Source organism: Pontibacillus salipaludis (assembly GCF_014642405.1).
Classification (GTDB): domain Bacteria; phylum Bacillota; class Bacilli; order Bacillales; family BH030062; genus Pontibacillus; species Pontibacillus salipaludis.
In genome coordinates this window covers 1-57,671 of the sequence record NZ_BMIN01000022.1, presented here as the reverse complement: position 1 = coordinate 57,671, position 57,671 = coordinate 1, and the positions used below count along the sequence as shown (strand labels likewise).

Annotated in this window: 56 protein-coding genes and 1 riboswitch (1 of these 57 running past the window's edge); of the genes, 17 read left to right on the top strand and 39 right to left on the bottom strand. The window is 42.3% G+C overall.

Features of this window, described 5'->3' with window-relative positions; translation table 11 throughout:
• Window positions 1-1,170, top strand: partial view of an alanine/glycine:cation symporter family protein gene (locus IEW76_RS18400; protein WP_188655891.1) — the 3' portion only. It extends 201 nt beyond the left edge of the window; only the last 1,170 of its 1,371 coding nucleotides appear in the window; its start codon lies off the left edge, out of view; its stop codon occupies window positions 1,168-1,170.
• A 535-nt stretch (window positions 1,171-1,705) separates the two neighbouring features.
• Here the strand turns inward: IEW76_RS18400 and IEW76_RS18395 are convergent.
• From IEW76_RS18395 to IEW76_RS18375, 5 genes are all read right to left on the bottom strand, one after another.
• Entirely contained in the window at window positions 1,706-2,629 is a 924-nt protein-coding gene (locus IEW76_RS18395) for a LiaF transmembrane domain-containing protein (protein WP_188655890.1), read from the bottom strand.
• Entirely contained in the window at window positions 2,626-3,711 is a 1,086-nt protein-coding gene (locus tag IEW76_RS18390) for a hypothetical protein (RefSeq protein WP_188655889.1), read from the bottom strand. The genes IEW76_RS18395 and IEW76_RS18390 overlap by 4 nt, the downstream gene beginning before the upstream one ends.
• The gene (locus IEW76_RS18385; RefSeq protein ID WP_188655888.1) at window positions 3,704-4,153 is read right to left on the bottom strand and encodes a zf-HC2 domain-containing protein; all 450 of its coding nucleotides are present in this window, start codon (window positions 4,151-4,153) and stop codon (window positions 3,704-3,706) included. The genes IEW76_RS18390 and IEW76_RS18385 overlap by 8 nt, the downstream gene beginning before the upstream one ends.
• The gene (locus IEW76_RS18380) at window positions 4,153-4,626 is read right to left on the bottom strand and encodes a sigma-70 family RNA polymerase sigma factor (protein WP_229721301.1); all 474 of its coding nucleotides are present in this window, start codon (window positions 4,624-4,626) and stop codon (window positions 4,153-4,155) included. Before IEW76_RS18380 ends, IEW76_RS18385 begins: the two co-directional genes overlap by 1 nt.
• Window positions 4,627-4,846: 220 nt before the next feature.
• Window positions 4,847-5,512, bottom strand: a complete 666-nt coding sequence (locus IEW76_RS18375) for an SOS response-associated peptidase (protein ID WP_188655887.1) — start codon at window positions 5,510-5,512, stop codon at window positions 4,847-4,849.
• Between the two features lie 153 nt (window positions 5,513-5,665).
• Between IEW76_RS18375 and IEW76_RS18370 the strand changes: the two genes are divergently transcribed.
• Window positions 5,666-6,853 carry an NRAMP family divalent metal transporter gene (locus IEW76_RS18370; RefSeq protein WP_188655886.1) on the top strand — a complete coding sequence of 396 codons (1,188 nt, stop codon included), beginning with the start codon at window positions 5,666-5,668 and terminating at the stop codon, window positions 6,851-6,853.
• A gap of 97 nt (window positions 6,854-6,950) precedes the next feature.
• Here the strand turns inward: IEW76_RS18370 and IEW76_RS18365 are convergent, their stop codons facing one another.
• Complete coding sequence (locus IEW76_RS18365) at window positions 6,951-7,397, bottom strand: DUF4385 domain-containing protein (RefSeq protein ID WP_188655885.1); 447 nt, start codon at window positions 7,395-7,397, stop codon at window positions 6,951-6,953.
• 68 nt (window positions 7,398-7,465) lie between these two features.
• A complete protein-coding gene (locus tag IEW76_RS18360) occupies window positions 7,466-9,220 on the bottom strand; it encodes a CAP domain-containing protein (protein ID WP_188655884.1) in 1,755 nt (584 codons plus the stop codon).
• Window positions 9,221-9,386: 166 nt separating this feature from the next.
• On the opposite strand from IEW76_RS18360, the gene IEW76_RS18355 reads away from it, so the two are divergent.
• Window positions 9,387-10,217, top strand: coding sequence for an HAD family hydrolase (locus IEW76_RS18355; RefSeq protein ID WP_188655883.1), 831 nt, complete (start codon window positions 9,387-9,389; stop codon window positions 10,215-10,217).
• A 734-nt stretch (window positions 10,218-10,951) separates the two neighbouring features.
• Complete coding sequence (locus IEW76_RS18350) at window positions 10,952-11,728, top strand: 3D domain-containing protein (RefSeq protein ID WP_188655882.1); 777 nt, start codon at window positions 10,952-10,954, stop codon at window positions 11,726-11,728.
• Between the two features lie 370 nt (window positions 11,729-12,098).
• Here IEW76_RS18350 and IEW76_RS18345 read toward each other — a convergent pair whose 3' ends face one another.
• The 4 genes from IEW76_RS18345 to IEW76_RS18330 form a co-directional block, all read right to left on the bottom strand.
• Window positions 12,099-12,761, bottom strand: coding sequence for a TetR/AcrR family transcriptional regulator (locus IEW76_RS18345; RefSeq protein ID WP_188655881.1), 663 nt, complete (start codon window positions 12,759-12,761; stop codon window positions 12,099-12,101).
• A 31-nt stretch (window positions 12,762-12,792) separates the two neighbouring features.
• Window positions 12,793-13,821: an ABC transporter permease gene (locus IEW76_RS18340; RefSeq protein ID WP_188655880.1), complete on the bottom strand. Its 1,029-nt coding sequence runs from the start codon at window positions 13,819-13,821 to the stop codon at window positions 12,793-12,795.
• Complete coding sequence (locus IEW76_RS18335; protein ID WP_188655879.1) at window positions 13,818-14,540, bottom strand: ABC transporter ATP-binding protein; 723 nt, start codon at window positions 14,538-14,540, stop codon at window positions 13,818-13,820. Before IEW76_RS18335 ends, IEW76_RS18340 begins: the two co-directional genes overlap by 4 nt.
• A gap of 283 nt (window positions 14,541-14,823) precedes the next feature.
• Window positions 14,824-15,198: a DnaJ family domain-containing protein gene (locus IEW76_RS18330; protein ID WP_373286019.1), complete on the bottom strand. Its 375-nt coding sequence runs from the start codon at window positions 15,196-15,198 to the stop codon at window positions 14,824-14,826.
• Window positions 15,199-15,324: 126 nt separating this feature from the next.
• Here IEW76_RS18330 and glsA point away from each other — a divergent pair, with 126 nt between their 5' ends.
• On the top strand, window positions 15,325-16,272 hold the full coding sequence (glsA, locus tag IEW76_RS18325; protein ID WP_188655878.1) for a glutaminase A: 948 nt from the start codon (window positions 15,325-15,327) through the stop codon (window positions 16,270-16,272).
• Between the two features lie 66 nt (window positions 16,273-16,338).
• Here the strand turns inward: glsA and IEW76_RS18320 are convergent, their stop codons facing one another.
• The 8 genes from IEW76_RS18320 to IEW76_RS18285 all read right to left on the bottom strand — a co-directional run bounded on the left by IEW76_RS18320 (window position 16,339) and on the right by IEW76_RS18285 (window position 24,433).
• A complete protein-coding gene (locus tag IEW76_RS18320; protein ID WP_188655877.1) occupies window positions 16,339-17,781 on the bottom strand; it encodes a glycoside hydrolase family 32 protein in 1,443 nt (480 codons plus the stop codon).
• 12 nt (window positions 17,782-17,793) lie between these two features.
• On the bottom strand, window positions 17,794-18,744 hold the full coding sequence (locus IEW76_RS18315) for a carbohydrate kinase family protein (protein WP_188655876.1): 951 nt from the start codon (window positions 18,742-18,744) through the stop codon (window positions 17,794-17,796).
• Window positions 18,745-18,857: 113 nt separating this feature from the next.
• The gene (locus IEW76_RS18310; protein WP_188655875.1) at window positions 18,858-20,231 is read right to left on the bottom strand and encodes a sucrose-specific PTS transporter subunit IIBC; all 1,374 of its coding nucleotides are present in this window, start codon (window positions 20,229-20,231) and stop codon (window positions 18,858-18,860) included.
• Between the two features lie 218 nt (window positions 20,232-20,449).
• A complete protein-coding gene (locus IEW76_RS18305; RefSeq protein ID WP_188655874.1) occupies window positions 20,450-21,277 on the bottom strand; it encodes a PRD domain-containing protein in 828 nt (275 codons plus the stop codon).
• Window positions 21,278-21,382: 105 nt separating this feature from the next.
• Window positions 21,383-21,880 carry a PTS sugar transporter subunit IIA gene (locus IEW76_RS18300; protein ID WP_036784033.1) on the bottom strand — a complete coding sequence of 166 codons (498 nt, stop codon included), beginning with the start codon at window positions 21,878-21,880 and terminating at the stop codon, window positions 21,383-21,385.
• A 206-nt stretch (window positions 21,881-22,086) separates the two neighbouring features.
• Window positions 22,087-22,539, bottom strand: a complete 453-nt coding sequence (locus IEW76_RS18295) for a nucleoside deaminase (protein WP_188655873.1) — start codon at window positions 22,537-22,539, stop codon at window positions 22,087-22,089.
• A 112-nt stretch (window positions 22,540-22,651) separates the two neighbouring features.
• Window positions 22,652-23,389, bottom strand: a complete 738-nt coding sequence (locus tag IEW76_RS18290; protein WP_188655872.1) for a CAP domain-containing protein — start codon at window positions 23,387-23,389, stop codon at window positions 22,652-22,654.
• A gap of 291 nt (window positions 23,390-23,680) precedes the next feature.
• Window positions 23,681-24,433, bottom strand: a complete 753-nt coding sequence (locus IEW76_RS18285) for a YkgJ family cysteine cluster protein (protein ID WP_229721300.1) — start codon at window positions 24,431-24,433, stop codon at window positions 23,681-23,683.
• A gap of 180 nt (window positions 24,434-24,613) precedes the next feature.
• Between IEW76_RS18285 and IEW76_RS18280 the strand changes: the two genes are divergently transcribed.
• Window positions 24,614-24,748: a YflJ family protein gene (locus IEW76_RS18280; protein WP_084599544.1), complete on the top strand. Its 135-nt coding sequence runs from the start codon at window positions 24,614-24,616 to the stop codon at window positions 24,746-24,748.
• A 180-nt stretch (window positions 24,749-24,928) separates the two neighbouring features.
• A complete protein-coding gene (gene mreBH / locus IEW76_RS18275) occupies window positions 24,929-25,936 on the top strand; it encodes a rod-share determining protein MreBH (protein WP_188655871.1) in 1,008 nt (335 codons plus the stop codon).
• 90 nt (window positions 25,937-26,026) lie between these two features.
• Here mreBH and IEW76_RS18270 read toward each other — a convergent pair whose 3' ends face one another.
• Window positions 26,027-26,353: a hypothetical protein gene (locus IEW76_RS18270; protein ID WP_188655870.1), complete on the bottom strand. Its 327-nt coding sequence runs from the start codon at window positions 26,351-26,353 to the stop codon at window positions 26,027-26,029.
• 37 nt (window positions 26,354-26,390) lie between these two features.
• Between IEW76_RS18270 and nhaC the strand changes: the two genes are divergently transcribed.
• Window positions 26,391-27,815 carry a Na+/H+ antiporter NhaC gene (gene nhaC / locus IEW76_RS18265; RefSeq protein WP_188655869.1) on the top strand — a complete coding sequence of 475 codons (1,425 nt, stop codon included), beginning with the start codon at window positions 26,391-26,393 and terminating at the stop codon, window positions 27,813-27,815.
• Window positions 27,816-27,847: 32 nt separating this feature from the next.
• Here nhaC and IEW76_RS18260 read toward each other — a convergent pair whose 3' ends face one another.
• The 5 genes from IEW76_RS18260 to yfcC all read right to left on the bottom strand — a co-directional run bounded on the left by IEW76_RS18260 (window position 27,848) and on the right by yfcC (window position 33,933).
• Window positions 27,848-29,194, bottom strand: a complete 1,347-nt coding sequence (locus IEW76_RS18260; protein ID WP_188655868.1) for an alanine/glycine:cation symporter family protein — start codon at window positions 29,192-29,194, stop codon at window positions 27,848-27,850.
• Window positions 29,195-29,375: 181 nt separating this feature from the next.
• Entirely contained in the window at window positions 29,376-29,966 is a 591-nt protein-coding gene (locus IEW76_RS20885; protein ID WP_229721299.1) for a hypothetical protein, read from the bottom strand.
• A gap of 68 nt (window positions 29,967-30,034) precedes the next feature.
• Window positions 30,035-31,099, bottom strand: a complete 1,065-nt coding sequence (locus tag IEW76_RS18250) for a PQQ-dependent sugar dehydrogenase (RefSeq protein ID WP_188655867.1) — start codon at window positions 31,097-31,099, stop codon at window positions 30,035-30,037.
• Window positions 31,100-31,236: 137 nt separating this feature from the next.
• Window positions 31,237-32,406: a beta-aspartyl-peptidase gene (gene iadA, locus IEW76_RS18245; RefSeq protein ID WP_188655866.1), complete on the bottom strand. Its 1,170-nt coding sequence runs from the start codon at window positions 32,404-32,406 to the stop codon at window positions 31,237-31,239.
• Between the two features lie 24 nt (window positions 32,407-32,430).
• Window positions 32,431-33,933: a putative basic amino acid antiporter YfcC gene (gene yfcC / locus IEW76_RS18240; RefSeq protein ID WP_188655865.1), complete on the bottom strand. Its 1,503-nt coding sequence runs from the start codon at window positions 33,931-33,933 to the stop codon at window positions 32,431-32,433.
• 157 nt (window positions 33,934-34,090) lie between these two features.
• On the opposite strand from yfcC, the gene IEW76_RS18235 reads away from it, so the two are divergent.
• Complete coding sequence (locus tag IEW76_RS18235; protein WP_188655864.1) at window positions 34,091-36,106, top strand: sigma 54-interacting transcriptional regulator; 2,016 nt, start codon at window positions 34,091-34,093, stop codon at window positions 36,104-36,106.
• A 607-nt stretch (window positions 36,107-36,713) separates the two neighbouring features.
• Here IEW76_RS18235 and IEW76_RS18230 read toward each other — a convergent pair.
• On the bottom strand, window positions 36,714-38,621 hold the full coding sequence (locus tag IEW76_RS18230; protein WP_188655863.1) for a PAS domain-containing sensor histidine kinase: 1,908 nt from the start codon (window positions 38,619-38,621) through the stop codon (window positions 36,714-36,716).
• A 581-nt stretch (window positions 38,622-39,202) separates the two neighbouring features.
• Complete coding sequence (locus tag IEW76_RS18225; RefSeq protein WP_188655862.1) at window positions 39,203-40,921, bottom strand: WG repeat-containing protein; 1,719 nt, start codon at window positions 40,919-40,921, stop codon at window positions 39,203-39,205.
• A 154-nt stretch (window positions 40,922-41,075) separates the two neighbouring features.
• On the opposite strand from IEW76_RS18225, the gene IEW76_RS18220 reads away from it, so the two are divergent.
• On the top strand, window positions 41,076-41,237 hold the full coding sequence (locus tag IEW76_RS18220; protein WP_373286018.1) for a CDGSH iron-sulfur domain-containing protein: 162 nt from the start codon (window positions 41,076-41,078) through the stop codon (window positions 41,235-41,237).
• Window positions 41,238-41,307: 70 nt separating this feature from the next.
• Here IEW76_RS18220 and IEW76_RS18215 read toward each other — a convergent pair whose 3' ends face one another.
• The 6 genes from IEW76_RS18215 to IEW76_RS18190 form a co-directional block, all read right to left on the bottom strand.
• Window positions 41,308-41,586, bottom strand: a complete 279-nt coding sequence (locus IEW76_RS18215; RefSeq protein ID WP_188655861.1) for a hypothetical protein — start codon at window positions 41,584-41,586, stop codon at window positions 41,308-41,310.
• 80 nt (window positions 41,587-41,666) lie between these two features.
• A complete protein-coding gene (locus IEW76_RS18210) occupies window positions 41,667-42,365 on the bottom strand; it encodes an AIM24 family protein (RefSeq protein WP_188655860.1) in 699 nt (232 codons plus the stop codon).
• A 96-nt stretch (window positions 42,366-42,461) separates the two neighbouring features.
• A complete protein-coding gene (locus IEW76_RS18205) occupies window positions 42,462-42,923 on the bottom strand; it encodes a DUF2188 domain-containing protein (protein WP_188655859.1) in 462 nt (153 codons plus the stop codon).
• 60 nt (window positions 42,924-42,983) lie between these two features.
• On the bottom strand, window positions 42,984-43,421 hold the full coding sequence (locus tag IEW76_RS18200; protein WP_188655858.1) for a hypothetical protein: 438 nt from the start codon (window positions 43,419-43,421) through the stop codon (window positions 42,984-42,986).
• Between the two features lie 237 nt (window positions 43,422-43,658).
• Window positions 43,659-43,985 carry a thioredoxin family protein gene (locus IEW76_RS18195; RefSeq protein ID WP_188655857.1) on the bottom strand — a complete coding sequence of 109 codons (327 nt, stop codon included), beginning with the start codon at window positions 43,983-43,985 and terminating at the stop codon, window positions 43,659-43,661.
• A gap of 90 nt (window positions 43,986-44,075) precedes the next feature.
• Window positions 44,076-45,548 carry a methyl-accepting chemotaxis protein gene (locus tag IEW76_RS18190; protein ID WP_229721298.1) on the bottom strand — a complete coding sequence of 491 codons (1,473 nt, stop codon included), beginning with the start codon at window positions 45,546-45,548 and terminating at the stop codon, window positions 44,076-44,078.
• A gap of 124 nt (window positions 45,549-45,672) precedes the next feature.
• On the opposite strand from IEW76_RS18190, the gene IEW76_RS18185 reads away from it, so the two are divergent.
• Window positions 45,673-46,209, top strand: a complete 537-nt coding sequence (locus IEW76_RS18185; RefSeq protein ID WP_188655856.1) for a class I SAM-dependent methyltransferase — start codon at window positions 45,673-45,675, stop codon at window positions 46,207-46,209.
• Between the two features lie 176 nt (window positions 46,210-46,385).
• On the opposite strand, the gene msrA is transcribed toward IEW76_RS18185, so the two are convergent.
• Window positions 46,386-46,856, bottom strand: a complete 471-nt coding sequence (gene msrA / locus IEW76_RS18180) for a peptide-methionine (S)-S-oxide reductase MsrA (RefSeq protein ID WP_188655855.1) — start codon at window positions 46,854-46,856, stop codon at window positions 46,386-46,388.
• A 124-nt stretch (window positions 46,857-46,980) separates the two neighbouring features.
• Window positions 46,981-47,102: riboswitch (SAM riboswitch) on the bottom strand.
• Window positions 47,103-47,388: 286 nt separating this feature from the next.
• Here msrA and IEW76_RS18175 point away from each other — a divergent pair.
• The gene (locus tag IEW76_RS18175) at window positions 47,389-47,775 is read left to right on the top strand and encodes a RidA family protein (protein ID WP_188655854.1); all 387 of its coding nucleotides are present in this window, start codon (window positions 47,389-47,391) and stop codon (window positions 47,773-47,775) included.
• A 537-nt stretch (window positions 47,776-48,312) separates the two neighbouring features.
• Here the strand turns inward: IEW76_RS18175 and IEW76_RS18170 are convergent.
• Entirely contained in the window at window positions 48,313-49,365 is a 1,053-nt protein-coding gene (locus tag IEW76_RS18170) for a C45 family autoproteolytic acyltransferase/hydrolase (RefSeq protein WP_188655853.1), read from the bottom strand.
• A gap of 35 nt (window positions 49,366-49,400) precedes the next feature.
• Entirely contained in the window at window positions 49,401-49,631 is a 231-nt protein-coding gene (locus tag IEW76_RS18165) for an excisionase family DNA-binding protein (protein ID WP_188655852.1), read from the bottom strand.
• Between the two features lie 255 nt (window positions 49,632-49,886).
• Between IEW76_RS18165 and IEW76_RS18160 the strand changes: the two genes are divergently transcribed.
• Window positions 49,887-51,155 carry an ATP-grasp domain-containing protein gene (locus IEW76_RS18160; protein ID WP_188655851.1) on the top strand — a complete coding sequence of 423 codons (1,269 nt, stop codon included), beginning with the start codon at window positions 49,887-49,889 and terminating at the stop codon, window positions 51,153-51,155.
• 27 nt (window positions 51,156-51,182) lie between these two features.
• Complete coding sequence (locus tag IEW76_RS18155; protein ID WP_188655850.1) at window positions 51,183-53,144, top strand: hypothetical protein; 1,962 nt, start codon at window positions 51,183-51,185, stop codon at window positions 53,142-53,144.
• A gap of 369 nt (window positions 53,145-53,513) precedes the next feature.
• On the opposite strand, the gene IEW76_RS18150 is transcribed toward IEW76_RS18155, so the two are convergent.
• Genes IEW76_RS18150 through IEW76_RS18140 form a run of 3 tightly spaced genes read right to left on the bottom strand, consistent with a single transcriptional unit; the run spans window position 53,514 to window position 54,944 of the window.
• Complete coding sequence (locus IEW76_RS18150; RefSeq protein WP_188655849.1) at window positions 53,514-53,780, bottom strand: hypothetical protein; 267 nt, start codon at window positions 53,778-53,780, stop codon at window positions 53,514-53,516.
• A 7-nt stretch (window positions 53,781-53,787) separates the two neighbouring features.
• Window positions 53,788-53,991: a hypothetical protein gene (locus IEW76_RS18145; protein ID WP_188655848.1), complete on the bottom strand. Its 204-nt coding sequence runs from the start codon at window positions 53,989-53,991 to the stop codon at window positions 53,788-53,790.
• Complete coding sequence (locus IEW76_RS18140; protein ID WP_188655847.1) at window positions 53,988-54,944, bottom strand: ABC transporter permease subunit; 957 nt, start codon at window positions 54,942-54,944, stop codon at window positions 53,988-53,990. Before IEW76_RS18140 ends, IEW76_RS18145 begins: the two co-directional genes overlap by 4 nt.
• Window positions 54,945-55,239: 295 nt before the next feature.
• Between IEW76_RS18140 and IEW76_RS18135 the strand changes: the two genes are divergently transcribed.
• From IEW76_RS18135 to IEW76_RS18125, 3 genes are all read left to right on the top strand, one after another.
• Entirely contained in the window at window positions 55,240-56,046 is an 807-nt protein-coding gene (locus IEW76_RS18135; protein ID WP_188655846.1) for a glutamine ABC transporter substrate-binding protein, read from the top strand.
• A 109-nt stretch (window positions 56,047-56,155) separates the two neighbouring features.
• Complete coding sequence (locus IEW76_RS18130; RefSeq protein ID WP_036784105.1) at window positions 56,156-56,821, top strand: amino acid ABC transporter permease; 666 nt, start codon at window positions 56,156-56,158, stop codon at window positions 56,819-56,821.
• On the top strand, window positions 56,822-57,544 hold the full coding sequence (locus IEW76_RS18125) for an amino acid ABC transporter ATP-binding protein (RefSeq protein ID WP_188655845.1): 723 nt from the start codon (window positions 56,822-56,824) through the stop codon (window positions 57,542-57,544).
• The last annotated feature ends 127 nt before the right edge of the window (window positions 57,545-57,671 follow it).

Genomic DNA, 57,671 nt, shown 5'->3' with positions numbered 1-57,671 from the left:
TACCAATCGCTTACAACCGCCTTGGCGGCGACTATTGGAACAGGTAATATCGCCGGGGTAGCTGGAGCAGTTCTTCTAGGAGGACCTGGTGCGATCTTTTGGATGTGGATCACAGCAATATTCGGCATGGCTACCAAATACGCCGAAGCCATACTTGCGGTTAAATACCGTGTAACTGACAAAAATGGCAAGATGGCCGGTGGCCCTATGTACTACCTTGAAAAAGGACTAAAAGCAAAGCCGCTCGGAATTTTATTTGCTTTTTTTGGTTCCATTGCCGCTTTTGGTATTGGAAACATGGCGCAGTCCAATACGTTAGCTGATGCCGTAGACACAACGTTTAATGTACCCACTTGGCTTACAGGAATTATTTTAACAGTCTTAACGATTTTAGTTGTATTAGGCGGGATTAAAAGTATCGGGAAAGTAACATCTTTCTTTGTTCCGATTATGGCGATATTTTATATTATTGCTGGTCTTATTATTATCCTTCTTAACTTAGAACTTGTCGGGCCTGCCTTTTCCACGATCTTCACAAGTGCCTTTACAGGTGAAGCTGCTGTAGGTGGAGCTGTAGGTAGCGCCATCCGATATGGTGTAGCTCGAGGCGTATTCTCGAACGAAGCTGGTCTTGGTTCTGCACCCATTGCAGCCGCCGCTGCCAAAACAGACTACCCTGGCCGTCAAGCACTCGTTTCCATGACTCAAGTGTTCCTAGACACCATCTTAGTTTGTACCATCACAGGACTTACAATCGTTATGGCGGATATGTATTCAGGAAATATCGATGGTGCTGATTTAACAAGTGCATCCTTTGAATATTTCCTTGGTAGTACTGGTTCAATGATTGTCGCAATTGGCTTAGTCTTCTTCACATTCTCAACCATTGTAGGTTGGTCTTACTACGGAGAGAAATGTTTTGGATACTTAACCAAAGAACGTATGCTCCCAGCCTATCGAATCGTCTTCATCGCATTTGTATTCGTTGGGGCTGTTGTCAAAATTGATATCGTGTGGACATTTGCCGATATCATGAACGGTCTTATGGCTGCACCAAACTTAATTGGCCTTCTTGGATTATCTGGTGTGGTTGTTTCCGAAACAAAACGATTTATGCGCGTTGCAAAAGAAGAACGAAAAGCAAAATCTGACCCCAGTTATGAAGCCTAACAAAAAAGAGCATCCTCACTCGAGGATGCTCTTTTTATGAGCTAACAGAATGTTTCCGTTTGCTTTAAATGAGCGTAAGGTGGGCCTGGAAACCACTCGCTTTCCTGTGGGGAGCTGGTGAGCCTCCTCACCCGGCAAAGCCGGGCTCCGGGGTCTCACCTAGGCTCTTCTGCCCACGGGAGTCTCGCAGTTTCCAGGCCCACCTTTGCCATATTGGGAGATACGGAAACATGCCACATATAGATTCAAATAGGCATCAGGAATGCCCAAGCAGCGGGGCCGTTAGTACTTCACATGGCAAGGGATGTCTTGGGAACGGGGAGACTCCTGCGGGAGAAAGAGGTCGACGAGACCCCGGACTGAACGCAGTGAGGGAGGAGGCTCTAAAAAGAAAGAGGAAGTTCGACTAAAACCGTCACGTCCTGTGACAACGTCGAACGACCCCACTTCGTGTGGGGCCGCCCGCGGAAAGCGAGTCGTTCCCAAGACACCCCTACCACTCAATAAAAGTAACGGCCCCATGAAGCAGAGCTTCTTAAGACCTTGGGCCGACGTCTTTGATTGTAAATTGATCAACCAGATTCAGTTGTATGACCGCTTCTCCATCTCCGAACACTTTCTCTTTATAAAACAATTCATTCTTCTCGTCACCGCTACGAATCGTTTCTTCTTTATCCCACTCAACATCCCAACCTAGTTGTTCAGAATAACTTTCAGCTTTAACAGAGACGCTGGCTTCTTCTGGGAGGTTCAGGATCATATTACGAACTTCATCAATCATCCAATCCCCTGTGATGTTCCCTGCGTTTAGTTTCAGATTCCCTGTAGTACCACGGATCTCTACGTCAACGTCTTCAGGCAAGGAGATCGTACGGTTAAACGTCGTTCGACTGTAGTGCATTCCTTCTTTAGAAGGTCCTTGTAGCAATTGAATATATAGCTTATCTCCTACTTTGTTAATTGAAGCTACATCAGTCTCTTTTAAATCTTCTTGTTCTAGAAACTCTGAGGTAAATGTTCCAAATATATGAACTTTACCAGCAGTATTCGTCTCAACGACCAAATCATCATATGCTTGTTCAAGCACGATCGTATTGATGTCTTCTGAGATGGATTCTTCTATAGAAGGCAAGGGACCTTCAACACGTTCTGCATTCATAGCTCCCTTCACTTCATTCACCAGACCAAGTGAAGTCATTAAATATAACCCCAGGGCGACCATTCCAAGTACTCCGATAAAGAAGATTGAAAGAAAGTCATATTGCACAATCGGTTTTTCTTTCTTAGATAGAGCAATGTAGACGAGTACCTCGATTCCGAGCACAATTAAAATAAACGGCCACCACGACATGGTTAATGTAACAGGGTCCCAATCTGTAAACTGGCCAACCATTAGTAAGACTCCGAGGAAGATGAGTGAAAGTCCCATTGATACTGTCCCTACGCGCCACTTTCTCATTTACTAACCTCCTCCTTATTCACTTTTGAACCTAATAATAGTTTAATTCCCCCACCGATAAAGAGGAGACAGACAATGATCATTTGGAAATAGCGTTCGTAGTAATAATAGAGATTGATCTGAAATGTTTCGCGAAGTTCATCTGCTAATACTGGCATGAATACGTCATCTAACATATAGAAGACACCCAGCAGTATGAGCGCTATTCCAATCCAGCGCTGATGATTTATAAAGTACTTAATAACCGGAACATCTTCAATAATCTCCTCTTCATCTCGACTAGCAAGCTGTAGCGCGTCGAAAAAACTAAAGAACCAGATAATCGGAATTAAGAATAAGAAGATGGATAAATGTAAGACATCAAGAATATAGATCGACAATAAGAATGCGGCCATCAGCTGTAGACCTCGTCGCTGTAATCCTAAATACATATGCCCAGCCCCCGGGAAAATTCCTAGCAACGTTGCAATGACTCGACTTTTCTTGCCACTATCACGATGACGATCAAAGTCTTCTAAAATGGTTCGATCTTCAAGTGTCTCACCCTTCTCTTTCTGATTTAGCAACTGAATCACATCAAACAATCCGTAAATCCAAATGATCGGAAGGGCTAAAAGGAAGACCAAAAAACCACCAGTGCTTGTAATGGCTGCGACAAAGAAGATCATAATGCCTACTCCCATAAATCCTGCAAGGAACGTTAGACCTCTTTGATTCAACCCAAGATGGAAATGCCCAACACCAGGAATAAATGATAAGAGAATCGTTACAACCCTTTCCTGATCTTTAAAGGGAGACGTAAGAGCATCGTCTGTATCTGTATTTCCCACTCGCTGATTGTGTTTTTCTAATTTTCGTAACTGCCTTATCATATCTACCATATTAATAAGCCACACTAGTAAAGGAAACATCACCAGTATAAGAGCTTCCCCTCCCGCATTCATTACCGCTACCGCAATAATAAACAGAGGAGCAAAGAACAATCCTCCAAACAAAATCCCTCTTATTATAAGACCAAGATATAGCTGGCCTAGCCCTGGCACAAAGGAAAAGAAAAATGCCAATATCACTGACTTATTCATCTGCATCACTCCTCATATCTTCATTTACTTTCTGTAACAATCGATCTGTTTCACTTACAATATTCCTTGAGATGGAAGGTCTCTCTTTAAAGGAATCCTCATCGAAAACATGAAGCACTTGTTCAAACACACCTGATACCATTAAAATCATCGTTAAGCCTGCAGCAAGTCCGTAATGTACCAGCGTCCGCTTTTGCTTCTGCACTGCACTTCGCTTCGACTCTTTAACCGGCATCACTTGCTTTTTAACGATTTGATCAAACGTTTGATCAGTAAAATCCTGTGCAAGGGATGGTTCCAAAGTCCAGCTTTCTACCTTCGTCATGTAGGCTTCAAAACAAAAATCACATTCATCAAGATGATCCTCAATTTCCCAACGTTCATGATCACTCAACGAATCTTCCATATATGCTTCTAACCGAGTCGTCTCTATATGCTTCATCAGAACTCATCCTCCTTCCAATTTCGTTTCATCCACTTCCTTGCACGGTACAATCGCATCTCAACCGTCTTCTCCTCAAGCGCTTGCTCTCTAGCAATCTCGCTGTATGATTTACCTTCTATGTAATACGCCTGAACAACCCCTTGATAATTTGCTGGCAATAATCCAATCGAATGGGACACAGCCACAACCTTTTCATGTTCAAGCCATTCTTCTTCGGCACTTTGCATCCGTTCATACTCAAACGTTTCAAAAGCCAAATCTTCTTTTTGCCTGGCTTTCTTCCGCTTATAATCAATTGCTTTATTCATTGCAATCCGGCTCAACCACGTCTTAAATCCTTGGGACTGATAAGAGGGGAGCGCATCCATCATTTTGATAAATGTTTCCTGAGCCAGATCCTCAGCCTCTTTCTCATCACGGACAACGCTATAGGTTACTTTAAACACGTGTCCTTTATAACGCTCAATCAAAAGCCTGAGCGCCTGCTGATGACCTGCCTTTATCTTTTCAATTAACCGCTCATCCTGAATCCTGCTCCCCTCCCTTCGTTCTTCATCCACCTTATAGACGAAGCATACAACAATTCCCCTACACATTTTAGAAAAATTTTTCAAAACATAAAAAAAGCTCAGGTTATAATCCTGAACTTAGTCATTTATCAATCTGAAAACCATATCCCTATCTATCATTCTATGCTAGCGGTTCCACACATTCCGTACCTTCATTCTTAGCGTTGTTTACATACGTGCTGACCGGATATGCTTCTAACGTCTCTATATTTAATTGACTCAAATAATCATGCATCTCATTAGGATCTCGCTTCGTTTGCTCCATCCACCATGACTCATGTTCTCTAGGAAGAATAATTGGCATTCGATTATGAATGGGTGCCATAAAGTCGTTGGCTTCTTTCGTTAAGATCGTACAGGTTACAAGTTCAGCGTCACCTTGTTTCCACCGATCCCACAATCCAGCAAAGGCAAAGAATGATCGATCTTGAGGGGAGATTCGATAGGGCTGTTTCTTCCCATCTTCTTTCTTCCACTCATAGAAACTATCCGCTAAGATCAGACACCGCTTTCTCTCTAGCAGACGTTTGAAACTTGGCTTTTCATGAGCCGTTTCAGATCTTGCGTTAATCATTTTATACCCAATAGAAGGATCCTTTGCCCACACGGGTACGAGCCCCCATTTCAATTGACCAATTCGGTTCTTCTCACCGTCATTGACAACCGTCACTACTTGTTGACCAGGTGCAATGTTATAACGGGGTTCAATCAAGTCTTCATCTGGTTTAATCCCATACTCTTTTAAGATCTCATATTCTTCTACTGAAAATGTAAAACGACCACACATACCATCCCGCTCCTTTCTACATACTGGTAGTGTAAGCATTTCACAAATGGATTTCAACTCCCAACCAAACCATAGAAGGGGGGTCGAAATGATCTGGATGTTTATCTTCATTAATGATAGAATTTTTAGACATTAAATTTAAGGAGGCACTATATGGATCATCGTTCTAGACTAAGGTTGCTCCTTGGAGCAGCTTTCCTGATGGCCACCTCAGCAATTGGCCCAGGGTTCCTTACACAAACAACCACATTTACAGAACAACTCGCAGCAAATTTCGGTTTCGTTATCTTAATATCTATTATTATTGATATTGGTGCCCAACTAAATATCTGGCGGATCATCTCCGTAAGTGGTAAGCCCGCACAAGACATTGCCAACAGTGTTCTTCCGGGACTTGGATTTATTCTTTCCATTCTTATCGTTCTTGGAGGTCTCGCTTTTAATATCGGAAATATAGCTGGAGCCGGACTTGGAACGAATGTTTTATTCGGAATTTCCCCTAAAATGGGGGCTTTGTTTAGCGGGATTGTTGCTATTGGCATTTTCCTTGTACGAGAAGCTGAAAAGTTAATGGACCGCTTCGCTCAAATTCTGGGGTTTATCATGATTGGTTTAACGATCTACGTCATGTTTACAGCTCAACCACCTGTTGGCGAAGCTGCTATCCGTTCAGTAGCGCCTGAAAAGATTAATTTCCTCGCAATCGTCACACTTGTCGGGGGAACAGTCGGTGGATACATAACATTTGCAGGTGGGCATCGCCTTCTTGAAGCAGGGATAAAAGGAAAAGAATCACTCGGCTACGTGAATCGAAGTGCCATTTCTGCGATTAGTATTGCATCGATTATGCGTATCTTCTTATTCCTTGCCGCCCTTGGTGTAGTAGCACAAGGAATTACACTCGACCCAGACAATCCGCCAGCTTCTGTATTCCAAGCAGCGGCCGGAAACGTTGGGTATAAGATTTTCGGTGTGATTATGTGGTCAGCAGCCGTTACATCGGTTGTCGGAGCAGCCTACACATCTGTTTCCTTTATCAAAACATTTAGTCCGCTCATTGAGCGAAATCAAAAGTGGATTATCGTTGGATTTATTGCCGTTTCCACACTCATCTTTAGCTTAGTTGGAAAGCCTGTTAGCTTACTGATCTTAGCCGGTTCTTTAAATGGGCTCATTTTACCACTTTCTCTTGGTGTTATTTTAATTGCAGCACACAAGAAGTCCGTTGTTGGTGATTACAAGCACCCCATATGGTTAACCATTTTCGGTGCCTTTATTGTCATCGCCATGGCATACATGGGCGTAATTTCCCTCTTTGAAGGGATGACTTCTTTATTCTAACAGGATTAATGAAAAAGCTACTCCGTCTGTTAACAAAGACGAAGTAGCTCTTTCATTTTTTCACTGCCCATTACCACACTTTAGACAAAATTTTGCTTTATCCATAATTCTTTTGGTGTTCTTTCTTATAAGCTAAGTATTCATCATCATTACGCACTTCTTTCCACTTTTCCTCAAATATGCGAGCCGATTCAGCTTTTTCCTCGTCGATGTCTCGTTCGTTTATATTGCCATCTTGATCGTATTTCTTTCCACCTTTATAATTCGCATAACGCCTTGCTCGTGTATAGCCCATTTGTATATATTTACGCGCCATATCCATTCCGACAAAATCTTCTTGCTGTTTATATTGCTGAAACAGTTCATAAATCTTATCTGCTGACTCTTTTGCGATATCAGGAGTTTTAAATCGCCAATGAGGCAGAATTTCACTCTTATATGGCTCTACCATTAGCACACCTTGCTCTCCCTTGCCCACTCTGTAAAGATCAGGCCGCTCTCTAAAATTGATGTTGTCGAAATCCATTTCATAATCAAAGCTCATAGAAAAACCCCCTCTCTTTGCTAAACTTCCCAATACAAAGGAGGGGGAAACACTTCAATCTTCTTAGACTAGTAAGGCATATAACCACTTTCTTCATCCTCTTCTTGAGTAGGTAGAACAGTAGATGAATCTCCTGCCTCACTTCCATTTAAGAAAGAGGTGATTAGGTTCCCTATACGATCAATAATGAAGGTGCCCTCCTCATTATGATCCGGTTGCTGCTTCCTATCATTAAAGACCTTATACGAGCCGTAAAAGCTTTGGCGAGCTTCCCATATAGGGAATTTTTGATAGAGCGCCTCTAGTGAATTCGTTTGATAGAAGTCCACAACGTTTAGGTTGCTTCCGTATTGATAGTGAGGGAGATTCCCCGTTTCAATCATGACGATATAGGTTTCTTGCTCATTAAAGTGAGGGCTATCAACCTTCAACTCATATGTTCCAGATTCAAGGGACCGGACAGTACGCTGCGTATCCCCTTTCTTCTCTATATAAATCTTATCTTCCTTACTCAAAATAGCCTTAGCTTCAGGATCTTCTCCATTTGCCCATTCTAACGTTAGAAAGTGAACCCCGTTCTGAGCTTCGAAATAAATATCATGAAACAGAACACTCTCCCCAGTTTTAAATGACCAAGTTCGTGACACATCGAATAGATTCCCTTCCGCTGTCTTCGCTTGAGCATTCACTCTCACCTTGTAACCTGCACCCGGCATAAGCTTCTCTTTTGGAATTAGGAAAACGTGATGAGTACCTTCGTTCTCCATTTGTGGCGTGACCGTGTAGGATGGCACTGTTTCACCATCCTCATTAACTAATGATGCCTCTGAAACTTGGAGTTCATGAGAGGAAGGACCATAATACACATAAGAAACAGGATAACCTGTCCATACCTGATCTTGGTTGAAAAAACGAAGAGGATTAGGCGTTTCATAAGCAAACCAGGAAACTGGCACATCTCTTTGATTTGGGTAAGGGTACTGAATAATACGATGTTCCCCTTCACTTCCATCTCCACCAAAGTTCATGACTACATCGCCTTGATTATTGTATCCTGTTCCTACTTCGTTATAAAACGGGTTCATTAAGCTCAAACGATGGTAAGGAGCGTCAAAGAGATGATCAACAGCCGATACTCCTCCAGGCTCTTCATAAGAAATCCCTTCTCCTACGAACCATTTGGGATAACCAAAATAAGACGTCCTTTCAGCAGGTTGTTTTCCGGTAAATAAGTGAGCGCTGTTGTTCATTTCATGGTGACCTTTGGAATAGACGTTCATATAATTGGCATGAGCTTGAGCTGCTTCTTTTAAATGATCATTGTTTTTTAATAAAGGAATATCCAACCTCTCGCGATATTCGTTAGCACGAGCAAGCGCATCATTTCCAACAGTGGTCAATATTTCATTATCCATTGAAGCAAAAGGATCCATATTACGACTGTCTATTTCAAATGACCAAGAACGTTCAAGTTGCTTTTCGCCATACACTTCAAGTTGAACCGTTACTGTATTTGCACCTGTTAACCCCCAGGCCTCATAGGTGAGCATACCTGTATTTTCATTATACGTTGAGGAAACTTCTTTTCCATTTACAAACATGTCCACCTCATAGGGCAAATCATTATTCGATAGTTTTATGAAATATGTAATTTCGGGCGAACCAGTAGATACTAAGCCGGTCGGTGATCCTTCTTCATGGTAACGAATGGTATAAGAATTTGATTCCATCTTAGGCTGATTATTCTCAGTACCATGAACGTGATCCGGCGTAAGGACAAACAACACAATACCTACTAGAATCCAAACCGAATGTTTGATCATCTTAATAACACCTTTCTCAGATCTTTTCTTTTTATTTTACTAGAAACAAATCAACACTCCTAGTGGTTCAGAAAGTTTTTCCATATCGTTCCCCACCTCTTTACTTGAAATCTAAGAAGGGATTTCAGATAATGAAACAAATTGCCGGAAAGGAAGCTGATCGCACATGTCACTACATGATTCATACTTAGACACATGTCACCTCTTCATCTTTGACCTCGATGGGACCCTATATGAAGACACGAAGCATTTTGACCATTTTGCTTATAAATTAAAGGATAAATTACCAAAAGAAGAACACGAGTCTTTCTTAAGAGATTTTACACAAGTTAAAGAAGGTCTCCATCCACTGTCCATTGGAAAGGTCTATGATACGAAAGAAGACCTATTCTGGACGTGGGACCCATTTACCGAAAAGATCAGCAACCCTGAATCATGGAACGGCGAACAAGTAGAGCGCTCTTCAGATGAACCATTTCCCGCCTCTACATTTGATTTTGACCGATGGATTGCAATCGGAGACGGTTGGTGGCCTCCCTATGTACTCGCTCGCCATTATGGGTTACCGATGAGTGAATGTCACAAAGCCTATGATGAAACAAAGGTCGACATGTCATCTCAAAAAGGATGGCTAACAGAGACACCTGGATTACGTTCTTTCTTGGAGGAAATAAAAAAAGAGAAAACAATCGTTCTTATGACGAATAGTGAAGCTACAGATGTAGATCGTCTACTCAAGGAACTGAACCTACAGGATCTATTCCATGACCGGATCACATCAGCTACAAAGCCTGTTCAAACGAGCGAACACTTTCATGAGCTATTAAAACGATACAAAATCAAACCAGAAGAAGCCGTATCCATTGGAGATAACTTCATGAACGAAATCGCCCCCGCCCTCCAATACGGTATGCACGCAATCTGGCTAACACCCGATGAATCAAACATTGAACACGAGAAACTCCATCCTGTTCGTTCGTTAACAGACATTCTTTAAACTAAGGCTCTGTTACTGTTTATTGTTGTATTCATTTAATCCATATAAGCCCCCTTATATGGAAAAGTTGAAGTTGAGATATTTCAGCAGGAAGGGACCGTTACGTTTAAAAGTGCTTGGGCTTGCTCGGGGACAACTCGCTTTCCTGCGGGGAGCTGGGAAGCCTCCTCATCGCTTCGCTCTCTGAGGGGTCTTCCCTAGGCTCCTTTTCCCGCGGGAGTCTCGCAGTCCCCGAACAAGCCCTGTCTTTAAGGTGGGTGAACGGCCCCGCAATTCGCATCAGCAGGTCTGTTGTTACCCTATACGGCATGCTTTCGTTCCTCCTTGTATGGTAAAGGTGGGCCTGGAAACTGCGAGACTCCCGTGGGCAGAAGAGCTTAGGTGAGACCCCGGAGCCCGGCTTTGCCGGGTGAGGAGGCTCACCAGCTCCCCACAGGAAAGCGAGTGGTTTCCAGGCCCACCTTACGCTTAACTAGAGTTAACGGAAACATTCTCTCAGCTTCAAATGCAGAAAAATAGAGAAAAGGATCCTCTAATAGGGTCCTTTTCTCTATTTTCCCGCCATTGTAAAATCCATGTAATCTCCTTGTTAGAATTGCAATCACATTGTTGTCATTCTGTTATTGGGCTTTTCCCATTAGGTTGTTATAGTAGTCCATAGAGTTAATTCGTTACTCAATAAACCGCGAATTTCAACAGCTCATGGCTATTGTAATTCCCAGGAGGTCAACAAAATGAAAAAACTATTTCTATCCCTAGCTGCTGTAGCAACGATTTCTACAACAACAGCGATTACAGCAAGCGCAGAAGAAGTAGACGTCAAGAGCGGCGACACATTATGGGGTATCTCTCAGGATTACGATGTGTCCGTTGAACAAATAAAACAACAAAATAATCTAACATCTAACTTAATCTTCCCGAACCAAAAGCTAACAGTGAACCACAACGGAGACAGTGAAGTTGCTCACACAGCAACAGCTGACAGTAATGTGTATACAATCCAACCTGGCGATACACTTTTCGCTATCGGTCAACAATATAACGTAAGTGTGAATGAGTTAAAACATTGGAATAACTTAAGCTCAAATACGATTTATTCAGGAGATACCCTGAATGTAAACGGATCAAACGTAGCAACAAAAGAAAAATCAACTGTTGCAAGCACACAACCTACTGAACCTAAAACAGAAGAAAAACAAGTTCAAACACAACAACAAGAACAAAAGACGATTACAATGGAATCAACAGCATATACAGCAAACTGCACGGGCTGCTCTGGTATCACAAGAACAGGCATCAATCTTCTTGAAAACCCAGATCGCAAAGTAATCGCAGTAGACCCTAACGTAATCCCACTAGGTACTGAAGTTTATGTAGAAGGATACGGAAAAGCAGTAGCTGGTGACATCGGTGGCGACATCCAAGGAAACAGAATCGACGTCTTCATCCCATCCCAATCCGAAGCACTAAACTGGGGCCGCAAATCAGTAGACGTAACAATCTTAGACTAATTCCTTCCCTTAAAAGATAATACAAGCCCAAGGCTGAATGCAGCTTTGGGCTTTTTTATGCTCTACTCATCCCATTTAACTTTTCATACAAGCCCCCTTATACGGAAGACAATATGAAGTTGAGATTTTCGATTTTCTGTTTTGCGAAAGATAGAGACGTTTCCGCCAGCGTGAATAGAGCGTAAGGCGGGGCTGGAAATCACTCGCTTTCCGCGGAAAGCGAGTTGCCCCCAAGCCTGCCCAACCACTCTTATGGCAACGGAGCTATCCTCCCCCAGTGAGTTAGCTTCGATTCTTAGGATTACTGAATCTCTCTGACTAAAATAAAAACACCACTGCGTACTCTTCAGGAGAGAACACAGTGGTGTTTTTAGTCTTGAACAGTCTGAAGACCATTCAAAATATAATCAATCGTACGATCAATCTCAGCCTCATCGTCCCAGTCCGCATCTGGCATAACGATAAAACGAGTTACTAAAAAGCCAATTACCGTTGTAATAACTAATCGAAGAACCGTTTCACTTGGATAATCTTTGATAAGTCCCTGTTCCTTATAATGACTCACGAAACGTTCAAAGTGTGGCAGCACTTCTTCCCTGAATATGTGCTTATAACGATCCTGAAGTTCAGGGTGGAACGCGACTTCCTGAAGTACAATTTTCAGTAGAGGAACATTCTTTTTCGCAAATTCAAACCGATTTACGATCATGGCTCGTAATAATTCTTCAAAGTCTTTATGCTCCCCATCTCGGAAAACCTGTTTTACGAAAGACTGGGCAATAAACGGAACAGCTAGCTTTGTAATGACCGGTGAAACAATGGCCATCAAGAGTTCTTTCTTTGTTTTGTAGTGACGAAAGATCGTTCCTTCCGCTACACCTGCTCGCTTTGCAATCTCACTCGTCGAGGTTGATGCGTACCCCTTCTCAGAGAATATTTCAATAGCGGCTTGAACAATTTGACGTTGCTTTGGGGTAAGCTGCTCCTGATCGTCCAATTCTAGCAATTCTTTAAAAGCTTCATATTCTGTCACGCTTTGACCCCCTTTTCCAATCTATCCTCTATTATAGCTTGCGATGCTTTTTCAACGCTACTATATTCAAGATAAAAAAGCTGGCGGCAAACCCAAGTAACACATAGACATCCATTTGTATGTCCGCAAATCCTTCTCCTCTAATCATCACACCTCTTAACGCATTTGCTCCGTATGTGAGTGGCATAATTTGTCCGATCATCTTGATCCAAGAAGCTACCGCATCAAGATTAAACAACCCTGAAAAGAAAACTTGCGGGACAATCACGAGCGGGATAAACTGGATCATTTGAAATTCATTGTTTGCAAACGCAGAAAGCAATGTCCCTAAGGTGAGTGCTGTTAAAGCAAGTAAGATTGAAATCAGAAGTACATACCAAATAGAACCAGCCATCCACACATCTAAAGCATAGATTGCAAAAAAGGCGATAAGTGCTGTTTGAAGGATCGTAAATAGACCAAATCCTGATACATACCCCGTCACAATCTCCCATCGCTTAAGAGGAGTAGATAGAATTCTTTCAAGGGTGCCTTGAGTTCGCTCACGTAAGAAAGAAACCCCACCAATAATAAACACAAAGAAAAACACGAAGAATCCAATAAGGACAGGCCCGACATTATCGAATAACCCTAATTCATCAGAACCGTGCAGGTAACTGAAATTGGGATTAAAAGGCATCGATTGAGCCGGAACTGCGTTTTGCATGGCTTTTTGAACAGCTCCCATCACTGCCTGATTTGTAGAGGGATCACTGCCTTCAAGCGTTATATTCACATCTGATTGATTCAAATGAATAAGAGCATCTACTTTCATTTCTTCTAGTGCAGTTTCAGCTTCTGTTGGCCCCATCTTTTTTATGGTGACATCCTGTTCTTTAAATAACTCAGTCATTTGTTCCGGCACGTTCACAAAGGCTAGTGTTGGTTCATATCGGTCTCCATCCAATACAAGCCACATCAACGTCAATACAAGTAGCGGCGCTAGAAGCATAAGCGCAAGCGAGCGTTTATCCCTTTTAAACTGTCGAATAATCCGTACTGTTATCGCTTGAACATTCATGAACGAGCACCTCCATACGCTAGAAAAGCCTCTTCAATAGAGTCGACATCCGCTTGTTGCTTCAATTCAATTGGAGTTCCTGAAGCAATGACGTACCCGTCGCGAAGCATCGCTAAGCGATCACATTTATCAGCTTCATCCATCACATGAGTCGTCACAATAATGGAGCCTCCTTTATCTTTCCAACGATATAATTCAGCCCATATGGATTGCCGTAATACAGGATCTATCCCTACTGTTGGTTCATCCAATATCAATACATCAGGCTCATGCAAAAGAGCAATTGCCAAAGATAGACGCCTCTTCATTCCTCCTGAATAATTGCGTACAGGTTTATCCATGTGCTCTGTTAACCCAACGACTCTCATTACGTCTTCTATACGTTCTTTTCGTTTTCTACTCTTTAATCCATAAATAGATGCAAAGAATTCTAGATTCTCACGAGCTGATAGTTCACTATACAATGCATCAGATTGAGCCATATACCCAACTTTTCTCATCTGTTCGAGAGATGGCATCTTAACACCTTCAACCCATGCTTCACCCGTGTCAGCCTCCATGATACCAACGATCATTTTTACAAGCGTGGTTTTCCCAGCCCCAGAAGGACCAAGCAATCCATAGATTTCACCCCGCCCAATTTCCATATTGATATCTTTCAAAACCGCTTCATCCCCAAAGGAATGAGCCATCCCCTTCACTTCAATAACAGCTTCCATATCTAATCAACCCCTTGCCTGAAATGAGTGATTACTCACTTTAATAGTATAGTACAACAACACGTTTGTAAAGTGAGTAATCACTCATTATAAAATATTATAGATCTTCCATTTTTATGCTCACATCAACTCTCAGCACAAAAAAAAGAACCCTTCCCTGAAGGATTCAAAAGTGTTAGGCGAAAAACAAGAAACCCTTATAGTCCATTGGCAGCATAAAGCTCATCAAGAAACGAATCTTTAGATAGCCACTCATTCAACATAATGGCCCAAAGGCTTTAGATTATAAACCAAAACGACTGCGTATTTTACCACTATACCTCTTATAAGCTCCCGATTCTTTCATCTTCCGTTTTTCCATTAGCGTTTGAAAATGAATCTGCTTTTCGTTTAGCTCTTTTTGATAAGCAAGTCGTTCTTCTTCATCTGTACAAAGGGCCACAAGTTCTTCGATGCGAATCATTTCCTTCTTCACTTCCATCTCTTCAGGAAGCATATTCGCATTCTTAAGAATCGTAAAACTCGCCCTAAGGTCTTCAGGAACAGCTTGAATCTCTGATAAATCGAGCGGTTTCCCTTTACCAGGGAGGTCTTTAAACGCACCTTCACGCTCAGCTTGTTTAATCTTCTCCTCAGCCATCATCGTTACATAATCCAAGTGACTGAACCTCCTTTATGAGAACTCCTGGTTACGTTACAAAAATTGTAACACACCGTTTAGGACGTTTCGACACCGGAAAGTTAGGCTAAATAATTAGGACGAAGACGATTGGGGGCAGGAATATTGGTTACATTAAGCAATGAATATTTAAAAGACATAATAACCGAATATACACCTTATACCACTCAGGGAGAAGTCGTTCAAAGCCTCCCTTGTGTGAGTGAACTAAATCAAAACGACATCGGAATAGCTGTGATTGATTTAGATCAGAATGTCTACACAGCAGGTACCACGGATCTTTCTTTTTCTTTACAAAGTGCTTCTAAAGTTGTCAGTCTTATGATTGCACTAGAAGACCTCGGGGAAGAAAAAGTGTTCCAAACCGTTGGGATGGAGCCAATGGGTGATTTCTTCAATACCATTAGCCATTTGGAAGCTGATGATGTACATAGACCGTTTAATCCAATGGTTAACGCAGGGGCCATTGCCATTTGCTCTCTAATCAAAGGATCTTCAGTAGAGGAGCGTTTTGAGCGGATTATGACGATGTTAAAGAGCGTCCTCGGTCACGATGACATTCACATGAATGAAGATGTCTATAAAGCTGAAAGACGTAAAGGAGATCGGAATCGCGCTCTTGCTTACTATATGAGCAGTACAGGTTCTGTGGCTCTTGATCCTGAGGAAGCTCTAGATTTGTATTTCAGGATTAATTCCATAGAGTTTCAGGTACGGGACTTAGCCTTACTCGGTTTGTTTTTTGCAAACGGTGGCAAAACGATTGAAGGGGGAGAACAACTTCTACATCCCGATCATTTAACAACAATTGAAGCCATTATGATGACATCTGGCATGTATAACGAATCAGGTCGCTTTGCTGTAAATGTTGGGTTCCCATGTAAAAGCGGAATCAGCGGAGGGATTTTCGGAGCAGTTCCAGGGCGTTATGGAATAGGCGTTATCGGACCAGCTATTAACCCTAAAGGGAACAGTGTAGCTGGTAGTAAAATCCTTGAACGTCTCTCGAAGGATCTCGGTTTAAACATCTTTCATCCTGAAGCTAAAGAGTAAAAAGTCATTAAACGAAAGACGCCTTTGGGGCAAAACCCAAAGGCGTCTTTTAGAAGATTCTATTTCTTATAGCTTCCAATGAGAAACATTTAACGTCAGTTCGCCTGAAGAAGCAAAATAAACGGAACGATTCTCTTGCTCAGGATAGTAACGAGCTGTGAAGACTTCTTCTCCGCCATTAACAAACATCTCTACAGAAGATGTATCTACGAATAAACGAAGATCTTCTAATTCACCAATCTTGCACGTTCTTGATTCCATTCTACGATCTTCAAATCGTTTACGCTCAAGGGTTAATTCACCACTTGGCTTGTGATACACAACGCGCGCATTATTTCGTAGCGTTAGCTCGAACACATCTGCCTTGTTGTGTTCAAACCCAAGCTGAAGTTCAAAGGCATCCCCTTCGATTCCTTCAATCGTTGTTTCGACCCCATTTAATTCCACGCGTTCGTAAGAGATTTCTTCTTTTCGAAGCTTCTCTAATTCCACTATAGGCTTCTGGATCAACTTGTCTCCATCAAGCGATAACTCTCTTGGAAGAGTAAGCGTATGAATCCATTTATGCTTAATCGTTGGATGGTGTTCTTCGTCCTGGTCAGGTACACCCATCCAGCCAACTAAAATGCGACGGCCTTGATCATCTAGAGTGGTTTGAGGAGCGTAGAATTCAAACCCTTGATCAAGCTCTCTGAACGATCCATGGTCAAGCTTCCCTGTTTCGTAATTCATATCGCCCACAAAGTAGCCAGATTGATAGACATTTTGATATTGGTTGCCTTGTACTTCTAACCCTTGAGGAGATACCACTAAGACGTGCTTGCCCTCTAGTTCAAATAGATCTGGGCATTCCCACATAAAGCCGAAGTCATCCAGTTGATCCGTATGAGCACCAGTTACAACGCCCATGTGCTCCCAATCACTAAGGTCAGATGAACGGAACAGTGCAACACGTCCTTGTAGATCGTGGTTCTGTGTACCAACAACCATATACCAATACTCACCATGCTTCCATACTTTTGGATCGCGGAAGTGGGCGGTATATTCTTCAGGTAATTCTAATACGACACCTTGCTTCTCAAAATGAATTCCATCTTCTGATGTTGCTAACACTTGATAGCTTTCACGGTTGCCTTCTTCATCTTTTACATTCCCCGTATAGAACAAGTTCATCAATCCGTTCGCTTCAACAGCACTTCCGGAATAACAACCATTCTTCTCAAACCATTCAGAAGGTGTTAGAGCGATCGGTTCTGCCTGCCAGTTTACTAGATCCTCAGATGTGTAATGGCCCCAAAATTTTGCACCATGTCCTGTTTTAAATGGCATCCACTGATAAAACATGTGATAAGTGCCATTATATTGAACGAAGCCATTTGGATCGTTTAACAATCCAACAGGGGGCTGGATATGAAAGCGAAGACGATGAGGATCGGCTTCTACTTGGTCACGAAATTTCTCGATTTCTGCATAAGCCTCTTGGCGAAGCTGGTTATCTCTTTGAGACACAAAAGTCCCTCCTTAGGAAGATAAGTGTTGTTTAACTTGTTCGATGGTTGGTAAAGCAGTCATAGCACCTTTAGTAGAGGCTGCAAGTGCACCAGATACGCTGGCCATCTTTGCCATCTCAACAGCTTGTTCAATCGAAAGGTCTTCCATGCTAGCATCCGTCTCATTAATGGCATAGAGAATGCCAGATACAAAGGCATCACCTGCTCCTGTTGTGTCTACAGCGTTCACTTTCATAGCATCAACTTTAGCGATCTCACCATTTGTAACAACATAGCTACCTTCTCCACCTAGTGTAACAAGCATAAATGGAATGTCGTACTTCTCATTAATTTGCTTGATTCCGGCTTCAATGTCTTTCTCACCTGTAATAAACTCAAGTTCCTCCTCCGAAACTTTCAGCACGTCAACCTGATCAAGCATAGAGATGATGGCTTCTTTCGCTTGGTCTTCAGAAGACCATAAGCTCATACGAAGGTTCGGGTCGAATGATACAACCATCCCTTTTTCACGCGCTACTTGAACTGCATGCTTTGTAGCTTCTTTTGCCGGTTCATTAATCATGGAAATAGTGCCAAAGTGAAGAACACGATGTTCATCGAATAAAGATTTTTCTACATCATTTACATGAAGCATCTGGTCTGCACTTGGATTAATAAAGAATTCAAAGCTACGCTCTCCATTTGCCGCAAGAGATACAAACACGACACCTGTTCGTACGTCTTGAGTAAATGTCATACCATCTGTTTTCACACCATAAGAAGTAAGAGTATCTTTCAGGAAGTGACCTAATGAATCATCTCCTACTTTACCTAAAAATGTTGATTTAGCTCCCAGACGAGCTAAGCCTACTGCAACGTTTGCAGGGGCTCCCCCTGGGCTTTTCTGATATTCAGTGTTCTCACTTGTTAATGGGATAAAGTCAATTAGCGCCTCTCCCAAACTAATAATACCTTTTGTCATGGTTCTATCTCCCTTCACGAGTTCCATACTTACAGATTACCAAAAACGAGCTCTTATGTCCTACATGAATAAAAGAAGTCAGGCAACCCGGCCTGACTTCTTGTTCATTTGTTCTATTTTTTCTCTTCTTTCCAACCTAGCAGTAATGTTGCTAAGAAGGCACCACCGATAGCAATCACAAGTCCGATGATATAATTTAGCGTGTCAGAACCTGTTGTTAAAGCAATCATTGGTAGTCCAGTTAAACCAATACCATTCGCTATTACGCCTGTAAAGGTAACGTAGAAGCCACCTAGAGCGCCACCAATCATCGCACCGATGAATGGACGACGGTGCTTCAAGTTAACACCGAAGATGACTGGCTCTGTTACACCAAGGAAGGCGGATACTGCACCTGGAAGTGCAATTTCTTTTGTTTTCTTGTTCTTTGTTCTGAAGAATACAGCTAGACCAGCACCACCTTGAGCAACGTTTGCCATCGCCCAAATTGGTAGAAGGTAGTTACCTGCTTTAGTTAAAAGCTCTGCTTCAATTGCGTGGAAGCTGTGGTGTACACCCGTTAGTACAATAAGGGAGTACGTACCACCAAACACTAGGCCAGCTAGTCCTTGGGCTGTTCCATAAACCATATCTAGAACCGTCGTAATACCAGAGCCAAGTAAGCGTCCTGCTGGTCCAACTACAAGCAATGCAGCGAAACCAGTTAAAATAACGGTTAAGAATGGTGTAACAAGTAAATCAATAACTCCTGGAACCACTTTGCGAATATTCTTTTCTAGTATACTCATGATATATACGGTTAATAATACCGGGATTACAGTTCCTTGATACCCTAACATTTCAATGGAAAAGCCGAAGAAATCCATTGTAGGAATTTCAGCTGTTCCTGAATTCCAAGCGTTTAATAACGCTGGGTGCGTCATAATACCACCAATAACAGCACCTAGATAAGGGGTTGCCCCAAACTCTCTCGCTGCACTAAAACCAATTAGAATCGGTAAGATAATAAAAGCAGCAGATGAGAACATATCTAACATGGTAAAGATCGCACCATCTGGATCTCCCCACTCATAAGCCTTCATCAAACCAAGAAGACCCATTAACATACCACTGGCTACGATTGCCGGGATGATCGGTACGAAAATATTCGAAAGCATACGAGCGAAACGAGCAAATGGATTCATGTTTTGCTTAGCTGCCTCTTTGTGATCGACACCTTCTTTTTGCTCACCTTGCTCAATGCCTAATTCTTTAGCAAACGGTTGGAATACTTTATTAACTACTCCTGTACCGAAAATAATTTGATACTGACCTGAACTTGAGAAGGCCCCTTTAACCCCATCAAGTTCTTCAATGGCAGATTGGTCCACTTGGCTTTCGTCACTAATCACCAAGCGAAGACGTGTTGCACAGTGAGTCGCACTAACAACGTTATCCTTTCCACCTAACAACGGAACTAACTTCTGAGCTATATCTTTGTAGTCCATGTTGCTTTCCTCCCTTTTCAAAGTAAGTTAACCAGATCGTCTCTAACAAATAAAAAAGGCAAGACCTAAACTATCTACATAGGATACACGTATCCCTTGTAAACACTTTAGGTCTTGCCTGCCAAAACAGTAACAATCCTGCTTTATTAGCTTGTATCTCCATTGTAATGTAAGCGTTGTCTGGATGCAATACTTTTATCCTGAAAATCCTTTCCAGTCTAGGTACGTTCTAGTACTCGCTGGATGTGAAGAGCAATGTAACCAATCTCGGAGTCAGGGAATGTGATTTCATACTCTTTTTTAATGAACCGGGCCATCTTCTGAGATAACACAAATGCCCCTTCATACTTTGTTCGAATTAGATCAAGCATGTCCGGGTCCATATCATGAAAAGGTTCTCCAGTTTCAATACGATTAAGAGCGAAGTGAAGGTGCGTTACCATGCGCTGGTGGGAAATCCCTTCAGGATCTACCTTTGAGCCTGACTCTTCCTCTAATACTCCAATCATTTCATTAATCATCGTTGTATGTTTCATCGTATTTTCCATTGTACTTGCTCCAAGCTTTGCTGTATGAATGTGCAAAGCAATATGGGCGGCTTCGTCCTCAGGTATCGGAACGCCAGTCCTTTTCTCAATCAGATCAATGGCCCATAAACCTATTGAAAATTCTTGAGCATAAAGGGTTTTAATCTCTGTAATAAGCTTGTTCTGGATCCGAAAACCTTGCCTTAAACGCTCTACGGCAAAGGATATATGATCGGTTAAAGAGATGTGAATATGGTCACTCAGTGGTACTTTCAAGAAGCCCTCCGCATAGCTGATAATCTCTTCTGCTAATTCAATGACATCTTCAGGTAGCGTTTTCAACAGTTCCTGGAATTTCTTATTTCCTTCAGACATAACGAAGATCTTCTCAATCTTTGATTGACTGATTACATCATTCTTGGATTTTTGAAATGCAATTCCCGCTCCCATGACAATCTTCTCTTGATCATCCTCTTTAACAACAACTGCATTATTATTTAGGATTTTGTTAATTTTCATATCGCCGCCACCTCCTATACGTTTCTAAAAATAAAAGGTTGTGTTTATCATGGCAGTTTTCCATGATAAACACAACTTTTGATGGAGCAAATGGCGGCTAACTTATTATTTTACTGTTACTTTTAGAAGTTCAGTTTCACCTTTTGTTGCTTCACCGCTATTCAAGCGCTCCATATTCTCAACTTCGTCACTGTTTGTAATAATGACTGGTGTAATTGTACTCTTCGCTTTTTCTTTTACTTTATCCATATCGAACGTAATAAGAGAATCACCTGGTTTTACTTTATCCCCAACTTCAACGTGACCTTCGAATCCGTCACCTTCCATGCTTACAGTCTCAAGACCGATGTGAATAAGTACTTCTAGTCCACCTTCTGTTTTGATACCAATTGCGTGCTTAGTTGGGAATAACTGAACAATTTCACCAGCGATTGGAGCTACAACATTACCATCTGCAGGTTCAATTGCAAGTCCTTCTCCCATCATTTTTTGAGAGAAAACAGGGTCTGGTACTTCTTCAAGATCTAGCACTTTACCGTTCAATGGTGCTACTAGTACTTCTTCTGATACTTTGTCTTTTTTACCGAATAATTTTTTTAACATGTTAGGTCACCCTTTTTCAGAATATTTTATGAAATTAAAAAGACCTAAAACGGGTAGAGGTAATCTACGTTTTAGGTCTTGCCTGATCGAGTCAGTCACAATCCAAGTCATATGTTTACTTTTAAGAGTAAACTGATCCATATGGATTGTCAAGAAGTTGTAACGTAGTTTACCTTATACAATGAATATACCCGATACACATATGGTTAATCGTTTTCTTTTTTATAGTAGCCCATTGCATCAAAGTCTGAATTGCTAATCGGGACGTGCACCATATCGATCGAGCGTTGTTCTTTAGGTTTTGATAACTCCATATACACGTGTTTCGATAAACCAAGCCCTGCTTCTTCAGCTTCAAGAATCGTTTGAGCGTAGAACACTTTCTCGATGCCGGCGAAATACATAGCTGTTAAACACATTGGGCAAGGCTGGCCACTTGCGTACATCACACAATCTTTAAGATCTGTTTGTCCTAACTTCTCTTGCGCCCTACGTATAGCTTCCATTTCTGCATGTGCACTAACATCGTACCTTTGGTGTGTACGATTCACATCTTCCGCTACAATTTCATCCCCTTTTACAAGAACTGCCCCAAATGGCGTCCCACCTTCTCTCACATTCTGAACAGCTAACTCTAAAGCTCTTTTTATAGGATCCATATCTACTCCTCCTTCTGCCTTTTCATATTATGTACCCGTTCTTCCTCTATTAAAGTATCCTGATTGGCACAAAAAATGCCCCAGGTATAATAACCTGGAGCACAAAAAGATCTTACTTTCCAATAAATTGTTGCGTCCATACATTTCCATTCTCAACGAAGCCTACACCAATATGGGTGAAGTTCCCATTTAAGATGTTTGCACGGTGACCTTCACTATTCATCCATCCATCTACGACTTCTTGAGGGGTTTGTTGTCCTTTAGCAATGTTTTCACCTGCTGTACGGTATTCAATACCAAATTGTTTCATCATATCAAATGGAGAGCCGTACGTTGGGCTGTCATGAGAGAAGTAGCCATTTTGGGCCATATCTTGAGACTTCTTCTCGGCTACATTGCTTAATTCTTTATCAATCTTAAGCGGTTCTAAGCCCTGTGCAGCACGCTCTTCGTTCGTCAGTTCAACCACTTTTTGCTCAAACTGACTTAGTTCGTTTGTTTGTTGCTCTTTGGGTTGCTCTTGAGTTTGAGCAGACTCTTGTTGTTGCTGCGGAGCCGGTGCTTGCTGTTCAGCAGGAGCTGATGTTGCTTCCTCTTGTTGTTTAGGCTCCTCTTGTTGAGGTTTTTCTATTGGTTGTTTATTTGTTTGATTCCATTTTATTTCATAGTTTGATAGAAAATCGTTCATCCATTGATCTAGTTGTTCTTGGTTGACTTGTTGGCCACTTTCAAATTGGAACGTCTTCGTCTTAATTGAATCTTGAGACTGGGCATGCGCGTCAGATTGCATCACGCCTCCTGCCATAAGAGATGCTGCAAGAGCAGTTGTTATTGTGACTTTTTTAAACATGTAATCTCCTCCTGTAGAGTTCTTTGTTTGGAACACATTCATCATACCACCGGGTTTTATGTAATATTTTTGGGAGGAATTTACTCGGGAGACTTTTTTGAAATAAACTCTAATACCGAAAAAGTGGCTCCATTATTGATACACCAAACTAGAACGAAGATTTAATCAGCACCAATGTTCAATCCATATATATCCTCTAATTGTATAATTTTTAAGGGAAATGCTATTGACGACTATAAATGAAAGCCTCCCTTGTAACATAAAGGGAGGCTTTGTAAACAAGTTGTTACATTATTTCTGTTGTTCTTCTGCAATCCACTGCTTGGCCCAGTTCGCCAAATAATCATAGTTCCACACATCTGATGGATAGTCTATGAACATCTCTTCCCCATCTTCATACAACTCTTGAAGAACCTCGTTTAGAGAGCCCATATAAAAGTCATAAAGGAATTCGTAACTGATCGTTTCCTTTGGCATGTAGTTATCCGCACAAACTTGTGGATCCGCATAGTTCACATATGTCCGGCACGGGATCGGCCTAATTTCATAAGCCATGCACATATTACTTTCTGTATCTAGCATCGGACATGGAACCTGCGAGGCAATATATTTCTTCTTAAATTCAGGATCATTCTCATGATCAATGGACGTAACATGGTCAATTTCTTCTTTATACGTATTCTGCCACTTTTCCAAATGATCCATAATACGCTGCTTTCGATCTGCCGGCCAATGATCAATAATCCGCTTCATCGTTTTAGCTTCTAATTCTGTAATGATAATAGGGAAGTAACAACAAAACGCACACCCCATAAAACAAGAAGCCTTAACATCCATGAATTGTTCCATGTTACTCATTTCTTCATTAACTTGTTGAAGAAACTGCTGAAACCCATCCATTACGATTTCATCAGCTGAACGTTCGCTAGACAACAGCTGATCCGTAATAGATGCAAAATATCTATCATTTAACTCGTATTGTTCATTTAACATTTCAATACGTTTTAAAATGTCTTCATATGACAAATAGTGCTGTGATGTCACACCTTACACCCTTTCTTATACCTTACCTACTTCCAATAGTTTAACATCAGCACTCACTTTTGTACTAGCCACCCATATAAAAAATAAAGGGATACCCTTTCACTAGCTTGGGAAAGATGGTACAATGACAACGATGATTAATGCTCTTTATTAAATGCTATAGAAGAAAGGATGTTAGCCATGCATATCGGAAGCAAAGGTTGGTATGTTAACGAACTTAAAAAAGCTGGCATGAGCCGTTACGAAGGCCGTAAGCTTGAAAGCTATAAAAAGCACATTCTTGCAAACCTATACTTCGGCAAAGTTGCTAAGTAAGGTTGCTTGAAAAACAGAGAGCCCTAGCGCTCTCTGTTTTTTTATGCTTAAAAAACCTCACCCTTCAATAGCGATTTTGGAATATATTGTGCACAAATCACGACATCCGACACCCCCATAAAACTTGGCTTATAGGAGAACAACTATAGGAAGAAATACATCATTGGAGGAACGCTACACATGTTTTCTAATGCAGAAATTGGTATTGATTTAGGTACTGCGAACGTTTTAATTTATTCTAAAAATAAAGGGATCGTCTTAAACGAACCCTCTGTTGTAGCTATTGATACACAAACAAAAAATGTTTTAGCTGTCGGGAAAGAAGCTAAACAAATGGTCGGGAAAACGCCTAAGAATGTCATCCCGATTCGCCCTCTTCGAGAAGGGGTTATTGCGGACTACGACATTACTGCTCAAATGTTAAAAGAAATGCTTAAAAAGGTCAGTAAGAAAATGGGCCTTTCTATGCGTAAACCGAACGTTGTCATTTGCACCCCATCTGGTTCCACATCGGTAGAGCGTCGTGCGATCCATAACGCTGTAAAAAGTTACGGCGCAAAACATGTTCACTTAATCGAAGAACCTGTAGCAGCAGCTATTGGTGCTGACCTTCCTGTAAGTGATCCTGTCGCAAACGTTGTGCTTGATATCGGCGGTGGTACAAGTGAAGTAGCCATCATCTCCTTCGGTGGTGTCGTATCCTGCCGCTCAGTTCGAAATGGCGGAGACACTATGGATGAAGAGATCGTTCAACACGTGCGCCGAAACTATAATGTACTGATCGGTGAACGTACGGCTGAAGAAATTAAAATCAACATCGGCTATGCGCTAGTCGATCACGAGGAATTAACGATGGAAGTACGTGGCCGTGACATGGTCACTGGCTTACCTAAGACAATCACACTAAGCTCTGGAGAAGTCCAGTCTGCCTTACGTGAAAATCTTGAAAACATTCTCGAAACCGTCCGTGCTACCCTAGAAGATTGCCCTCCTGAACTAAGCGGCGATATTGTAGACCACGGCGTTGTCATCACAGGCGGCGGCGCTTTGTTAAATGGCATGGAAGAATGGTTAAGCAACGAGATCTCCGTTCCTGTTCACCTTGCTCCAAACCCATTGGAGTCTGTTGCAATCGGCACAGGCCGTTCTCTACAAATGATCCAAAAACTTCAAAAAGCTGCAAAATAAGAAAAAGCTGTCTTAACTTTGTTAGGACAGCTTTTTTGTTATGAATTTTCGGGCCGTGCCGTTAGCTTTTTGGGTCGTTGAGCGTGGCTTTTAGGCTGTGCTCTTTCCTTTTTCGGCCGTCATGACCCATTTTCTCGCCGTGACGCCATCTTTTTCAGCCGTCGCTCTCCACTTTCTCGCCGTGACGCCATCTTTTTCAGCCGTCGCTCTCCACTTTCTCGCCGTGACACCCTCTTTTTCGGCCATCGCGACACACTTTCTCGCCGTGACACCCTCTTTTTCGGCCGTCGCTCTCCACTTTCTCGCCGTGACGCTCTCTTTTCCAGCCGTCGCTCCACGATCAAGTTGACAATTCAGACCGATGCACGTAAAATATTTTAGTGAGTAAAAGCATAAAAGCACTAAAGTGAATTGCATACATCTTAGATTTTCTCCTATGAAAGGAATGCACTCTATGAATAAACAACCTAGCTTTCTACTAGCTTTGTTCCCACCAGCAGCACTTATTGCAGCGGCTGCGTACTCCATTCCGAATGAATTAGGAATGTTCCTGCCCTTAATCATCGGAATTGTTGCTACGAGTATCGTTGGAATGATTACAGGAAACTCATGGGACGAGCTACAAGAATATATGAAAACCGGTGTTTCAAGGGCCTTGCCTGCTATCTTCATCCTTTTTATTATCGGCACCATCGTTGGGTCGTGGATGTTAAGCGGCACAATCCCTTCTATTATCTATTACGGATTAGAGTTTATTAAACCGAGTCTATTTCTCCCTACCATTGCCTTAACAACAGGTATTGTGGCCATTACACTCGGAAGTTCATTCACCGCCATTGCAACAGTTGGTGTGGCATTTATGGCCATTGGAGCCGGCATGGGGATACCAGACCCATTTATTGTCGGCGCATTAGTATCAGGTGCATTCTTCGGTGACAAGATTTCACCGCTATCTGATACAACCAACATCGCCCCTGCTATGGTTGGGGTAAACCTCTTTGATCACGTGCGACACATGCTTTGGGATACGATTCCTGCATTCGCCATTAGTTTAATTTTATTCTGGTTCCTTGGTTTAAATGCAGGAGGAGAGGCCGGGCAATCAGAGAAGATCTCCTCCATCATGAATGGCTTAACTGACACGTTTACCATTCACCCATTGCTACTGGCTTTACCAGTCATTACGATTGTCTTAATCGTGAAGCGATTGCCAGCAGTCCCATCTCTTGTGATCGTGAGTGTGACCGGGGGAATCGTTGCCTTCTTCGTTCAAGACAGTTCACTTGCTCAGATTATGGGCGCCATGACCGACGGCTTTGCTCCAAGCACAAGTTCAGAGACATTAAATGCTTTATTCGATCAAGGCGGAGGCGTGACATCCATGCTTCCGACAATCGGCTTAATCATCACTGCAACAGCACTTGGCGGTGTACTTGAAGGAACAGGAATCTTCACAGTTCTATTAAATCGCATCGTCAATACGATCCAATCCACAGGATCACTCGTGTTACGAACAGTTCTCTCAACGCTTGTAGTTGCCTTTACGAGTGGTGAGCAGTATTTATCCGTTATTCTTCCATCTCGCGCCATGGCTGAGGCATACGAGAAACAAGGGATCCATCCTAAGAACTTATCTCGTACTGTTGAAGCAGCGGGTACTGTAGGAATCAACTTGGTTCCATGGGGAGTAACGGCACTGTTTGTCAGCAACATCACAAATGTTAGCCCTTATAGCTTCATACCATTTATCTTCTTTGCTTATCTCGTAATCGGCATCAACCTATTCTACGGGTACACCGGGATCTCTATTACAAAAGCAGACCCTCAAGCAGAACAAGATGAGAAACAAGAAGGGGACAGGTTCCCTGTAGCACGTTAACACGCTACAGGGGGCCTGTCCCCTTTGTTCATCTAGCGGAAGTCATGTAAGTATGTCTTCCATGTTTCTTTAATCATTTTCGTTAAGCCAATGAGAGCAAGAATGTTTGGAATGACCATTAAAGCGTTAAACGTATCAGCCATCTCCCAAACAAAATCAACTTGAACGAGAGCTCCTAATACGATGCAAATTAAAACAATACTACGGTAAAATGGAACACCTTTTTCTCCAAACAGAAACTTCACATTCACTTCTCCGAAATAAGCCCATCCCAGGATCGTCGTAAAAGCAAAGAAAAGTAAACATATCGCGATAAACGGCGTTCCGAATGAGCCCAATCCTCGCGCAAACCCTTCTTGCGTAATCGCACTCGCTTCTAATCCCGATTTATGAGCATCTGTTAACAATACAACCATAGCTGTCAACGTACATATAACGACTGTATCAATAAACACACCAACCATCGCAACTAATCCTTGTTGAGCTGGGTGCTTCACGTTTGCAACAGCATGAGCATGTGGCGTTGAACCCATACCTGCTTCATTTGAAAATAGTCCACGCGCAATTCCATAACGCACAGCTTCTTTAATCGTCGCACCAAGTACACCACCACCCGCAGCTTCTGGGCTAATGGCTGATTGAACGATTAGCCCAAGCGTTGGAATAACCTGATCGGCATGGAGAACTAATATAACAAGGCTCCCGATGATATAAAGCAGCGCCATAACCGGAACAACGTTTCCAGCGAATGTAGAAATCCGGCTAATGCCTCCAAATAAAATAAGCCCAACAAAGAAGGCAATAAGTACGCCTAAAGCTACGTTAAACAATTGAGAATGGTTACCCACCGCTTGGTTCATCGCCACAGTAATCGCATTGGATTGCACCATGTTACCTACAAATCCTAGCGCGAATATAATAGCAATTGCAAAAAAGCCTGCAAGCCAGCGACTACCGAGACCATCTCTTATATAATAAGCAGGACCACCATAGACCTGATCTCCTTTTTTCACTTTATACACTTGCGAAAGTACCGCTTCAGCGAAGATCGTTGCCATGCCAAAGAAAGAACTAATCCACATCCAGAATATCGCCCCAGGACCACCAGCAGCTATTGCCGTTGCCACACCAGCAAGGTTACCCGTACCCACTTGTGCTGAAATGGACGTAGCAAGTGCTTTAAACGAATTAATTCCGTCTTCCTCCTGCTTTTTAAACAATGGGGCAAACGTTCGTTTAAACCCTTCTCCTAAAAAGCGAACTTGAATGAATCTAAGCTGTATCGTTAACCAAACACCTGTCCCAAGTAGGAACAGGAGCATAACGGGGCCCCACAAAAAGCTGTTGATCTGTTCAAATGTTGTTGTTAAAAATTCCACGATGTATTCCTCTCGATCTCTTTTCATTAATCACGCATAATACTATAGAAGAGTATATTACGTGCAAGCGTTTCACAGCAAGACATTTTCCACTGGGGGTAGACAGTAATTTATGGGAGGTGGATTCAAATGAAAAGAGGCCCATTTATAGGGCCTCTTCCTTTATTGATCAAACGTTTGATTAATAGAAAAACGGATAGAACAAACGGCCAATTCCGAAGAATGGGAAGCGATATCTTCTGAAGCGACGGAAGCGTCTTGGGTAACCATATCCATAACCACCATATCCTCCGTAACCACCATATCCGCCATATCCAAACTGGCGCTCATCTGGTGATTCATCATCTTCCTCATCACCCATCGGAACAAGCATGTAGACATTTTCTTTATCTACTTCATCAATAATTCCTTCATATTGAGCACCATCCTGCATTTCAATAACTACAAAGTAATGCATGTGACTGTTCGCTTGATTTTGCTTATCTTTCATACTCATATTTTGAGAAGGCGACATTCCTCCCCCTTGCCCCATACCTTGTTGTGGCATTTGCATTCCGTTACCTTGGCCCATGCCCTGCTGTGGCATTTGCATTCCATTTCCTTGACCCATGCCCTGCTGTGGCATTTGCATTCCATTTCCTTGACCCATGCCCTGCTGTGGCATTTGCATTCCATTTCCTTGACCCATGCCTTGCTGTGGCATTTGCATTCCGTTACCTTGACCCATGCCTTGCTGTGGCATTTGCATATTAAATGGTTGCTGTTGATACACATTTATCTCCCCTTTATGTTTCTTAAGTCGATGTTAGTGTATTCTTTTGACTGGGTGAATGTGACACTTTACTGCGACTGATCCATCAAATCAGTACGGTAGAGTTTGTCGTCATCAGGTTCCGGTGTGCCCCTTCCATCCGTATTATTCGTTACAAAGTACAGAGTATTTTCTTCTATCATCAAATCGCGAACACGACCTACTCCATCCTTATATATACGAGACGTCCCTTTCTTTAAATCAAATTCTCTTATCTGCTCTCCTCGCAAACCAGCCATATAGAGCTTTTCGTTATTATATCTCAAGCCTGAAGGAGCCCAAGTGTCTTTACCGGAGTGAAATAAGGGTTTCTCCATACCAGCTTTCTGTTCATCTCCACGGATCACAGGCCAGCCATAGTTTGAACCTTTTTTAATTAAATTAATTTCATCATAAGCTCTAGAGCCATGTTCAGCTGCATACATCGTACCATCCTCAGCCCACGTCATTCCTTGGGGATTACGATGACCGTAACTGTAAATGTACGAGTTAGCAAAAGGGTTATCTGAAGGGATTGAACCATCAAGATTCATACGCAAAATTTTACCCGCAAGGCTATTTCGATCCTGCGCACTACTCTCATTCGCAGCGTCACCTGTAGAAATATAAAGAAGCTGATCGGGCCCAATTTCCAAGCGTCCCCCATTATGAATATTGCTACCTGGAATTCGGTTAATAAGAACATCCTGCTCCCTCCAAGCATGATCCTCAAGCTTCACCGTAATCACTCGATTAAATCGCCCCTGAGCTTCATACGTATGGTACAGAAACGCTAAACGGTTGTTATCGAAATCAGGATGAAGCACAAAACCAAGCAAACCACCTTCTCCTTGTTGAACGACTTGCTTCTCTAAACGAAGAGGCATCTCTTCTTTCGTTCCATCTCCTAGGACTTTTACGATCGTTCCGCTACGCTCACTAATATAAAATGAATCCCCCACTTTATTGATATCCCAAGGTACATCCAGATTCTTTGCAATAACCTCTCCCCTGTCCGTTTGATCCTTCGTAACAGGTTCAGCTTCCTGGTTTTTCTCTCCTGCCTGACACGCAACTAATGATAGAGCAAATATACCAACTACTATGTATTTCATCTGATCGATCCCTTCCGTTCTTTTACTTACACGTTTCCCCATAATGGAACGAATTAGACCCTCTATCTCCAGACTTTCATAAACTACAAAAACGACCAGAGCCTATTCTCTGGTCGTTTCGATCGTAAAAATGTAATCTATTCAAACGTACCCTTAACAACAGCTTCTTTCCCCTCAACCATAAGCCTTCCAAGGGCAAATACTGTATCCACTTGAAGGTCTTCATCAAGTATGACAAGATCCGCATCTTTCCCTTTTGACAGCTCTCCTTTATGAGTAAGCTTTAGAATGTGAGCTGGATTACTCGTAACCGTTTGGATGGCCACTTCTAGCTCCACGCCTTCTTCTATCACCGCTTCCCTCACAGCTTTATATAGCGTATCGACTTTCCCTAACTTCAAGCCAATAAAGTCTCCCTTTTCGTCAAAATCAGGTAAACTTGCCTGGCCATCTGAAGTAAACGTGATTTGCTCTACAGGTACACCCGCCTCAAGCATCCTTTTTAGCGCGCGGCCACATTTTACTTCACCTTCTTCAAGAAACTTCGGAATGGTACTTGTAGTAAAATCAACATAACCGCCTTTTAACGCGTATTGAATACCTGCTTCAAAAAGTAGCGGATTCCGGTTCATATGGGTCGGGTAAAACTGTTTAATCGGGATATCTGTTCCATCGGCAATCTCTTCAAGGATCGAAACCCCATCCGCACTATCACCGACGTGAACATTTACAATCCCCGCTTTACCAGAGAGAATTCCACCTACACGAGCCTGTGAAGCAATTTTCGCCAATTCCTCAACAGTTGGTTGGGAAGAGCGGTGATCGGCTATTGCAATTTCGCCCGCCCCAATAATAAGGTCAATTAAAATAAGGTCATCCTCGATCTTACCCGTTAACGTCTTCACAGGAACCTGATAAGAACCTGTATGAGCATAGCAACTGATGCCTTCCTCTCGCAAAGCTCTCGCCTTGGCAACAAGGTTCGTCATTGTCCGGGTGGTTCCATCTGTCCCTAGCACACCTACAAGAGTCGTGACTCCACTAAGCGTAGCGTCTGTTAACTGAAGTTCTGGCGTTCGAGTCTTATAGCTACCCTCTCCACCTCCTCCTGTAATGTGTACATGGGAATCAATAAAACCAGGAACGATTCTTTTACCAGTTGCATCAATGACTTTAATATCCACAAAGTTCTCCGGAACCGGTATCGAATCTCTGATCGCTCCAATTTTTTGATCTACGAGTAATATGTCTTTTTTTCCTATATAACGTGGCGCATATACATCACCATTCTGAATAAGGGTTAGCATAGATTCTCACACCTTTCCTGCTGTCTACACAAAGTTAAGTAAAGAAGCCCCGATCACGAACAAGGACCCTCCAATAAATAATACGACGAAGAACTTAATAACAAACTTAAACCAAGTCCCCCATTCTAATCTTGCCGCCCCTAATGACCCCATAAGAGCCGCAGATGTTGGGACAATAATATTCGCAAAGCCGTCTCCTAGTTGGAATGCGAGGACAGCCACTTGCTTTGTTACACCTGCAAGTTCAGCAAGTGGTGCCATAAGCGGCATGGTTAAAGCAGCCTGCCCAGAACCAGACACGACAAAGAAGTTGAACACGGTTTGGAACACATACATAAACCAAGCTGAAATAGCCGGAGTCACACCATCAAAGAGCTGTCCCGCCCCATATAACACAGTATTTAAAATAGAAGGTTCGGCAGGATTGTCTCCACCTAATATAATCACGATCCCTTGTGCCATTCCTACAACCAATGCTGCTGGCAGTAAATCTTTTGCCCCACTCGCAAAAGCATCGGCAATATCGTTAACACGCATGTTATTTAATTTAAAGAGGACTCCAATAATACCTGCCACAAGCCCCATCGTGAAGAACTGACTTGCGATCTCAGGAATATAGTAAGCATGCTCAACAACGCCCCAAATAATCCATGCAATACCCGCTAACACGGTTAATAGGACGAGAACGTGTCCCGTTTTAAAATGGACATCCAGATCATTCGACTTAAAGTCTTCCCTAAAATACTCATCAGATTGATACGATAGTGAACGAGTTGGCTGCTTCCGAATCTTATTCGCATACCACCATGTATAAGCAATTCCTAACAGCGTGAAGAATGCCCACATCGCAATTCGAAAAGGTGCACCAGAGAATACCGGAACTCCTGCTACCCCTTGAGCAATAGCTACTCCAAAAGGATTCATCCACGAAGTTGCAAATCCAATTTGAGTGGCCACATACGTAATCATAACCCCTGTAATGGCATCATAACCAAGTGCAACAACTAAAGGAACGAGGATCATTGCAAAAGCAATCGCTTCTTCCCCCATACCAAATACTGCTCCACCTAAAGAAAAGAGAAAGAATAAGATTGGTATAATAAGCCCTTCTTTTCCTTTTGTTTTATCAATAACAGAAAGGATGCCCTCTTCAATCGCACGGGTACGTATAATTATTCCAAAAGCACCACCAACAATGATAATAAAAGCGATAACCCCTACAGCAGATCCCCATTTACTCCCTGAAACGAGTCCTTCAAAGACGTAGTTCAAGAAACCAGCGCCCCCTCCAGATTCAAACAAACTCGTTCCTTCCTGCTCGCCTTCAACATAACTGAAGCTATCTGGAATAAGGACCGTTTCGGTTTGCGTTTCTCCACCTTTCTCATACGTTACCTCTTTCGTCTCGAATACACCAGCCGGAACCACATATGTCAGAACAGCTGCCAATACAACCACAAAAAAGATAATAACGTACGTATGAGGAACCGTTATCCCTTTCTTCGGTTCTCTTTGGTCTTTCTCCATTTTAATTCCTCCCTGTAATAGTCTTATCTTGAATAGATGCAAAAATCATGCCAAATTAAAAATCTGAATTTTCTGGTCTCTGTGGGTTCGGAATCTCTTATTTCATTGTTTCAGGGTGTTATAATGAAACCAACAACAACCTAAAAAGGAGAATTCAATGAGAAAACAAGAGCTTGTCTTATTAGCTGGGACAATAGAAACGCAAAATACGCTTCAGGAACAGCTAAACGATATCCTTGGAGAATTTATCACCATTCATAGCTACGCCTCAGAAGATTGGCTACCAGATACACTGACAGATCAACTTGTAATCTATTCATCTGCTATCATAGAAAAAGAAGTTCACCACGTAGTTGGAAAAGGGTGTAAAGTCATCGTAGCTCGCCGTACCACAAACTATGAATATATCGACCAACTCTTCGAACTCCCACAAGGAGAGAGAGTTTTATACGTAAATGACTTCCCCCAAACTGCAGAAGAATCAATTAAGACGCTTCAAAAAATTGGCATACAACACATCCACTACGTCCCTTATTATCCTGGCAAAACACTTACTCCTGATCAGCAAACCATCAAAACAGCCATTACACCAGGTGAAATTCATTTAATCCCTGACTCAGTTACACAGAAGATCAACATCGGAGTTCGTCTGATCGATATTACCACTCTTATGGAGATTCTTGAGCACTTTAACCTAAAAGAAGCTTTAGGTGGAGAGATTTCCGATCGTTATACAAGAAAAATCATCGAACTTAGTCACCGTCTATCTCTTATGAACCAGCAGACTACATTATTAAATCAACATTTAAAACATGTGGTGGATGGAGTGAACGACGGCGTCGTAGCGTTTGATTCAAGAGGAAAGATTACTGTATTTAATCAAGTGGCTGAACAGTATATCGGCGTTTCTTCCGTTCATGCCATTCACAAACACATTCAATCTATTTTTAAACAAGACTCTCTTCAATCGTTTATTTTTCAAAACGATGAAACGAGCCGTTACTTTACCATTAACGGAATGAACTTAATGGTTTATCGCTTCCATTTAAATGAAGAAGATACGACCGTTATTATTTTCAAGAATACAGACGAGACCATCTCTATGCAAAAAGCAGCCCGTCACGACCTCCTCCAAAAGGGTTATATCGCTAAGTATACGTTTGAAGACATCACCGGGAATAGCCCAATCGTTCAAAAAACAAAACAAATCGCCAACCGCCTCGCTCAAACGGAACTCCCTGTCCTCATCCAAGGAGAAAGCGGAACAGGGAAGGAACTTTATGCAAATGCGATCCACAACGTTTCATCTAGAAACTATCAACCTTTTTTGGCGGTTAACTTTAGCGCCTTACCTGAAGACTTGCTAGAGAGTGAACTATTTGGATACGAGGAAGGAGCTTTCACAGGTGCTAAAAAGGGAGGAAAAATGGGGTTATTTGAACAAGCAGATGGGGGCACAATTTTCCTTGATGAGATTGGCGATGTCAGCGTGAAGATGCAAGCAAGACTTCTACGTGTCATTCAAGAGATGGAGATCCGCCGTATAGGAGGAAATAAAAATATTCCCATCGATGTCCGCATTGTGGCTGCAACAAACAAAGACCTCCTCAAACTTATTGAGAAAGGAGACTTCAGAGAGGACCTCTATCATAGGTTAAAAGTGTTAACGTTATCTTTGCCAGCGTTACGAGAGCGAGCTGAAGATATCCCCACACTCGCGACCACGTTTACCAAAGAACAAACGCATGAAGAGATCCACATCTCGTCTACAGTTATGAATCAATTAAAGATGAATCCATGGAACGGCAATATTCGCGAACTAAAAAATACAATCTCCTATATGCTCGCCGTCCGTGAATCCAACGAATTAAAGAAAGAGGATCTACCAAACCCTGTATCTTATCAACCCGGAACTACGCATCCCATAGCCGAAGAAGATATTATAGAAAAGCAAGAGCAACTCGAGCTCCTACAAGTAATCTACAATCTCAACCAACATCAAGGCAGAGCAAGTCGGAGTAAAATCACCCAACGAACACCTCTATCTGAGCAACAGGTTCGATTGAGACTTCAGAAGCTACAAGAAAAAGGTTACATACAAGTTGGAAGAGGCCGCTCAGGAACAGCCATTACCGACGCCGGCGTGAGGTTTGTACAAAATCAACCCTTGTAACAAAAAGATAAATCCCCCAAGCACTGACCCAATGCTTGGGGGATCTTTTTAGAATCTCACTATTATAGCAATGCTCTGTTATGGGACCGTTCCGTTTATTGAGTGGTTGGGGGCGTCTGGGGAACGACTCGCTTTCCGCGGGCGAGTTGTCGAGCCTCCTCGTTCGCTTGCGCTCTCTGTGGGGTCTCGTCGATCTCTTTCTCCCGCAGGAGTCTCCCCGTTCCCCAGACACCCCTTATCAGAATTTGTATAACGTCCCTCAGTTCGAGCATGGCAGTACTTCAACAACCTACCTCCCTCTAATGTGGCATGCTTCCGTTCCTCTAAATATGGCAAAGGGGGTTCGGGAAATTGCGAGACTCCTGCGGCAGTAGGAGCCTAGGGGAGACCCCGCAGTGAGCGGAGCGAACGAGGAGGCTTCCCAGCTCGCCGCGGAAAGCGAGTGATTTCCCGAACCACCTTATTCTCAATTTGAGCAAACGGAAGCATTCTCTCAACTTCAAGTCTTCCGCATAAGGGGCTATTATGGGAAAAAGCAAACCAAAAATAAACATGAACAGAGCCTATGGCAAAAAAAATCGGAACCCCTAAAAGGTGCTCCGATTTTTTAATCTGAATGCAAGACTGGTAATGTAATCGTCACTGTTGTACCATCATCGATTTTGCTTTTGTATCGGATCGTCCCACCTAAGCTCTCAACGAATTTAGTGGTGACCATCATCCCAAGACCTGTTCCCTTTTCTTTTGTGGTGAAGAATGGTTCACCAATTCTTTTGATTTTTTCTGGCTCAATCCCTTTTCCGCTATCGGATATGTGAATGACAACATCATCCATATCAGCTTTATACATTCCGACTACTGTAAGATCACCAGGGCCTTCCATGGCTTCAATTGCATTTTTTACGACGTTAATAAAGATTTGTTTTAGCCGCTTTGGATCTGAAGGAAGGTCTGGTATGGCTGCATCAAAGTCTGTGGTCACTTTAATCCCACCTTGGCGACATTGAGCTCGAAATAAGGCAAGAACATAATGGATAATATCAATAAGATTTGTATCTACAAGCTCAACTTCCTGTTCCGGTTTGGCTAACAACATAAATTCATTCACAATCGCTTCAATACGCGATAATTCAGAGAATACGATGTCCCCATATTGTCCATTACTGGCTTCTCCAGACATCATCAATTGTAAAAAACCTTTAATAGACGTGAGAGGATTCTTAATCTCATGCGCAATTCCTGCAGCAACCCTTGTAATCGTCTCAAACTGCTCAGACCGAGCGATAAGTTCATCTTTTTCTTTAATATCCGTGATATCTTCATGAACCCCAACAATCATGACTTTTTCAGCCTTCTCTAAAGGGTAGCCCTTTGTACGGATCCACTTCCACACCCCTGGCTCATATTCAAAGCGATATTCACAAGCAACCTTGTCAGATCTCATTTGGCGGAAAGACCTTACAACTCGATCCCTGTCACCCACATGAATGTGATCCATCCATATATTATAATCTCTCTCAACCACTGCTATAGAAATACCAAATATGGATTCGAAGGTCGGACTCATATACTCCCACGTTTCAAAGTTGGGAGACAACACCCAAAATGCTTCGTTTATGTTGTCGGCAAGCAAAGAAAAACGTTCCTCTGTTTCTTGCAAGGCATGAATATAACTATTCACCTCTGTAATATCTTGAATAAATACAGTAAGTTCGTTATTAGAAGGATAAGCGGTAACATCAACCACCTTCCCTCTCCCATAAAGATAATCCTGAAATTTCACAACTTGATTGTGCTGAAAAGCTTCTTTGTAATGTAAATAGTAGTTATGATAAAGATCTTCAGGAAAGACTTCCCATAGATTGCGGTTACACAATGTTTCTGAAGAGCTACCGAGCATTTCTTCAAGAGTAGGATTAATGTACAAGAGCTCCCAGTCTCTACTGATGACTGCAAATCCATGAGGAATATGCTCAACAACTTCTTTCAAACGATTGTATACAACCGGACTTCCATTCGGCTTTTCAAGCAACTGTTCTAAACTTTTAGAGGTTAAGATTTGATGATTCATTTGTTCATCAATTAATGAAAGCCACGTCATGAAATGATCAACAGATTGCGAAGTAGGAATAGTTCCTAATTGGCTATCAAGTCGGTGATTCGCATTGACTTGCTTAATCAAAGGTGACTGACCTGTAACCATAATCCTGTTAGCAGAGAGCCTCTTCATAACCCCTTCTACACGAACACCATCAGAATTTGTCATAACAATACTCACAGGAGTATTAATATCACCCTCTTCAAGTGCGCTAATCCCTGCTTCATCAAACATAGCTAGTAACGCCTCACGGTCTATCACCGATCCACCTAACTTGAACAACTCCATAAATTCCTTATTAGTTCGTACCTCATCTTTCCCCTCAGTCAATAGACATAGCCAATTCCCCGATACACTAAACATTTCCAAGCACTCGTCTATGAGAAAGTGCTCTTCAACCTTTTCAGTTTGAACCACACACATCCCTCTCTTTTCCTTGACCGCGTAGTTCTTTCACATCAAGTTCACGTATAATAGTACTCTCATCATATACTAAATAAGTAAAAGTTTGTATAGATTCGAGGGTATTTTCGGTTATTCGCTACTATTCGACAAAAACCTCAAAACAGGCTCTGTTGATTTTTACTTGTTTCATATAAAGCTCCTTATATGAAAATGTAACACCCGAAGCTGAGATACTTTAGCTGAAAGGGACCGTTATGTTTGATGAGTGGTTGGGTTTAAAGAGGTAAACGGCCCCGCAGTCTCATCAGGAGAATTGATCACACTTTATATGGCATGTTTCCGTTACACCATATATGGCAAAGGCGGGCCTGGAAACTGCGAGACTCCCGTGGGCAGAAGAGCCTAGGTGAGACCCCGGAGCCCGGCTCTGCCGGGTGAGGAGGCTCACCAGCTCCCCACAGGAAAGCGAGTGGTTTCCAGGCCCACCTTAGACTCAATTAAAGCAAACGGAAACATTCTCCTAACTTCGAGTCTTCCATATTTCCGCTCTATTCTTGAAGAGAGAGCAAAAAAAGACCAACAAAGGTAAAACCTTAGTTGGTCATATTACTATGGAAGGACCTCCAGAAGGACCCATTATAATCAATAAGTTCGCTTATGCGCTCAAACGGAATTTCAAATGTAGGGAAGCCTGCTACATAAGGGGCGATCTCATAAGGAGCATAATACACAAACAAAGATGTATCGTTCACATAAAATGGCTGATCTGCATCCACTTTCACATCTACATCGTCAAAATAATAAGAGTCAGTCTGTTCTTTTATCTGCTCATTGACTAGCTTTGTTAACACCTCCGTATAAGGGCTGCCTTCTTTAAAGAGGTCCGACAGTTGATAGAATGTACCATCAACGAGGTTCAGGTTGGCATGCAGTTTTGTCGGCATTGGATGAGCAGCTCCAAAATAATATTGGGAGCCGTTTAACTCGATGACAACAAGATCTTTATGGAAGTAATCAATTGCAAAATCACCAAAATAACTATAATCGAGCTTCTCTTCTTTTGGGATTTCCTTAACCTGTGACATCTCTTGTAACGTTTCATTCACTTCTTTTTGTATCTCCGTATCATCCATTCCTCTTACGACAGGGTAATAGACGAGATAATCGTTATTGGGTTTGTACTTCATCTTCAAAACTCGAAACTGGTTATTCAGTCGGATCGTCCTCTTTGGCCTCCAAATCACTTCCCCTTCTTGTGTTAAATAGAGAAGTTCATAGTCAATTGTAGCTTTGATTAGAGGACCTTGTAACGAGAGGGTGCCCTGCCCCGGCAAGACGGGTTTGTTTTGCGCTATGTTTCCTTTTCGATTGAGGAAAAATGTATTCTCATCATCATGAGCGGATGCCAATCCTTTCTCATAATCCAATACATTTTGATAACGAAATGGAGATAAAAGGTCTCCATTTACATCCCCAATGGCATATTTACTCCCAAGATACGGTTGCTCAGGTACAATTGCTTTGCCTATCGCAATCCTCTTTTCCCCCAACCGATTGATATCATCATAAATAGGCTGTAAAATTTGTTTGCCCTTTGGATCAATTAGACCATACCGGAAGATATAATCTTCAGCTACAGTTACAACAGCACGGCCTTCTTTAAAAGCCTGCACGTAATCGTAAGAAGGTTCAATGACCACTCGACCTCTTTCGTTAATGTAACCGTATTTTCCACCCTTATCTTGTTGGAAGGCTAGCATCCCCTCGCCATAATTCCCAACATAAGGGTAATCATAGGTTTGAAAAATATTGCCATCTCGGTTAATTAAAGCGTACTGATTCTCCTTCACCTGCACAACTGCCCTAGCATCCTTAAATGGATCACCAGACAAGTATTGAGCAGGAATTGCTTCTTGACCCTGATTATTTAAATAACCATAATACGTCGTTCCCTCTTTCTCTTCACTGAATAAGGCTAAACCATTTTGGTACGCCCCGATGTATGAATAGGGTTTAGGTGTAAGGATCGTCCCTTTCTCATTAATAACCTGAAATCCATTATTTCTAGAGACAGTGGCTCGCCCTTCACTGAATTCAGTAATGAATTCATAGATGGGTTCAACAACATAATCGCCTTTTATATTAATAACTCCACTTCTCTGATCCACTTCCACTACTGCTAAGCCATTATTCTGAAAATCCCGTGCATATGAATACTTAGGCGGTATTTTAATATCGCCTTTACGATCAATATACCCCCACTTTTCACCGTTATCCGTTTGAACCAATACCGGAAATCGCTTAATAGACATAGTAGCCCGGCCCCCTAACTGAACACGTTTATATTAGTTTATTCGCCCATTTGCATAATGTGCTTAGACTGTCGTAAAAGTTAGCTACACAACATATAGTGACAAAAAGGAGGAGATCGAGATCGCAGATATAAAAGTTAGAGACAACGGGCCATTGTTTGTAACAGGGGACTTTACACTTAAAGATGCGACAGGGAAAGAATTTACCACGAAGAAAGGGTGCTCCCTGTGCAGGTGTGGATTATCTAGTAACAAACCTTTTTGCGACGGAGCACATAAAGGCGTATTTCAAGACGAATCCCGTGCCAACAAATAGGGTTCAGCTATATAGAAATCATATTGCCCACAAAAAGCGGCCTTTCTTATATTAAGAAAGGCCGCTTTTATTAAGAGACTTCATTTACCTTAAATAAAGCATCGACTTTTTGGGCGAGTTCCGAGATGAATCGGTTCACATCTGACGGAACAGTTTGTTGACTCTTCCATTCTACTTCTCTGCTATTCATCATTTTGGGGCGGCTCGATACAAATACCCAGCCAACGTTCCCTTTCTTTACAAAGGCTGTCCATAACCATTCCTCACGTTCCCCAACACTAACGCCAACGAGCTTGTGTTCCGCTCTTTGATTGCCACTGCGCTCAATCCGTTTCAGTTGATGCTTCACGCCTGCCACTCCTCGCCTTTTTTCTATCAGTATGAACGAATAGAGCCTAAAACATACTTGACGTAGGAGCGCTGATTTACTTACTGATTAGATTGAGAATAGTAGACTTCTTCAAATGGTTGAACGATCACAAAGCCTTCACCAGAGAACTTCATTTGAATAGACTCTCCACTTCCACGTCCAAAGAAGCTCTTCAACGTAACATCGGTTTTAAACTCAGGCTGCAAATGTCCAGACCAGGCCACCGTGGCGTTAGGGTCCGTCATAACAGGTTGATCCGGTGTGACTAAAAGGGTTAATGGCTCGTAGTGAGAGGTTATGGCTACAAGTCCCTGACCTTCTAATCGAATATTAAAAAGCCCTCCAGACATCATGCCAGCCACCTTTTTCATCAACTTAATATCCCAGTCGATTCCAGGTTCAAAAGCAAGAAGGTCATTGCCATTCACCGTGATGGCTTCATTATTCAGATGAAGGATGGTAATCTTCTTTCCTTGATCAGCTAAATAAAGCTTCCCATTACCATCTGCCTTCATAAGAGAAGCACCTTCTCCTGAGAAAGCTTTCTTAAACATCTTCCCGATCCCATGTTCAAGGATGCCTTCGCGTTCAAATCGAATCGATCCATTATAGGAAATCATTGAACCCATCTTCGCCCACACATCACCATTTAAATTAACCTCAAGCATGCGAGGGGTTTCTAACTCAAAGTAATCATTCTCCGATTCATCCTGTTTTGTCTGCCGAATAAATTCATCAATTGAATAGTTCTGTTTCATAGCTCTCCCTCTCCTCTAATAAGTATAAACTCCAGGCCCGTTGGCAGAGTTAAAATAAAGCTGTCCCACCTTTGTTTTATGAGACAGCTTTGGTAATTATGAATCGTATGATGTTTGTTCCTGAATACTGCCATCTTTCTTATGAATGATGACTTTCGTTCCTTTGTTTTGAGCGATGTCTTTAGCACGGTCAATAGCATCTTTCTTCTTTTCAAACACGTCTGAAGGCTTTTTAGCCTGCTCTGTTTGAACGGCCCACCCGTCTTCATGAGCTACAACATGCTCCCCTTTTTCAAGAAGTTCAGGGCGAGGATCAGACTGCTTGTCTTGATCATCACGACTCTTTAAATCCTGATCACTCATCTGTTTCACCTGATTAACTTCTTTCTCACTCGCATTGTCATACCATTCTTTCGCTTGTTCCGTGGCAATTGGAATAGCTCGGTCTTCGTCATAACCATCATCTAACATCGCATTAGCTATATCAATTGCTTTCTTTCTTACTGGTGTGTCTAAATTCTTTAATGAACTTGGATAATCATTTGTATCCCAAGGCATATCGCCCCACCTCCGGTAACCTTTTTCTTACAAATTACCGCATTACGAGGAAATGTAAACCTATTTCAAACGACCGTAACCACTCACGAACTGCTTCGCTTCCTCAAGACTAGCCGTCTCGAAAACCAATGCTTTCCACGGTAAATCAGTTTGAGTTACCGCGTGAATCTTATGCTCGAAGAACAGGTAGTACGGCTCCTGTTCCTTGTTATAGCTAGTGTTTCGGAGAAGCCCCTCCCACGTTTCCTCATAGTGATCCCCGTACTGATCAACTCTACAAAGAATATGGCCAGGCTCAAACCACGAATACTTCTCAGAAAGATCTTTCAAAGGCTGAAACGATTCTTCAAATTGCTTTTCATCTTCTATTTCCATAACGATATAATGGCTAATGATGGACATGTGTCCCTCTTCCTCAACCTCTTCTCTCTTTCGATCAGTACGAATTATCATATACGCTAAGAAAAGGGCTACCACCGCAAAAAGCGCGTAAATCATGCTGGATCAATCCTCTCTTCATTATCTTCGTGACACCTTCTAGTATTTCCTCTTTCAACCTAGAGTTTACCTAGCTTTCACAGAGGAATCCTCAATCACCTTCTATTTTATTAATATTTTATCATGGATGTGTGTTGAAGAAGAAAAGATAAAGGTAGGCTTCATTACTCAGTAATTCGAATTTCTCGAATAAAAAAGCCTCGTCCATTCTCAACAGGAATGAACGAGGCTTTTCAATTATTCGTTAATAAGACGATTCAACTTCGCAAGCTGCTCTTCAAATTCATCCACAGGTACGAAACGAGCTTTACGGAATTGCTCTTTCCCATCCGCGTAAACCATTACTACAGGTACAGTAAATATAGAAAATTCCCCCGCTATTTCAGGAATTTCATCTGCATCTGCGTGGACAGCCTGAACGGCAGGATACTTCTCTAACACTTCATCAATTTGTGGTAAGAGGGCATGGCACACCGAGCAACCTGGCCTTGAAATATACAAGAGATTCAATCCATCTTGTCCGATCGTTGTATGAATTTCTTCCATTGTTTGAACGTGCTTCATAAGTACACCACCTAACATATAATCAATTACTCGTAGTGTACCACAAGAGAAGGAACGATACCCCCGAATATGCTCACGGGGGTATACACCTTAGAGAGATATGAGGTGCCTGGCGCTTGCCGATGTGTCATTAATGTAAGCACCAATTTTCTCACTATCTTCATTTAGGCTCTCAATTGTAGCGCTCATTTCTTCCATGCTCGCCGAAGCTTGTTCAATTATAGCAGCTAGTTCGCTTGTAGCTGCTTCTACTTGGCGAGATCGATCTTCGACATCCCCGCTTATCGTGTTGCATTCGTCTGTGCGCTCCTCCACATTGCGTAATGATGACTGAATACGTTCAAACGAAGAAATGACCTCGTTCATGGTCTCTACACTTTCATCAAGCTTTTCACTACCTGTGTTCATCTGACTTAACGCTTGAGCATTGCTATCATTTAACTCACCGAGATTGGTGGTAATCTTCTTAGCTGACTGCCCCGTCACCTCTGCTAACTTACGAATTTCTTCAGCTACTACTGAAAATCCTTTCCCTGCTTCTCCGGCTCTTGCTGCTTCAATCGAAGCGTTAAGGGCAAGCAGGTTCGTCTGTTCTGTAATCTGCTGAATATCTTCAGTAAATTGATTCGTTTCTTTTATTTTCCCTGTTAAAATAGTAAATGTATCATTGAGCATGCGAATCACTTTTCTTAGCTCATTCATTTCCGTTTCAAGATGGGAAATTCGTTGTTGGCCTCCATTAATCTCTTCAGTCGCTTGATTCGTTTCTGATTGAAGAACGGTTAGTGACTCTTTCATTTGAGTAATCGTTGTCATGGTACTCTGAGCATGTTCTGATATATCTGCAATTTGCTCGCTTTGACTTTGGCCACCAGCTGACACCTCTTGAACGGCTGTTTTCATTTCCCCTTGTGCCTGAACGTTTATCTGAACCTGATCGTTAATACGGGTAATGTTCTCCGCAATGAGTGTAGCCTCTTTCTCAAGTTTTTCCTTCTGCTTAGCTTGAACCTCTCGTTCCTGTTCAGTGGTATCAAGAATGGTCTCAAGTTTCTTAAATGTCCGTTCTGCCAAATAGACCATCACACCTAATATGACTCCCATTAACACATAGATTAACGTTATAGTAGGGAAGATCGTACTCATCAAATCAGCTTGTTCTGGGTTAGGCCATGAATGACTAGCAATTAGGGTAGCTAGCCCAAAAATATAACCGAACGCAAACGTTTTACGATCCAATTGAACGGCCGAAAAGACAGCAAGAAACAGTAAAATTAAGTCACCTGAAAGGGAACCACCTTCTACATAGATTAATAAAGCGTAACCAATGATCGGCATACTCACCGCGGCGTATGAAAAGAGCCTTGGTTTATGTAAGATACGCTGAAGAACAAAGAGCAAAATCCAAAACAACGCCAACTCCGTTCCATAAATCGACGAGCGAAAAAGAGCTCCGTCTTGTAAAGATAGGGATAGCGCTGATAACATAGCTACACTGTATGTGGCGGTCATCAACACATTTTTCTTTTTCACATCATGTAAACGCATTTCCGTAACATTCATAAATATTGTACCTCCAGAAGATGTCTTTTTCTTTTTATCGACAGCTTAGAGCATACAATCAAGAGAATATGGCAAATTTTGTAGAACACGAATAATAATAAAGTCAGAAAGGAAACACTCTTCTATGATCTCTAATATAGTGACCCTTATCCTGTTAGCTATTATTACATTTACTTTTGTATCATTAATGGTCCGCTCTATCACCAACGGGATTACTCCAACCCCTACCCAACTAAGTGTTAAGCAAGAAGTAGTAAGACAAGTAAAACCATACCACCCTTCTACAGTCGCTGATTTTGGAGCTGGGTGGGGAACAATGGCCTTCGCTTTTGCAAAAGAATTCCAAAGTGCAAAAGTGTACGCCTATGAAACATCCTTCATCCCATTCATTTATATGAAAGGGATGGTTCGTTTAAGAGGGTTCTCAAATGTAGTTGTCATTAAAGAAGATTTCTTTACCGCTCCCCCTGATCAATTTGACCTCATTTATTGTTACCTATACACCAAAGCCATGAGAGAACTTTCAATAACACTGTCTGACTATAGAGGAGTTGTCATTTCTAACACCTTTTCCTTACCTGGAATACCTCCCTCTTCTTCCGTTCATGTCAGTTCATGGAACACCACGACGCCCATTTATATATACCTTAAAAATCATTAAGGCAAAGAAAAAGGCGATACAAAACGTTATGAATAACGCTTTGTATCGCCTTTTACTCAATTATTATGTAACCTGCCACCTCAAACGGATGGTTAAGTTCCCGCAGTCGTATCGATTACGAGGTGGCATTGAAATTAAAGTATCATATGTTCCGAAGAAATACAAGTCAGGCTACCTTAGCCAATTCCACAAGAAACAGAGCCATTCTTCTGAAGATACTTCTGATGGTACTCTTCAGCATCATAGAAGTCTGTAACTTCATTAACTTCCGTAACAATCTCACTCTTGAAGATGCCTTTGTTATTCCATTCCGTGATCTTATCAGCTGCAATCGCTTGCTGGTCTTCTGTCGCAAAGATAACGGAACGATATTGAGAACCAACGTCTTCACCTTGACGATTACGTTGAGTAGGATTGTGGCATTCAAAGAAATGGTCTACAAGTTCACTATAGGAAATCTGGCTTGGATCAAATTCAACTTTCGTTGCTTCCGCATGACCAGTTCCCCCAGCTTTCACTTGTTGGTAAGAAGGGTTTGCAACAGTGCCTCCCATGAATCCGACGCGTGTCGCTTCCACACCTTCAATTCGTTCAAAATAAGCCTCTACTCCCCAAAAACATCCTGCTGCAAATACTGCTGTTGCCATTCTAATCTCTCCCTTTCCTAAAACGACACTTCTTTCTTCGAGAGTACGATCACGGCCTCTTACATATAGAAGAGCCCTCTCTTTTTATCCAAGAAAGGGCTCGTAAGTGTATATCCGTACGATCCTCTCATCTTCCAAGAACATATTGTTCCTGCAGGAATTGGCACCGTTCTTGCCGATTGTATACATCGACTTGATGGTTGCCGGGCATCAAAGGGCCAGTCCCTCCGCCTCTCTGGATAAGAAGTTTATCGCTATTTAAAATTTTATGGTATCCCAAATCATACATGATCTCATTAGCGAAGTAAAGTGGTAAGCACCTATTTTTTCGCTCGTTAAAATTTTCTGATAATATATGGTATGATAGGCGTACTTGCTACGCAAGCTTTTATCAACTTTTGTATCCTCATTATATAAAACGTTCATCGCTTTTATGCATGTCCATTAGATTTTTTATGAATAATGAGGTCTTCATTATAGGGTGGACTCCCTTACATAATGTCCCATTAAATAATTAAAGGAGTTTTTCAAAATGGTTAAAGCAATTTCAACAAACAACGCACCAGAAGCAATCGGCCCTTATTCTCAGGCAATTGACCTTGGACAAATCGTATTCGTATCAGGGCAGATCCCACTAAACCCTAGCACGATGGAAATTGTTTCAGACGATGTGAGCGAACAAACGACACAAGTGATGAAGAACGTTGGAGCGATCCTAGAAGAAGCAGGCCTTAACTATGCGCATATTGCTAAAGCGAATATTTATCTTGCTTCTATGGAAGACTTCCAAACGGTCAATGAAATCTATGCCAGCTTCCTTCAAGAACCATACCCAGCACGAGCTGCTATTGAAGTAAGCCGTCTGCCGAAAGATGTTAAAATCGAAGTAGAAGTAGTCGCCCATCGCTCAGACGCTTAATGCATCCGCAATTGTTTGAGGAACGTTTCCGTCGGCTTTAGTAGAGCATAAGATGGGCCTGGAAATCACTCGCTTTCAGCGGCCCCACACGATGTGGGGTCGTTCGACGTTGTCACAGGACGTGACGGTCTTAGTCGAACTTCCCTTTCTTTGTAGCTTCCTCGTTCGCTTCGCTCTCTGCGGGATCTCGTCTAGCTCTCTCTCCCGCAGGAGTCTCGCAATTTCCAGGCCCACCTTCACCAAAAAAGGAGAGACGGAAACTTGCCATATATGGGAGGAGAGGGGCTTAAGATCACCTGTAATAAGCGGTCCGTTCATCCAACTCACGTCAGGGCTTGCTGTGGGACGACGAGACTCCCGCGGGGTGAGGAGCCTAGGTAAGACCCCGGACTGAGCGTCAGCGAAGGAGGAGGCTTACCAGCTCCCCGCAGGAAAGCGAGTTGTCCCACAGCAAGCCCTATCCCCAATATGGTAGCGGACCACCCCTACCTTAATATTGCACAAAGAAGGGCCACCTTTTTAGGTGGCCCTTCTTTGTTAGCGTGCGTTTTCGTCCATGTGGACAAATGGTAGGTCTGTGTCGACTTCGCCATAGATGCGTGAGATGTCCAGGTCATTTCCTTGCAGCCAGTGCGCAAAGTCAAATTCAACTGGTTCCCTGTCGCCTCCAAGGGCCATCCAGGCTGTTAGGCTCTTTGGAAAATAGGCGGAGGTATGAATCGTTCCTGCCCAGTTCCGATACTGTTTCGAGAATACACCTCGGTCAGAATCGTTCATCAAACGAAAAGCTTCATATCCGCTTGTGAGTTGACCCTTTTCATGATTAATGACATCCATTCGACGCTCAGAGTCTTTTAAGTAATTCCGGTTCTCCTGTTTCATAATTTCGAAATGGTTCGTGCATACGTTCGACTCTCGCACCTCAACACCACGAGGGGATGTTTCCACAACATAGGTCTCGCCTTTTCCATCATAAACGATATAGCTGAAGGAATGACGGTGAGGGATTTCTTTTAGCATCGCAACTGCTTCTTCGACATTTGCACATGATTCAAGTATTAACCGGCCAATCATACAACAAATAAATCCATTTCCTGGCTTCTTGCGATGCATAAAGTTATACCCTAATGCTAATCCTTTTTCATTAATACCGTCCATTCTGCCCGTTACGCGCTGGGAAGGGCCTGCTATTGCGTACCCTCCATCAGTTGGCTGATAGAAAACATAACGACCTTCGTATGTTTTAGGCTGGTAGTCGTAATTCCGAATCATATAGCCATCGCCTGTTAAGATGGAACAGCCCGATTTCACATATTCTACGCGGTATCCGCCAAACTCCATCATCACCCGTTCCATCGTCCAATCAAGAGCATCTCTAAGTCCTAATAATTCATCCCAAATACCAGGGGCAAACCGCTTAATAGCATTCTTTACTTCCTCTTCCTCAACCGTGAAGCGAGGTTTTCGGATCTTCCACTGCTTCTCTCTGTTTCGCACGGTTAATGAGTTCTTTAACAGTTCCCCTTGTTTATAGCCAAAGTCATAATGCGTTCCTCGATATTGCAGCACTTCACTATAGATCTCCTTCAATGCAAAGCTCCCTTTCTAGATGGGCCTCTCCCACGTTAATCTTCATCCTTAATGTCTGGATCTTCCGGGAGGGGTTCATTTAAGTAGTCTTGTATATATTGGCGATATTTCTCCACTTGTTCAAAGTGACTTGTAAACTGATTTTGGTTAATCAGATAATGTTCACCATCAAATATAGAACGAATTCGCCCCATTCTTACAAGCTTTTCAATATATTCTGCAGGTAACTCTAAGTACTCCGCTGTTTCCTGAATTGATAAATACATGTGTTCACCTTCTACACTTCAGTGTTGTACGTTCAAATTACCAAATCTAGCATGAAAACACAATTGTTCGGTAAAGGTTCAACAATTTCTTGTAGAATAGACACTAGTTTTGTCGAATCAGCCATAAAGCGCTTACTCTTTTCAAGAGTTATGATACGTTTAAATTAACACTGCACTCCATCCACATTTAATCTGGCAATCATCATGCTTCTCCACAGACGTTTCATCATTTATTGATTAAAAGGAGCGATTTATATGGAACTTGATCAATTAGAAAGAGAATCATCTACACAAGAAACAGATTTAAAGGAAAAAACAAAGCCTTATTTAACTGCCTTGATCGGTTGGAGCTTACCTGCTATTGAAGCAGCGACTCGACTGAACCGACCATTTGTTGTAGTTGGACCTCCAGATTTTGAATCTTATGCGGAAAAACATGATATAGCCTTTGTTGGGTGGGACTTTCATAAGCTAAATGAGGGATCTGACTTACTGTATAAGAAGTTAAAAGCGCTAGGTGCTGAACTGGCCGTGCCTCTTTACGAAGAATGTGTAGAATGGGCCGGGGCATTGAATGCCCGTTTTAGAGAAGAACCAAGAATCTTTAACAGATCCTTATTGCTACGTGACAAAGGAATGATGAAGCGTAAAGCTCAAATTGCTGGTATTAAAGTTGGGGTATTTGAAGAAGCACGCTCAATTGAAGATGTGAAATGGTTCTTAAAGCGAGTAAATGAAGCCCTACTTAAGATTGACGGGGATGTATACGACCCAATTCACGTTAAACCTCTTGATAAAGCTGGGTCTGTCGGACACTTGGCGATCAATACAGTAGAAGATGTTGAAAAGCTTCAGGACCAGGACTTCCCCTTACTTATGGAGAGTCATTTAGACGGTCAAGAATTTTCATGTGAAGCTTTTGTTCATAAAGGCAAAGTCCGTTTCTTAAACATTACCGAATATATCCGCTTAGGCTATTCTAATTTCGTCCCCGCCTCTCCTTCTTTAGAAGAGAAGCGCCCTCTCATCGAAAAAGCTGTTCAGCAGCTCGTCGATGCGTTCGAAATCGAGTATGGCGTCATTCATCCGGAATATTTTATAACGCCTGATGGTACACTTCACTTCGGAGAAGTCGCTGCACGGGTTCCAGGTGGACATATCTTTGACCTGATTGAAAAAGCGTATGGATTTAGTGCGTATGAAGCTCAAATTCTATGCAGTGATCCTAACACAACGAATGAAGAGCTAGAACTCTTCTTCCCTAACCCGTCTGATTTTGAGGGTTATGCAGGATGCTTGATGGTTCATCCACACACTGACTATGTAAAAGAGTTAAACATTCCAGAAGAACTTGAGGAACATCCGTTTTTTGAAAAGCACGATCTGTTTACGCCTCCTCAAGGAAAAGTAGCGGAGCGAATCGGATTTGGCAACCATTATGGAACGATTTTCTTCCACGGAGATGACAGCGAAGAAATGCGTCGATTACTACAGTTGTACGAAGAATATAATTTCTACCGTTAAGTTTCTAAAAGTAAAGGGAGAGTAGATATGGCTCAACGTACTGAAGATTTAGTCGAACGTTTCACGCATGCTTTACAAGCGTTAGAAAAAGCTGCACCTTTTGCAAAATCAAGATACCAAACGGACGTGTATCAAGAAGCCAACCGCCTTCTTCGAACGGAAGATGGGCTTGAGCAATTATTTCACTTTGCCCACCAGTTTGAAGACATCGGCGTCTTCCAAGATGGACCTTGGGAAAATGCTGAAAACTTACAGCCCCCACTTGTTTCAGGCTCCTTAAAGGCAAAAGGAGTACCGATGATTATTGAGATCTTAAGCGAATTACGAATGCTAGCGATCGCTAAAGGCGCCTATACTCATCCAAAGGTTTCAGCCGATATGGCAGAGGAGTTTTTGAACGAAGTATTAGCTTTAAATTTAAATCTCCTTTTCCCAGATGCTAGTGAGAGTGCGCGGATTGAAAAACACGAAAACGACGACTTAACAAGCGAAGTGTTTCAATTTATCGCAAGCTACTTATCTACCAATGCTTTAACCAAAACCCTCGTCTCTGAGATTACGAGAATTACGGCCCAACGCCCTATTATGATCAAGCGCGTTGTCTCAATGATTCGAATGGGGAAAGAAATGCTAAAGTCAGACCTGGAATATGATGAGCGAGAATCGCTTCTTACTTATATAGAAGCCATTGAAGGCCCATCCCCTCTCAGCAAACAGTACAGAGACTTAAGCATATACAGAAGTCGCCTGCGAGAGTTATCCCAACAAGAGTTACGTTCAGAGTGCGTTGCCATGGCCGCATCAATGCGGAAAACCGGCCTAACCTGTCCGCACCATGCGACGCTTTTAAGGGTACTCTCCAAAAAGGTTCCTACTCTTATACCGTATGCGCTTCAACTAAATGGAAAAGGAAAGGCAAACCTTGAAGAACATCAGGACATGGTGACCCAATTAATTAAGGTTGCGATCTTCCCAGCGACCTGCCAGTCCATTTATGGATTAGCTCTGATGCTCGAACGAGGCGTTTTATCCTCTTCTCCGGTTATGCCTGGTTTAAGAAGATTAATAGAGTTGGATATTCTCCCTGATGTCCGAACAGCTCTGTTGAAAACGGTTCGAAACGGAGAAGGAATGACAGCGAACAGCATTCTGGTTGCTGGTGTTATTAGCGTTCTTGGCCAGCCACTAGGAGTGGGCCAGGGATTCAATCCAACATGCCAAGCGGCTCGAGGCATTAGCCTATGGGCACAGCATGCACCTGGTGTGCTACTTGAGTTAATCCCACGCGCAGCACGTGATGGAGATATTGATTTCACATTTGAAGGCCTCCCGATTCATTCGAAAGATTTAACAGGAGGGCTAGCACCTGAGTTGCATACAGAACTTGATCCAGTATCACTCGTTCTTGTCCCTCACCTTGACCGGATCTATAGTGAAATGATGACGAAAGTCGCTCTTCGTGGAGAAGACGGCCACCGCTGGGTAAATCCGGCTTTCTATGGGGATTGGGTGTCTAAAGGCTTTAGTACCGTGATCGATCCACTTACAGGGTTTATCAACGATTTCTCTGGCTTCGTACGCCTGTTTTATGCCACCCACCACCCTGATTATAACGATGACTATGAACTAATCTACCCAAACCCAGTTGGGATTTTCATTACCAACGTAAGAGGTAAATTGCTCGGATTCCATGCGGTCTCCATCATTAGAATCGCCAAAGACCCAAGTGATCAGTACAGGGTGTATTTCTACAACCCAAATAACGACAGCTCCCAGAACTGGGGACAAAATATTGAACCAAGCGTCATGGGCAACGGCGAACAAGAAGGCGAATGCTCCCTACCCTTTCACGAATTCACATCACGCCTATACGCCTTCCACTACAACCCATACGAACAAGGCGACGCCTACGCAGTAGAACCCCACCTCATCAACCAGGTCCAACAACTAGCAAAAGAGAGCTGGGGAGAAGACCATACGTGGGTTTAACGAAAAGCGCAGGCGGGGTGGTCAGGGCCGTACGGATAAGCAAGCTGCCGGAAGTGACGTTAGTCACTGCAGGTAGATTGCTTATCGCGCTAGGCCCTCCCCGCCGGAGCTAGATCCTAAGAAAAGCACAGGCAGGGTGGTCAAGGGCGTACGGATAAGCAAGCTACTGTAAGTCTGCGTAGCAGACTGGAGGTAGATTGCTTATCACGCTAGCCCTTCCCCGCCGGAGCTGGATCAGAAAAGCACAGGCGACTGGTCAGCAAAAGAGGAAGTTCGACTAAGAACGCCACAACGTCAAACGCCCCCACGTCGTGTGGGGCCAGAACGAAAAGCTGCCTTCTTTAAAGAAGGCAGCTTTTTTGCATCGTTTTAAATATAACTCTGGCGTTTCTCAAAATAGTGGCGAATTCCGTTCCCTAATAAGTAAACCCCAACAACAAAGATCGTAATCGCAACCGCTCCTGCAAAAGGAACCCAAACACTACCGAATACATCAGACGTAGCTCGTTGGAAGAGAACGGGCCAGGTATGAGAGGTATTAATAACTTTATAAGCCGGTGTGGTCACTGAAGCTATGGCTTCAATTTTATGACTAATAAATACCTGAATTAACCCGAGCTGACCGATAACAAACATTACACGACTAATATCGAGCGAAACGTTCTCCTAGCCAATACTCGCTAGATGGAGGGAAAGGCGGGATCTCTATCTCCCCATTCTCTGTAATCATCATTCCCTTTTTTTCAATATCTTCATCAATAAATGGAAGATAGGGGCCAACAAACGTTACAAACAAAAGTCCTATAAGGAATATGATCCCTGCTAGTAATTGTTTATTTAGCTTCAAGAGGATGAGCCTCCTCTACGTAAGAGCTGGTATGCTGCTAGTTTACTAGATAGTTGAACAATTAAGAGCAACCCTGTGAATACAATAATATATTCAATAACAAGGGAAGTATCAATAGACTGAGGACTCCCTACTGTAAAGCTCCCTCTAACGTGGAGTGCTTTATAGAACCGATAAGCAGCTCCCCGGTAGGATGTAATTAACTCAACAATAAATAAATTTGATAAGATATAGAGCATGATCGTATTCAAGTGGCTTGTAATGGCAAGCCAACAGTTACTAAGCATATGTGTCCAAATGATCTTGAAGCGATGTGTGCCTTTACTGAGGGCGGTACGTATGTAATCTTGGCTAGACTGTTGCTCTAAACTCGAATACGTTAATCTAGCTATATAAAAGGTTGGATAAATAGCCAAAAAGACAATCCCAACAATTTTATTTGAAACCTCCTCACTTCCATATAAACTAATACGCGGGAATCCGTAATGGGCAAGCGTAATAAGAGCTACCTGGATCATTAATAACAAGAAGAAATCAGGAACTGAAAGAAAGAACACAGTTGCTTTCTCTCCCAAAACAGAGAACTTACGACGCTTTACATAAAAGTCATAGATTCCTTTCGATACTCCTAAAATAGAACTCAAGACGAAACTAGGAACAATAAGCCACATGCTTTTCTTTAAATACCTCCATACTTCGTACTCTACTGAATGCGTATGGATCGTTTCTCCTAAACTTTTATGTTTCCATGCATACTGAATCAAAGTCGTCACATTATTACCGTAAGCCTTCCAAGAAAAATCCGTAATCCCTTCCTGGTATTGTTCCATCTGCTCTTCTCTAGAAAGCGATTGGTCAACCTCATGATTCCCCCTTGGGATAAGAACGACTAGGATCAACACTAAGGTCACTGAGAGCCAAATTCCAAACGTCTGAACTATAACCCGCCACATCAGTATACAAATCCCTTCTATTAGAATATTAGCTCAATCATATGATAGTTCAACAATATTTTCCAAATACCTTCAAAAAAATCCAATTCCTGTGTCCATTAAGCCAAATCATGAATAAAAGGTAGAAAATCAGAATAAATTGCCGTTATTGTAAATAAAACGAACGTATTTACAACACACCCTTAATTTTCAGACTTTTCTATAAACTATTAACCCTCACAGATATTTAAATTTTCTGACGATTATGAGATACTGTTAGACAGACTTATATAAATTGGAAGGGGATGTCAATTAGGTGAAACGTTTATTTGCACTTTTTATCACAATTCTATCAATTGCTGTACTCGCAGCATGTGGATCCTCATCGGACTCTAGTGGGGATTCAACAAGCGGAGATAGTGGCGACAGCGGTGACTCTGGAGAGAAAGAGACATACACAGTTGCCACAGATGCAAACTTTAAGCCTTTTGAATATAAAGATCCGGATACTGGAGAAATGAAAGGCTTTGATATTGATTTAATGAAAGCTATTGCTGATGAAGCTGGCTTTAACGTTGAATTTAAATCCATGCAGTTTGACGGACTTATTACTGGAATGCAGTCTGGGCGCTATCCACTTGCCATTGCTGGGATCTCTATTACAGAAGAACGTAAGGAAAGCATTGATTTCTCCGATCCTTATTACGATTCTGGTTTAATTTTAATGGTTCAAAGTGATAACGAAGAGATTAAATCGATTGATGATGTCGACGGAAAAGAAGTCGGCGTTAAGACAGGAACAACTAGTGAAGCATACTTAAAAGAGAATACAGAAGCGAAGATAAAAGCTTTCCCTCAAATTATTAACGCTTATATGGACGTTCGAAATGGTCGCGTTGATGCATCTCTATATGATAAGCCAAACGTCGAATTCTACATTCAAGAAAGCGGCGAGGGCGAATTGAAAACGGTTGGTGAAACACTACAAGGTGAGTCTTACGGAATTGCTATGGAGAAAGGTTCAGACCTTGTAGAACCTGTTAACGAAGCACTTGCTACTCTGAAGGAAAACGGAACTTACGACGAAATCTATGAAAAATATTTCGGGAAAAAACCAGAGTAATAGAAGTCACTTAGGTTCATAACACCTTAGAAGGCACAACAGAAGGCGCGACAAGTTATGAACTTGTTGCGCTTTTCTATTTCGTACTTAATTAAGGAGCGATTAATCAATGTTTGATGCTATTATGGATTCTCATTACATTCGAAGTTTTCAAGCGATCTTCCCTGAAGGACTCATACTCACCATAGGGATTACATTAGCTGGTTTATTTTTTGGCTTTATCATTGGAGCCATCGTAGGCCTAGGACGTTTATCAAAGAAAAAGATCATCAACTTACCCTCCCTTTGGTTTGTAGAGATAGTTCGTGGTACTCCAATGCTTGCTCAAATTCTTTTTATCTATTCAGGACTCACAGAAGATATTATCGGTTTTAACATCGGAGCACTTCCAACCGCTATAATTGCAATCGCTATAAATGCCGGCGCTTATATTGCTGAAATCGTCCGTGGTACGGTACACTCTATTGATAAAGGACAACGTGAAGCAGGACGTGCACTTGGGTTAAGTGAGCGGGAGACAATGCGCCTTATCGTATGGCCACAGGCTTTCAAACGAATGATTCCTCCTCTTGGAAACCAATTTGTAATCAGTTTGAAAGATACCTCTTTATTTTCCGTTATCGCCATTGGTGAGCTCTTATATCTCGGAAAACAGTATTACAACATAACGTATTCCCCATTCCAGACGCTAATTGTTGTCTGTTTCTTATACTTATGTATCACCATCCCTGCCTCATTTTTCTTAAGAAGATTAGAAAGGAAGCTGGACGTATAAATGATTACCGTAAAAGATCTACACAAATCGTTTGGTAAAACAGAAGTCTTAAAAGGAATTGACGCTAAAGTTGAGGAAAGTGAAGTAGTCTGTGTAATCGGTCCCTCAGGTTCAGGAAAGAGTACGTTCCTAAGGTGCCTCAACCTTTTAGAAGAGGTTACCTCTGGTGAGATTGAGATTGATGGAGATGTCTTAACAGACCCGAAAGTGGATATTAATGCTGTCCGTTCCCAAGTTGGAATGGTGTTTCAGCACTTCAACCTATTCCCACACAAAACTGTATTAGAGAACATCTCATTAGCTCCTATTAAAGTAAAAGGCTTGTCTAAAAGTGAAGCGGATAAAGAAGGGCAAGCTCTTCTTGATAAAGTAGGACTTGGTGACAAAGCAAACGTCTACCCTGAGAGTTTATCAGGCGGACAGAAACAGCGTGTGGCCATTGCCCGCTCTCTTGCCATGAATCCAAAAGTCATGCTCTTTGATGAGCCAACCTCTGCTCTTGATCCCGAGCTAGTCGGAGACGTTCTTCAAGTTATGAAAGACCTCGCCGTTGAAGGTATGACAATGGTTGTTGTTACCCACGAAATGGGCTTCGCCCGTGAAGTTGGTGACCGCGTCCTCTTTATGGACGAAGGGATTATTATGGAAGAAGGATCTCCTTCACAAATTTTTGATAATCCTCAAAACCCTAGAACTCAATCCTTCTTAAGTAAAATTTTATAAAATCGAGTAGGAGGAGGTGACTAACCTCCGTCCTCTCACACCACCGAGCGTACGGACCCGTACTCGGCGGTTTCCCTAAGTTTGACGTAGAAATTTATATCGATGAGATAAACTACGAAGCCCTAGA

Excerpts from the sequence above, each read along its gene's own strand:
- IEW76_RS18395 (WP_188655890.1), bottom strand. The coding sequence starts at position 2,629 with ATGAGAAAGTGGCGCGTAGGGACAGTATCAATGGGACTTTCACTCATC.
- IEW76_RS18390 (WP_188655889.1), bottom strand. The coding sequence starts at position 3,711 with ATGAATAAGTCAGTGATATTGGCATTTTTCTTTTCCTTTGTGCCAGGG.
- IEW76_RS18385 (WP_188655888.1), bottom strand. The coding sequence starts at position 4,153 with ATGAAGCATATAGAGACGACTCGGTTAGAAGCATATATGGAAGATTCG.
- IEW76_RS18375 (WP_188655887.1), bottom strand. The coding sequence starts at position 5,512 with ATGTGTGGTCGTTTTACATTTTCAGTAGAAGAATATGAGATCTTAAAA.
- IEW76_RS18370 (WP_188655886.1), top strand. The coding sequence starts at position 5,666 with ATGGATCATCGTTCTAGACTAAGGTTGCTCCTTGGAGCAGCTTTCCTG.
- IEW76_RS18365 (WP_188655885.1), bottom strand. The coding sequence starts at position 7,397 with ATGAGCTTTGATTATGAAATGGATTTCGACAACATCAATTTTAGAGAG.
- IEW76_RS18360 (WP_188655884.1), bottom strand. The coding sequence starts at position 9,220 with ATGATCAAACATTCGGTTTGGATTCTAGTAGGTATTGTGTTGTTTGTC.
- IEW76_RS18355 (WP_188655883.1), top strand. The coding sequence starts at position 9,387 with ATGTCACTACATGATTCATACTTAGACACATGTCACCTCTTCATCTTT.
- IEW76_RS18350 (WP_188655882.1), top strand. The coding sequence starts at position 10,952 with ATGAAAAAACTATTTCTATCCCTAGCTGCTGTAGCAACGATTTCTACA.
- IEW76_RS18340 (WP_188655880.1), bottom strand. The coding sequence starts at position 13,821 with ATGAATGTTCAAGCGATAACAGTACGGATTATTCGACAGTTTAAAAGG.
- IEW76_RS18335 (WP_188655879.1), bottom strand. The coding sequence starts at position 14,540 with ATGGAAGCTGTTATTGAAGTGAAGGGGATGGCTCATTCCTTTGGGGAT.
- IEW76_RS18315 (WP_188655876.1), bottom strand. The coding sequence starts at position 18,744 with ATGACAAAAGGTATTATTAGTTTGGGAGAGGCGCTAATTGACTTTATC.
- IEW76_RS18310 (WP_188655875.1), bottom strand. The coding sequence starts at position 20,231 with ATGGACTACAAAGATATAGCTCAGAAGTTAGTTCCGTTGTTAGGTGGA.
- IEW76_RS18305 (WP_188655874.1), bottom strand. The coding sequence starts at position 21,277 with ATGAAAATTAACAAAATCCTAAATAATAATGCAGTTGTTGTTAAAGAG.
- IEW76_RS18300 (WP_036784033.1), bottom strand. The coding sequence starts at position 21,880 with ATGTTAAAAAAATTATTCGGTAAAAAAGACAAAGTATCAGAAGAAGTA.
- IEW76_RS18295 (WP_188655873.1), bottom strand. The coding sequence starts at position 22,539 with ATGGATCCTATAAAAAGAGCTTTAGAGTTAGCTGTTCAGAATGTGAGA.
- IEW76_RS18290 (WP_188655872.1), bottom strand. The coding sequence starts at position 23,389 with ATGTTTAAAAAAGTCACAATAACAACTGCTCTTGCAGCATCTCTTATG.
- IEW76_RS18280 (WP_084599544.1), top strand. The coding sequence starts at position 24,614 with ATGCATATCGGAAGCAAAGGTTGGTATGTTAACGAACTTAAAAAAGCT.
- mreBH (WP_188655871.1), top strand. The coding sequence starts at position 24,929 with ATGTTTTCTAATGCAGAAATTGGTATTGATTTAGGTACTGCGAACGTT.
- IEW76_RS18270 (WP_188655870.1), bottom strand. The coding sequence starts at position 26,353 with ATGCAATTCACTTTAGTGCTTTTATGCTTTTACTCACTAAAATATTTT.
- nhaC (WP_188655869.1), top strand. The coding sequence starts at position 26,391 with ATGAATAAACAACCTAGCTTTCTACTAGCTTTGTTCCCACCAGCAGCA.
- IEW76_RS18250 (WP_188655867.1), bottom strand. The coding sequence starts at position 31,099 with ATGAAATACATAGTAGTTGGTATATTTGCTCTATCATTAGTTGCGTGT.
- iadA (WP_188655866.1), bottom strand. The coding sequence starts at position 32,406 with ATGCTAACCCTTATTCAGAATGGTGATGTATATGCGCCACGTTATATA.
- yfcC (WP_188655865.1), bottom strand. The coding sequence starts at position 33,933 with ATGGAGAAAGACCAAAGAGAACCGAAGAAAGGGATAACGGTTCCTCAT.
- IEW76_RS18235 (WP_188655864.1), top strand. The coding sequence starts at position 34,091 with ATGAGAAAACAAGAGCTTGTCTTATTAGCTGGGACAATAGAAACGCAA.
- IEW76_RS18225 (WP_188655862.1), bottom strand. The coding sequence starts at position 40,921 with ATGTCTATTAAGCGATTTCCGGTATTGGTTCAAACGGATAACGGTGAA.
- IEW76_RS18210 (WP_188655860.1), bottom strand. The coding sequence starts at position 42,365 with ATGAAACAGAACTATTCAATTGATGAATTTATTCGGCAGACAAAACAG.
- IEW76_RS18205 (WP_188655859.1), bottom strand. The coding sequence starts at position 42,923 with ATGCCTTGGGATACAAATGATTATCCAAGTTCATTAAAGAATTTAGAC.
- IEW76_RS18200 (WP_188655858.1), bottom strand. The coding sequence starts at position 43,421 with ATGATTTACGCGCTTTTTGCGGTGGTAGCCCTTTTCTTAGCGTATATG.
- IEW76_RS18195 (WP_188655857.1), bottom strand. The coding sequence starts at position 43,985 with ATGAAGCACGTTCAAACAATGGAAGAAATTCATACAACGATCGGACAA.
- IEW76_RS18190 (WP_229721298.1), bottom strand. The coding sequence starts at position 45,548 with ATGAATGTTACGGAAATGCGTTTACATGATGTGAAAAAGAAAAATGTG.
- IEW76_RS18185 (WP_188655856.1), top strand. The coding sequence starts at position 45,673 with ATGATCTCTAATATAGTGACCCTTATCCTGTTAGCTATTATTACATTT.
- msrA (WP_188655855.1), bottom strand. The coding sequence starts at position 46,856 with ATGGCAACAGCAGTATTTGCAGCAGGATGTTTTTGGGGAGTAGAGGCT.
- IEW76_RS18175 (WP_188655854.1), top strand. The coding sequence starts at position 47,389 with ATGGTTAAAGCAATTTCAACAAACAACGCACCAGAAGCAATCGGCCCT.
- IEW76_RS18165 (WP_188655852.1), bottom strand. The coding sequence starts at position 49,631 with ATGTATTTATCAATTCAGGAAACAGCGGAGTACTTAGAGTTACCTGCA.
- IEW76_RS18160 (WP_188655851.1), top strand. The coding sequence starts at position 49,887 with ATGGAACTTGATCAATTAGAAAGAGAATCATCTACACAAGAAACAGAT.
- IEW76_RS18155 (WP_188655850.1), top strand. The coding sequence starts at position 51,183 with ATGGCTCAACGTACTGAAGATTTAGTCGAACGTTTCACGCATGCTTTA.
- IEW76_RS18150 (WP_188655849.1), bottom strand. The coding sequence starts at position 53,780 with ATGTTTGTTATCGGTCAGCTCGGGTTAATTCAGGTATTTATTAGTCAT.
- IEW76_RS18140 (WP_188655847.1), bottom strand. The coding sequence starts at position 54,944 with ATGTGGCGGGTTATAGTTCAGACGTTTGGAATTTGGCTCTCAGTGACC.
- IEW76_RS18130 (WP_036784105.1), top strand. The coding sequence starts at position 56,156 with ATGTTTGATGCTATTATGGATTCTCATTACATTCGAAGTTTTCAAGCG.
- IEW76_RS18125 (WP_188655845.1), top strand. The coding sequence starts at position 56,822 with ATGATTACCGTAAAAGATCTACACAAATCGTTTGGTAAAACAGAAGTC.